Annotated in this window: 55 protein-coding genes, 1 tRNA gene and 3 pseudogenes (1 of these 59 cut by a window edge); 34 read left to right on the top strand and 25 right to left on the bottom strand. The window is 66.3% G+C overall.

Translation table 11 applies throughout. From position 1 onward, the window contains the following. On the top strand, positions 1-81 hold the 3' end of the coding sequence (locus tag B2J86_RS14055) for an isoprenylcysteine carboxylmethyltransferase family protein (protein ID WP_169170143.1). Its footprint begins 384 nt before the window's first position; the window shows 81 of its 465 coding nt (coding positions 385-465); its start codon lies beyond the left edge, outside the window; its stop codon occupies positions 79-81. Positions 82-121: 40 nt separating this feature from the next. Here the strand turns inward: B2J86_RS14055 and B2J86_RS14050 are convergent, their stop codons facing one another. The 5 genes from B2J86_RS14050 to B2J86_RS14030 all read right to left on the bottom strand — a co-directional run bounded on the left by B2J86_RS14050 (position 122) and on the right by B2J86_RS14030 (position 3,051). Further along, positions 122-370 carry a hypothetical protein gene (locus B2J86_RS14050; protein ID WP_169170144.1) on the bottom strand — a complete coding sequence of 83 codons (249 nt, stop codon included), beginning with the start codon at positions 368-370 and terminating at the stop codon, positions 122-124. A gap of 114 nt (positions 371-484) precedes the next feature. Next, entirely contained in the window at positions 485-1,339 is an 855-nt protein-coding gene (locus tag B2J86_RS14045) for an aldo/keto reductase (protein WP_206041776.1), read from the bottom strand. A gap of 50 nt (positions 1,340-1,389) precedes the next feature. Then, positions 1,390-1,842, bottom strand: coding sequence for an SRPBCC family protein (locus B2J86_RS14040; RefSeq protein WP_169170145.1), 453 nt, complete (start codon positions 1,840-1,842; stop codon positions 1,390-1,392). Positions 1,843-1,953: 111 nt separating this feature from the next. Continuing rightward, a complete protein-coding gene (locus tag B2J86_RS14035; RefSeq protein WP_169170146.1) occupies positions 1,954-2,271 on the bottom strand; it encodes a DUF2322 family protein in 318 nt (105 codons plus the stop codon). Positions 2,272-2,427: 156 nt separating this feature from the next. Beyond that, entirely contained in the window at positions 2,428-3,051 is a 624-nt protein-coding gene (locus tag B2J86_RS14030) for a DUF937 domain-containing protein (protein WP_173025932.1), read from the bottom strand. Between the two features lie 222 nt (positions 3,052-3,273). On the opposite strand from B2J86_RS14030, the gene B2J86_RS14025 reads away from it, so the two are divergent. Then, positions 3,274-4,056, top strand: coding sequence for a transporter substrate-binding domain-containing protein (locus tag B2J86_RS14025; protein WP_173025931.1), 783 nt, complete (start codon positions 3,274-3,276; stop codon positions 4,054-4,056). Positions 4,057-4,204: 148 nt separating this feature from the next. Here B2J86_RS14025 and B2J86_RS14020 read toward each other — a convergent pair whose 3' ends face one another. From B2J86_RS14020 to B2J86_RS13995, 6 genes and pseudogenes are all read right to left on the bottom strand, one after another. Further along, the gene (locus B2J86_RS14020) at positions 4,205-4,933 is read right to left on the bottom strand and encodes a phospholipase D family protein (protein WP_173025930.1); all 729 of its coding nucleotides are present in this window, start codon (positions 4,931-4,933) and stop codon (positions 4,205-4,207) included. A 90-nt stretch (positions 4,934-5,023) separates the two neighbouring features. Next, positions 5,024-5,719 carry a DUF1524 domain-containing protein gene (locus B2J86_RS14015; protein ID WP_173025929.1) on the bottom strand — a complete coding sequence of 232 codons (696 nt, stop codon included), beginning with the start codon at positions 5,717-5,719 and terminating at the stop codon, positions 5,024-5,026. A gap of 92 nt (positions 5,720-5,811) precedes the next feature. Further along, on the bottom strand, positions 5,812-6,018 hold the full coding sequence (locus B2J86_RS18255; RefSeq protein WP_254068124.1) for a hypothetical protein: 207 nt from the start codon (positions 6,016-6,018) through the stop codon (positions 5,812-5,814). 120 nt (positions 6,019-6,138) lie between these two features. Beyond that, positions 6,139-6,183 (bottom strand): annotated as a pseudogene (locus B2J86_RS18450) (hypothetical protein); the annotation flags it as partial. A gap of 5 nt (positions 6,184-6,188) precedes the next feature. Then, a pseudogene (locus B2J86_RS14005) lies at positions 6,189-6,771 on the bottom strand (DUF262 domain-containing protein). A 45-nt stretch (positions 6,772-6,816) separates the two neighbouring features. Continuing rightward, positions 6,817-8,637: a glutamine--tRNA ligase/YqeY domain fusion protein gene (locus B2J86_RS13995; RefSeq protein ID WP_173025926.1), complete on the bottom strand. Its 1,821-nt coding sequence runs from the start codon at positions 8,635-8,637 to the stop codon at positions 6,817-6,819. 181 nt (positions 8,638-8,818) lie between these two features. On the opposite strand from B2J86_RS13995, the gene B2J86_RS13990 reads away from it, so the two are divergent. The 6 genes from B2J86_RS13990 to B2J86_RS13965 all read left to right on the top strand — a co-directional run bounded on the left by B2J86_RS13990 (position 8,819) and on the right by B2J86_RS13965 (position 12,726). Further along, complete coding sequence (locus B2J86_RS13990) at positions 8,819-9,172, top strand: hypothetical protein (protein ID WP_173025925.1); 354 nt, start codon at positions 8,819-8,821, stop codon at positions 9,170-9,172. 146 nt (positions 9,173-9,318) lie between these two features. Continuing rightward, complete coding sequence (gene aroQ / locus B2J86_RS13985) at positions 9,319-9,762, top strand: type II 3-dehydroquinate dehydratase (RefSeq protein WP_173025924.1); 444 nt, start codon at positions 9,319-9,321, stop codon at positions 9,760-9,762. Between the two features lie 8 nt (positions 9,763-9,770). After that, entirely contained in the window at positions 9,771-10,637 is an 867-nt protein-coding gene (locus B2J86_RS13980) for an alpha/beta fold hydrolase (protein WP_173025923.1), read from the top strand. 28 nt (positions 10,638-10,665) lie between these two features. Further along, the gene (arfB, locus tag B2J86_RS13975; RefSeq protein WP_173025922.1) at positions 10,666-11,073 is read left to right on the top strand and encodes an alternative ribosome rescue aminoacyl-tRNA hydrolase ArfB; all 408 of its coding nucleotides are present in this window, start codon (positions 10,666-10,668) and stop codon (positions 11,071-11,073) included. Positions 11,074-11,178: 105 nt separating this feature from the next. Then, positions 11,179-12,003 carry a class III extradiol ring-cleavage dioxygenase gene (locus B2J86_RS13970; protein ID WP_173025921.1) on the top strand — a complete coding sequence of 275 codons (825 nt, stop codon included), beginning with the start codon at positions 11,179-11,181 and terminating at the stop codon, positions 12,001-12,003. Between the two features lie 51 nt (positions 12,004-12,054). Further along, positions 12,055-12,726, top strand: a complete 672-nt coding sequence (locus B2J86_RS13965) for an alpha/beta hydrolase (RefSeq protein WP_173025920.1) — start codon at positions 12,055-12,057, stop codon at positions 12,724-12,726. A gap of 8 nt (positions 12,727-12,734) precedes the next feature. Here the strand turns inward: B2J86_RS13965 and B2J86_RS13960 are convergent, their stop codons facing one another. Further along, complete coding sequence (locus tag B2J86_RS13960) at positions 12,735-13,202, bottom strand: Lrp/AsnC family transcriptional regulator (RefSeq protein WP_169170157.1); 468 nt, start codon at positions 13,200-13,202, stop codon at positions 12,735-12,737. Positions 13,203-13,305: 103 nt separating this feature from the next. Here B2J86_RS13960 and mdeB point away from each other — a divergent pair, with 103 nt between their 5' ends. From mdeB to B2J86_RS13925, 7 genes are all read left to right on the top strand, one after another. Further along, positions 13,306-15,996, top strand: a complete 2,691-nt coding sequence (gene mdeB / locus B2J86_RS13955) for an alpha-ketoglutarate dehydrogenase (RefSeq protein WP_173025919.1) — start codon at positions 13,306-13,308, stop codon at positions 15,994-15,996. Between the two features lie 75 nt (positions 15,997-16,071). Next, positions 16,072-17,088 carry a methionine ABC transporter ATP-binding protein gene (locus tag B2J86_RS13950; protein WP_173025918.1) on the top strand — a complete coding sequence of 339 codons (1,017 nt, stop codon included), beginning with the start codon at positions 16,072-16,074 and terminating at the stop codon, positions 17,086-17,088. Continuing rightward, a complete protein-coding gene (locus tag B2J86_RS13945) occupies positions 17,088-17,765 on the top strand; it encodes a methionine ABC transporter permease (RefSeq protein WP_173025917.1) in 678 nt (225 codons plus the stop codon). The genes B2J86_RS13950 and B2J86_RS13945 overlap by 1 nt, the downstream gene beginning before the upstream one ends. A 37-nt stretch (positions 17,766-17,802) precedes the next feature. Continuing rightward, positions 17,803-18,576 (top strand): MetQ/NlpA family ABC transporter substrate-binding protein, encoded by a 774-nt coding sequence (locus B2J86_RS13940; RefSeq protein ID WP_169634357.1) that lies wholly within the window; start codon positions 17,803-17,805, stop codon positions 18,574-18,576. A gap of 33 nt (positions 18,577-18,609) precedes the next feature. Beyond that, complete coding sequence (locus tag B2J86_RS13935) at positions 18,610-19,755, top strand: PLP-dependent aspartate aminotransferase family protein (protein WP_173025916.1); 1,146 nt, start codon at positions 18,610-18,612, stop codon at positions 19,753-19,755. Further along, a complete protein-coding gene (locus B2J86_RS13930; protein ID WP_173025915.1) occupies positions 19,752-20,954 on the top strand; it encodes a nitrate/nitrite transporter in 1,203 nt (400 codons plus the stop codon). Before B2J86_RS13935 ends, B2J86_RS13930 begins: the two co-directional genes overlap by 4 nt. Next, positions 20,951-22,129: a M20 family metallopeptidase gene (locus tag B2J86_RS13925; protein WP_216842400.1), complete on the top strand. Its 1,179-nt coding sequence runs from the start codon at positions 20,951-20,953 to the stop codon at positions 22,127-22,129. Before B2J86_RS13930 ends, B2J86_RS13925 begins: the two co-directional genes overlap by 4 nt. Positions 22,130-22,324: 195 nt before the next feature. Here B2J86_RS13925 and B2J86_RS13920 read toward each other — a convergent pair whose 3' ends face one another. Then, positions 22,325-23,608, bottom strand: coding sequence for an amidase (locus tag B2J86_RS13920; protein ID WP_173025914.1), 1,284 nt, complete (start codon positions 23,606-23,608; stop codon positions 22,325-22,327). A 22-nt stretch (positions 23,609-23,630) separates the two neighbouring features. Further along, a complete protein-coding gene (locus B2J86_RS13915) occupies positions 23,631-24,617 on the bottom strand; it encodes a tripartite tricarboxylate transporter substrate binding protein (protein ID WP_173025913.1) in 987 nt (328 codons plus the stop codon). A 118-nt stretch (positions 24,618-24,735) separates the two neighbouring features. Between B2J86_RS13915 and B2J86_RS13910 the strand changes: the two genes are divergently transcribed. Beyond that, a complete protein-coding gene (locus B2J86_RS13910; RefSeq protein WP_173025912.1) occupies positions 24,736-25,674 on the top strand; it encodes a LysR family transcriptional regulator in 939 nt (312 codons plus the stop codon). Between the two features lie 31 nt (positions 25,675-25,705). Here B2J86_RS13910 and B2J86_RS13905 read toward each other — a convergent pair whose 3' ends face one another. From B2J86_RS13905 to B2J86_RS13885, 5 genes are all read right to left on the bottom strand, one after another. Further along, complete coding sequence (locus B2J86_RS13905) at positions 25,706-26,536, bottom strand: zinc-dependent peptidase (protein ID WP_173025911.1); 831 nt, start codon at positions 26,534-26,536, stop codon at positions 25,706-25,708. Positions 26,537-26,544: 8 nt separating this feature from the next. Beyond that, on the bottom strand, positions 26,545-27,330 hold the full coding sequence (locus tag B2J86_RS13900) for a UDP-2,3-diacylglucosamine diphosphatase (RefSeq protein WP_173025910.1): 786 nt from the start codon (positions 27,328-27,330) through the stop codon (positions 26,545-26,547). Positions 27,331-27,349: 19 nt separating this feature from the next. Next, positions 27,350-27,856, bottom strand: a complete 507-nt coding sequence (locus tag B2J86_RS13895) for a peptidylprolyl isomerase (protein WP_169170059.1) — start codon at positions 27,854-27,856, stop codon at positions 27,350-27,352. Between the two features lie 28 nt (positions 27,857-27,884). Then, positions 27,885-28,469, bottom strand: a complete 585-nt coding sequence (locus B2J86_RS13890; RefSeq protein WP_169634349.1) for a peptidylprolyl isomerase — start codon at positions 28,467-28,469, stop codon at positions 27,885-27,887. A 204-nt stretch (positions 28,470-28,673) separates the two neighbouring features. Beyond that, entirely contained in the window at positions 28,674-29,441 is a 768-nt protein-coding gene (locus B2J86_RS13885) for a tetratricopeptide repeat protein (RefSeq protein WP_173025909.1), read from the bottom strand. A 182-nt stretch (positions 29,442-29,623) separates the two neighbouring features. Here B2J86_RS13885 and cysS point away from each other — a divergent pair, with 182 nt between their 5' ends. The 6 genes from cysS (at position 29,624) to B2J86_RS13855 (ending at position 35,188) form a co-directional block, all read left to right on the top strand. Further along, on the top strand, positions 29,624-31,000 hold the full coding sequence (cysS, locus tag B2J86_RS13880; RefSeq protein WP_169634347.1) for a cysteine--tRNA ligase: 1,377 nt from the start codon (positions 29,624-29,626) through the stop codon (positions 30,998-31,000). A gap of 33 nt (positions 31,001-31,033) precedes the next feature. Beyond that, positions 31,034-31,705 carry a DNA-3-methyladenine glycosylase gene (locus tag B2J86_RS13875; protein ID WP_169170062.1) on the top strand — a complete coding sequence of 224 codons (672 nt, stop codon included), beginning with the start codon at positions 31,034-31,036 and terminating at the stop codon, positions 31,703-31,705. Positions 31,706-31,752: 47 nt separating this feature from the next. Continuing rightward, on the top strand, positions 31,753-32,730 hold the full coding sequence (locus B2J86_RS13870) for an acetyl-CoA carboxylase carboxyltransferase subunit alpha (RefSeq protein ID WP_173025908.1): 978 nt from the start codon (positions 31,753-31,755) through the stop codon (positions 32,728-32,730). Positions 32,731-32,758: 28 nt separating this feature from the next. After that, positions 32,759-33,733, top strand: coding sequence for a tRNA lysidine(34) synthetase TilS (gene tilS / locus B2J86_RS13865; RefSeq protein WP_173025907.1), 975 nt, complete (start codon positions 32,759-32,761; stop codon positions 33,731-33,733). 60 nt (positions 33,734-33,793) lie between these two features. Continuing rightward, on the top strand, positions 33,794-35,062 hold the full coding sequence (locus B2J86_RS13860; protein WP_169170065.1) for an aspartate kinase: 1,269 nt from the start codon (positions 33,794-33,796) through the stop codon (positions 35,060-35,062). Between the two features lie 33 nt (positions 35,063-35,095). Continuing rightward, positions 35,096-35,188, top strand: a tRNA-Ser gene (locus B2J86_RS13855). A gap of 302 nt (positions 35,189-35,490) precedes the next feature. Here the strand turns inward: B2J86_RS13855 and B2J86_RS13850 are convergent. The 4 genes from B2J86_RS13850 to B2J86_RS13835 all read right to left on the bottom strand — a co-directional run bounded on the left by B2J86_RS13850 (position 35,491) and on the right by B2J86_RS13835 (position 39,024). Beyond that, positions 35,491-35,751, bottom strand: coding sequence for a hypothetical protein (locus tag B2J86_RS13850; RefSeq protein ID WP_169170066.1), 261 nt, complete (start codon positions 35,749-35,751; stop codon positions 35,491-35,493). A gap of 683 nt (positions 35,752-36,434) precedes the next feature. Next, positions 36,435-36,860 carry an RNA-binding S4 domain-containing protein gene (locus B2J86_RS13845; RefSeq protein WP_173025906.1) on the bottom strand — a complete coding sequence of 142 codons (426 nt, stop codon included), beginning with the start codon at positions 36,858-36,860 and terminating at the stop codon, positions 36,435-36,437. Positions 36,861-36,865: 5 nt separating this feature from the next. Beyond that, positions 36,866-38,341 (bottom strand): sensor histidine kinase, encoded by a 1,476-nt coding sequence (locus B2J86_RS13840; protein ID WP_173025905.1) that lies wholly within the window; start codon positions 38,339-38,341, stop codon positions 36,866-36,868. Further along, positions 38,338-39,024, bottom strand: a complete 687-nt coding sequence (locus B2J86_RS13835; RefSeq protein WP_254068121.1) for a response regulator transcription factor — start codon at positions 39,022-39,024, stop codon at positions 38,338-38,340. The genes B2J86_RS13840 and B2J86_RS13835 overlap by 4 nt, the downstream gene beginning before the upstream one ends. Positions 39,025-39,154: 130 nt before the next feature. Here B2J86_RS13835 and B2J86_RS13830 point away from each other — a divergent pair, with 130 nt between their 5' ends. After that, on the top strand, positions 39,155-40,114 hold the full coding sequence (locus B2J86_RS13830) for a tripartite tricarboxylate transporter substrate binding protein (protein ID WP_173025903.1): 960 nt from the start codon (positions 39,155-39,157) through the stop codon (positions 40,112-40,114). A 4-nt stretch (positions 40,115-40,118) separates the two neighbouring features. On the opposite strand, the gene B2J86_RS13825 is transcribed toward B2J86_RS13830, so the two are convergent. Further along, on the bottom strand, positions 40,119-40,301 hold the full coding sequence (locus tag B2J86_RS13825; protein ID WP_169634341.1) for a hypothetical protein: 183 nt from the start codon (positions 40,299-40,301) through the stop codon (positions 40,119-40,121). On the opposite strand from B2J86_RS13825, the gene B2J86_RS13820 reads away from it, so the two are divergent. From B2J86_RS13820 to B2J86_RS13770, 11 genes are all read left to right on the top strand, one after another. After that, positions 40,300-40,848 carry a tripartite tricarboxylate transporter TctB family protein gene (locus B2J86_RS13820; protein WP_169170071.1) on the top strand — a complete coding sequence of 183 codons (549 nt, stop codon included), beginning with the start codon at positions 40,300-40,302 and terminating at the stop codon, positions 40,846-40,848. The two genes, B2J86_RS13825 and B2J86_RS13820, sit on opposite strands and share 2 nt — an antisense overlap. Continuing rightward, positions 40,848-42,359 (top strand): tripartite tricarboxylate transporter permease, encoded by a 1,512-nt coding sequence (locus B2J86_RS13815; protein ID WP_169170072.1) that lies wholly within the window; start codon positions 40,848-40,850, stop codon positions 42,357-42,359. Before B2J86_RS13820 ends, B2J86_RS13815 begins: the two co-directional genes overlap by 1 nt. A gap of 102 nt (positions 42,360-42,461) precedes the next feature. After that, positions 42,462-43,970, top strand: a complete 1,509-nt coding sequence (locus B2J86_RS13810) for a sigma-54-dependent Fis family transcriptional regulator (protein ID WP_169634340.1) — start codon at positions 42,462-42,464, stop codon at positions 43,968-43,970. Positions 43,971-44,122: 152 nt separating this feature from the next. Beyond that, on the top strand, positions 44,123-45,307 hold the full coding sequence (locus B2J86_RS13805) for a substrate-binding domain-containing protein (RefSeq protein ID WP_169170074.1): 1,185 nt from the start codon (positions 44,123-44,125) through the stop codon (positions 45,305-45,307). A gap of 112 nt (positions 45,308-45,419) precedes the next feature. Beyond that, positions 45,420-46,184, top strand: coding sequence for an ABC transporter ATP-binding protein (locus B2J86_RS13800; protein WP_169170075.1), 765 nt, complete (start codon positions 45,420-45,422; stop codon positions 46,182-46,184). After that, on the top strand, positions 46,181-46,906 hold the full coding sequence (locus tag B2J86_RS13795; RefSeq protein WP_169170076.1) for an ABC transporter ATP-binding protein: 726 nt from the start codon (positions 46,181-46,183) through the stop codon (positions 46,904-46,906). The genes B2J86_RS13800 and B2J86_RS13795 overlap by 4 nt, the downstream gene beginning before the upstream one ends. A 92-nt stretch (positions 46,907-46,998) precedes the next feature. Continuing rightward, positions 46,999-47,982, top strand: coding sequence for a branched-chain amino acid ABC transporter permease (locus B2J86_RS13790; RefSeq protein ID WP_169170077.1), 984 nt, complete (start codon positions 46,999-47,001; stop codon positions 47,980-47,982). A 13-nt stretch (positions 47,983-47,995) separates the two neighbouring features. Next, positions 47,996-49,063 carry a branched-chain amino acid ABC transporter permease gene (locus B2J86_RS13785; protein WP_169634338.1) on the top strand — a complete coding sequence of 356 codons (1,068 nt, stop codon included), beginning with the start codon at positions 47,996-47,998 and terminating at the stop codon, positions 49,061-49,063. Between the two features lie 35 nt (positions 49,064-49,098). Further along, on the top strand, positions 49,099-51,285 hold the full coding sequence (locus B2J86_RS13780; protein ID WP_173025902.1) for a 3-hydroxybutyrate oligomer hydrolase family protein: 2,187 nt from the start codon (positions 49,099-49,101) through the stop codon (positions 51,283-51,285). Positions 51,286-51,314: 29 nt separating this feature from the next. Beyond that, positions 51,315-52,466, top strand: a complete 1,152-nt coding sequence (locus B2J86_RS13775; RefSeq protein ID WP_169170433.1) for an ABC transporter substrate-binding protein — start codon at positions 51,315-51,317, stop codon at positions 52,464-52,466. A gap of 40 nt (positions 52,467-52,506) precedes the next feature. Then, on the top strand, positions 52,507-53,379 hold the full coding sequence (locus tag B2J86_RS13770; protein WP_173025901.1) for an alpha/beta fold hydrolase: 873 nt from the start codon (positions 52,507-52,509) through the stop codon (positions 53,377-53,379). A gap of 123 nt (positions 53,380-53,502) precedes the next feature. Here the strand turns inward: B2J86_RS13770 and B2J86_RS13765 are convergent. Next, a pseudogene (locus B2J86_RS13765) lies at positions 53,503-54,139 on the bottom strand (hypothetical protein); the annotation flags it as partial.

The following is a 54,139-nucleotide window of genomic DNA, read 5'->3' as shown; positions in this document are numbered from 1 at the left end:
CGGCCCGAAGAACGGGCGCTGGCGGCGCGCTTTGGCGCGGCCTACACCGCGTACTGCGCGCAGGTGCGGCGCTGGCTTTGAACGGGCGCGGCGCGCCCATGGCCGGGCGCCCGCGCAGGCGTCAGTGCCGGACGAATTCGTAGGTCACCGCTTCGCTCTCGACCATGTCCAGAATGTCGTTGAGCAGCGTGTCGTCGTCCGTGCTGGACCAGGTCTCTTCGGGGTTGCTGGCGAACAGCGGCTCCATCGCCATGTCCAGAAAAGTGCCATTGGGCAGGCTCAGCACCGGCATGCCCTCCGAGGTTTCGACCAGCTCCCAGTCGTCGGGAACGGACATTTCAAGTTCAAGGGTGACGCGGAGTTTTCTCATGGCGGGGTCCTGGGTGGGTGGCTGGAAGGCGCGAACGGTGGCGTGGGCCGGTGCGGGGGGCCGGAGTGGCTGCGGGCTCGCCGCCCCCACAGTGTGCACCGGCCGCGCGCGTGCTCAGAGCATGGCCAGCGGCGCCTTGCGCGCCGGGGGCGGAAACAGGCGGTCCAGCTCGGCCAGGTCGTCTGCCGACAGGGCAAGGTCGGCGGCGGCCAGATTCTCGCGCTGGTGGGCCTCGTGCACGGCTTTCGGAATGGCGACGACGCCGGGCTGCGCCAGCAGCCAGGCCAGCGCGACCTGCGCCGGCGTGGCGCCCAGGCGCCCGGCCAGGGCCTGCAGGGCGCCGCTTTGCGCCAGTGCGCCCTGGTCGATGGGGCTGTAGGCCATCAGCGGCACGCCGTGTGCGCGCTGCCAGGGCAGCAGGGTGAAGGCCGCGCCGCGCTCGCTCAGCGAGTAATAGACCTGGTTGGCCGCGCAGTGCGGGCCGTCGGGCAGCGCCAACAGCTCCTGCAGGTCGCCGGTGTCGAAGTTGCTCACGCCCCAGCGGCCAATGCGCCCCTGCGCCACCAGCGTCTGCAGGGCCGCGCAGGTTTCCGCCAGCGGCACCTGCCCGCGCCAGTGCAGCAGGTACAGGTCGACGTGGTCGAGCCCCAGCCGGCGCAGGCTGCGCTCGCAGGCGGCCAGCGTGCCGGCGCGGCTGGCGTTGTGCGGGTAGACCTTGCTGACGACGTACATCTGGTCGCGCGCCACCTCCGACGCGCGCAGCGCCTGCGCCAGGGCCTCGCCCACCACCTCTTCGGCCCCGCCTTCGCCGTACATCTCGGCCGTGTCGATCAGCCGGTAGCCCATGCCGATGGCCGCGCGCACCGCCGCCACTTCCGAGCGCCGGCGCGCCGGCGATTCGCCCATGCCCCAGGTGCCTAGGCCCAGGCGCGGCATGGTGGGGGTGATCGGAAAAGAAGGTGTCGGCATGGTGGTGAAGAGAGCGGCGAAAACAGCGGAAGGTTCGGCGTTGCGCCGCCTCAGCCCGGCACCTGGGCCTCGACCAGCTGCGTCAGCAGATGCAGCGACTCCTGCCAGCCCAGGTAGCACGCCTCGGTCGGGATCATGGCGGGGATGCCCTGCTGCAGCACCGTGACTTCGGTGCCCACCAGCACGGCGCGGAGCGTGAGCGTGGTGCGCATCTCGCCGGGCAGGTTCGGGTCGTCGAAGCGGTCGGTGTGCACGATGCGCTCGCCCGGCACCAGTTCCACGTACTCGCCACCGAATGCCTGGGTCTGGCCGCTGCTGAAATTGGTGAACTGCATGCGGTAGCTGCCACCCACGCGCGCATCCAGGTGCAGCACCCGCCCCGTGAAGCCGTGCGGCGGCAGCCACTTGGCCATGGCGTCGGGGTCGAGAAACGCGCGGTAGATGCGCTCGGGCGGCGCGCGCAGCACGCGGTGCAGGGTGACGGTGCCGGTGGTGGCGGTCATGGACTGTCTCCTTTCAGTGGGAAGGCGAAAAACCGTTCGCCTTTGTACGACGAATCGGCCGTGGCGTGTTCGCCCACCGCGGTCGAAAACACAAATCCGCCGCCGCTTCCCTCACGCGGCGATCGGCCGGACGCGGTAGCTCTCGGTGCCCTCGGCCCAGGCCAGCAGACGGTCGATGTTGGGGTGCTTGCCCGGAAAGGCCTTCGCGTCCGCCACCTGCTCGGCATACCACTCCAGCCCCAGGCGCGCGGCCGCGGGCGTGATCGTGCCGGCGTACAAGGTAGCCAGCGCGGCATAGACCACCATCGAACCGGTCTTGCCCGGTTGGTTCTCAATGGTGGCAAGCACTTGGCCGTCGGCGCCGAGCAGTTGCAGGGCCGCGAGGTGGCGGGCGGAGGGAAGCTGTGTCAGCCGGTCGGCAAAGTTCATGGAGAGAAATAAGAGTCAAATGGGCCGCAAACGCTTTCTGGGAAAGCGCTGGCAGCTATCAAATGTGATTAGCGGAGCGGCTGCGCCGGCACCCGTCGGAAGTCTCCGCGCCACGCTCTCTTTAGAAGCCGAGCGCTGGCGCGGCGCTGCGCTTCTTCAGCGCTTTCCGCCCAGCAGCCCACCGCCCATTTTCAGCAGGTCGCTCAGCCCCACGTGGCCGTCGCCGTCCTGGTCGAGCAGGCTGCCCAGCAGACCGCCGCCCAGGCCGCCCTGTTGCTGCGCGCGCGCACGCTCCTGGCCCAGGGTCTCGCTCAGGCTGCCGGCGTCCATGCCGCCCGTGGTCATGCGCTTGGCGAGGAACGCCATCACGACCGGCGCCAGAAGCTGCAGCAATTTTCCGGCGCCCGCGCCCAGCCCGGTGGCCTGGCCCAGGCTTTCCTCGGCACGCTGCCGGTTGCCGCCAAAAATATGGCCCAGGATGCCCGCGCCATCCGTCTGGGGACTTTCCGGCGCGGCGCCGCCACCGCCCAGCAGGGAGCCCAGCAGCCCGCCCAGGTCAGGACTGTTCGCGTGGTCGCGCTGCAAGGCGCCAAACAGATCCATCGCACCCTGGGGCTGGGCCGCATTGCGCCCCAGCGTGCCCAACAGCAGCGGCAGGGCTGTGCCCACCGCGTTCTGCGTCTGCTCGGGGCTGGTGCCCAGTTGCTGCGCCATCTGCTGCAGCGGAGCGCCCTGAAGGTGGGCCATCAGTTCGTCGACAAGGGAGGCGGGGGAGTTCATGGCGGGCTTCCTTTCGGGAAAAACAGGGGCCAGCGGGCCCGCTGCCATGGTACGCCCCAATGGATGGCACCGGGGGGCCCGACCGTGGGCACGCCGGCCGCTGGCGCCTGCGCGGCAGGTGAATGCAGGGGGCTCGGGTATTCTTTTCGTGCGGCCTGGGGGACGGTGCAAACCGCTCCGCCCCCAGGCCGCTTCCCCCACCCCATCCTGGAGCGCTTTGAAATGATCACAAAGAAAACATTCGCCTGGGCCGCAGCAGCCCTGGTCGCCAGCTTGTCCTTCAGCCAGGCCGCGCAGGCCGGCCCCCGGCTCGACAAGATCATGGAGACCAAGGTCATCCGCGTGGGGACGTCGGGCGACTACCGGCCGTTCGCCATCAAGACGGATGGCGGCTTCTCGGGCCACGACATCGACGTGATCGAGGCCATGGCCAAGGAACTGGGCGTGAAGATCGAGTACGTGCAAACCTCGTGGCCCAACCTCATGAAGGACATCCAGGCCGACAAATTCGACGTGGCCGTGGGCGGCATCACCCGCAACGTCGCGCGCATCCGCCAGATCGAAATGCTCCCGGGCTACGCGCCCTTCGGCAAGGTGGCGCTGGTGCGCTCCGCCGACAAGGCCCAATTCAACGCGCCGCAAGACCTCAACAAGGCCAGCGTGCGCGTCATCAAGAACCCCGGTGGCACCAACGAGGCCTATGTGCTGGAAAACCTCAAGGCCGCGCAGGTCAGCACGCACGACAAGAACGCCGAGATCCCCGCGCTGATCGCCGAAGGCAAGGGCGACGTGATGATCACCGAAACCTACGAAGCGCTGGTCTACAGCAAGGCCGACCCGCGCCTGCACTCCGCCTTCATGGACGCACCGCTCACGCCCCAAAGCTACCTGGGCTTCATGCTGCCCAAGGACGACGCCGACTACACCCGTGTGATGGGGTTCGTCTGGGGCCAGGTGGACAGCCGCGGCGCGCTCAAGCAGGCGGCCGACAAGTGGTTGAAGTGAGGCAGGCAGGCACGGCGGAGGGAGGCTGCTTGTGCCGGTCTGCAAAGTTCATGCGCCGATGAATTTGAATAAAATTGGCCGATAGTCTTACGGAGTAAGCGTTAGTTGCTATTGAAATAAGAGCGTCGGATGAGTACGCCGTCGCGTCTTATGCCAACACCAAATCCTGCGGCCATAAGAAATAAGGCCCAAACCGCGACTTGGCCACAAGCTCCACGCCCGCCTGCTCGCCCTTGGGCGTGAGCACATGCTTATCGTCTTGTTGTTCCAAGTAGCCTTGCTCTGTGGCGCGATCCAGTAGTTGCGCTGTTTTTAGGCCGAATTTCTGCGCCAGCTTGGACGAGGCAATTTTGCCGCCTGCTGATGCTTCGGCATCGCTGCTTGTCGTATCCGGTTCCTGCGTAGTGGCGTGTTCCGGTCCGCCAGCGGCCACGCGCTCCAGAGAAATACGCACTTCATCGCTGATGCGGATGATGCGCTGCGCTTCTTCATAAGCGTCTTTGTAGAGTTGGCCGTCTTCGCCGCGTTGAATCAGGATGCCCATCTCGTTATTGTTGACTTGGCTGAACTCGTACAGGTTCAGACTGGTCACGATGCACATCTCTTCGTTCATGTAGCATTTTGCGTGCAGGTTCTTGCAAAAGCTGGTCCGGATATAGGTCAGACCACGCAGCCATTCAATCTCTTGCGGCTGCAACTCGCTTTTGCCGTAGACGATGCGCACGTCGATTTTCAAACGATTCTTGTCGGCCAACAGCTCTTTCATCCGGTCATTAAGTTTGAGGAAGGGACTGATGAGGATGAGGCGGTCAGAAGCGCATTTTATTAATTCTTCGAGAAAGTAATTGGTTGCGCTGGTGTTGAGAAATTTGGCCATCAGTTTTATTTTGTCGCTAGCAAAATTTTTCCAGTCGGTTTTTTCTGTGAAGGTTCCACTAATAGGGCGTGTTTTGTTTTATTGCGAAATTTAGGCGGGAATTAGATCGAATTTTTGATTTCCTGTCGCAGCTGTTTGTATTCCGAATTGTTTTGAGATTTCAAGCCAAAATCGTTCGGCTAGTTCATTGGTTCGCTGCTCTACCTCGTGATTGCCCCATTCGGTGGCGCGACTAAGAGTGGAGTCACATGGGAGTTGGTTTTCTTTGTATTTTGCAAGTTTTAATATTGCAGGTTCATTTCCGAGTTGATTGTTGAACGATGTTCTGAGAAACCAAAGATTTCCAATTGAGGCCATAGTCGTGTCTGGTAATGAAACCCCACTTTGGGGCTCGATGTGCTCGATAGACATGTCTGTTGCATTTATTGAAAATGCTGGAAACATCCATTCAAAAAGTTTCACAACAACATACTGTACTTCTCGCTTCTGAGAGTTAAATTTGTCTGAATATTTTAGCGATTTGAATTTTTCAATAAATTCATCTTTGTTGGGAAGTTTTGAGGCAAGCTTTGTTGTGAATTCGTTTATTGCCTTGCGACGTCGAACAGGTTCGTTGAAGCTTGCAAGTGATTTTGCATGGGAGGCATACATCTTTGCAACCCCACCGGATGAACGAGATCCCATTAAGTGTGTATTGACAAATGTGAAGCTTTCCACAGTATGTAGCAGCTTAACGAGTTCATTTTTCAGTAGTGTTCTGCGTTCATACTTCTGAAGTGCAGTCATTAATAATGGCAATGGGTGCCGAACCCTGAATTTATTAATTGCTTCCAGAGAATTTTTTATTTCTTGCTCGTCGGTACGCCATTTTTTAAAATTTATCTCAAATAAATTTCGATAAGTTTCTGAGTAAGCGACGAGTTCGTCGAGTAACTCTTTGGCTGCTGTTTTGTTTTTGACGGATTCTTTGCTACTTTAAAAAGATCGCGTTTTTGAACAAAATTGTTTTTTGCAAGCCAGTAGTGGTAGATGAACATGTCCAAATCAACATCTTCTGCGCCAATTGCTTTAATGTTGTCAGACATGGTTGACCATTTTACTTTTACAGAGTCGCCGTGCGAATTTTTCTCTCTTAGCAATCTGGCAAGATGATTTTTAAGCAGATCTGCTGTGGCTAGATCTTTTCCTCGAGTGTTTAAAGTCTCGAACACTTGATATGCATCATCTTCACTATCAAGTTCAACATATATTACTTTCAGTGCCAGAAGTGTGTCTCTGAATTGATCGAGTTTTGTTTTGCGCGTGATTTTTTTGTGGATTCATTTACTACTCCCGCCTGTAATTCTGTTAGCGTCGCTGCAATCCGTTCGCTGAAATATTGAAATGCTGACTGAAGTAAAGATTCTTCTTCTCCGAGCTTTAGTTTTAGAGGTTCGGAGTGTGGTCTTTGAATTGCGGTTTGGAAATATGGATGTGATGTCTCTGTCTTTAGAACATATGTTGCCTCATTGTTTTTGTTATTTCTTTCAATGAAATTTTGCACTCCGGATGCTCTGTCTTCAAAACCAAATAGCCGGTATGAATTTCTAATTGAAGCAAGAATTAGAGTGATAGTAGTTAGTCTTTGCTGTCCATCAACAAATTGCTTTTGATTGGGCTTTTGAGAATGTTGCAACGGATCCAATAAAGTAGTCATTTTGCTTGCTATCAAAAACATCTGTCCAGAATTCATCCCAATTGTCGCGGTCCCAGGAATATGGGCGTTGAAATCTTGGAATTTCAAAATAATTGCTTTGTAGAATGAATTCAATATTATGATCTTGGCATTGGATTTTCATTTTTGTCTCGCTCCATAGTTCTCAATGGCAATTAATGGAGGTTTGTTATTTTCCCCAGCTATCCTTCAACCCCACCGCCAAGTTAAACACCGGCTTGCCCACTTTGTGGTCCACCCGGTCCGCCACAAAGTACCCATGCCGCTCAAACTGAAACTTGTCGTCCGGCTTCGCATTGGCCAATGACGGCTCGACGATGGCGGTCACCACCTTCAGGCTGTTCGGGTTCAGGCTCTCGATGAAGTCCTTGCCGCCAGCATCAGGCTGGGCGTCAAGGAACAGGCGGTCGTACATGCGCACTTCGGCCGGTACGCCGTCGGCCACGCCGACCCAGGTGATGGCGGCTTTCACCTTCACGCTGTCGGCGCCGGGCGTGCCGCTCTTGGTGTCGGGCACCACGGTGGCCAGCACTTCGGTGATCTTTCCGGTGGCGTCTTTGTGGCAGCCGGTGCACTCGATGACGTAGCCGCCCTTGAGGCGCACCTTGTTGCCGGGGAACAGGCGCTTGTAGCCCTTGGGCGGCACTTCTTCAAAGTCTTCGCGCTCGATCCACACTTCCTTGCCGATGGTGAAGTGGCGCACGGGGCTCTCTGTGCCTTCGGGCGGGTGGGGCAGGGCGGGCAGGCTGCAGGGCTCCAGGTGGCCGGCGCCCATGGTCTCATCCCAGTTGGTCAGCACGAGCTTGACGGGGTTGAGCACGGCCATGCCGCGATGGGCCTTGAGCTCGAGGTCTTCGCGCAGGCAGCCTTCGAGCGTGCTGTAGTCGATCCAGCTGTCGCTCTTGGTGACGCCGATGCGCTCGGCAAACATCTGCAGCGCAGCGGCGGTGTAGCCGCGGCGGCGCAGGCCGACGATGGTGGGCATGCGCGGGTCGTCCCAGCCGCTGACCTTGTGGTCGTACACCAGCTGGGCGAGCTTGCGCTTGCTGGTGATCACATACGTCAGGTTCAGGCGCGAGAACTCGTACTGGCGCGGGGGCGGGCTGGCCAGCAGGCCGCCTTCGGTGAGGCGCTCGAGCAGCCAGTCGTAGAACGGGCGCTGGTCTTCAAATTCGAGCGTGCAGAAGCTGTGGGTGATCTGCTCGAGCGCATCCTCGATCGGGTGCGCATAGGTGTACATCGGGTAGATGCACCAGGTGTCGCCCGTGTGGTGGTGCGTGGCGCGGCGGATGCGGTAGATGGCCGGATCGCGCATGTTGATGTTGGGGCTGGCCATGTCGATCTTGGCGCGCAGCACCATCGATCCATCCTCGTGCTCGCCAGCCTTCATTTCGCGGAACTTGGCCAGGTTCTCGGCCGGGGTGCGGCTGCGGTACGGGCTGTTGACGCCGGGCTTGCTGAAGTCGCCGCGGTTGGTGCGGATCTGCTCGATGGTCTGTTCGTCCACATAGGCGTGGCCGGCTTCGATCAGGTACTCGGCCGCGCGGTACATGAAGTCGAAGTAGTCGCTGGCCTGGTAGGGCTTGTCGTTGCCGCTCTGGCTCCAGTCAAAGCCCAGCCATTGCACCGCGTCAATGATGCTGTTGACGTATTCGGTGTCTTCTTTTTCGGGGTTGGTGTCGTCAAAGCGCAGGTGGCACACGCCGCCGTAGTCGCGCGCCAGCCCGAAGTTGATGCAGATGCTCTTGGCGTGGCCGATGTGCAGGTAGCCGTTGGGCTCGGGCGGAAAGCGCGTGCGGATCTTGGCCGGGTCGGGCGTGCCGGCGGCGTGGTGCGCGGCGTCGCCAGGGCTGCCAGCCCAGCGGCGCTGTGCGTAAGTGCCCTTGTCCAGGTCGGCTTCGATGATCTGGCGCAGGAAGTTGCTGGGCTTGGCGGCGTCGGCGGTCGCTGCAGCGGCGGCCGGGGTGTTGGCGGGGGTGGGGTGGCTCATGGGCGCATTTTAGGCGGCACACTCTGGCGGCGTTACGCACTGCAACACGGCTTTGCCCAGCGCCTGAACTTCCCGAAACAAGAACTTTACAGTTCTATGCCATCCTTTCTGCCATCTGGTGCGTTATGTACCTACAGGGCCGTGCAGATTGGTTGCCAGGCCCTTCAACCAGGAGATTTCCATGACAAGAATCCGTTCCCTGTATGGCATGGCTGCCGCTGCCGGTGTGGCATTGGCCGCGTTGCTGGGCCCAGGCATTGCCCAGGCGCGCGATGTGAACTGGTCGGTGGGGCTGAGTTCGCCCGGTGTTTCGGTGGGGGTGACCAATGGCTACCCCGTGTATGCGGCGCCCGCGCCGGTCTATTACGCGCCGCCGCGTCCGGTGTATTACGCACCGCCGCCGCCGGTGTACTACGCGCCGCCGCGCCCGGTCTATTACGCGCCTGCGGTGGTGGTGGGGCCTCCCGCCTATGGCTATTACCGTGAGGGCTGGCGCGGCCATGGGCATGGCCACCGCCACGGCCATCGCCACTGAAGCGGTTGTCCATTCCCCTGCCGTGTTGGACGCGGCGTGCACGAAGCGGCCTTTGCGGGCCGCTTTGCATTGTGCGCGCCGCATAATCGGGCGCTCCGGCCCGCCGAAGATGAGTTCGCGGTGGCCGCAACGCCTGGAGCGATCCCTTGAAAACTGTCTTTGTCCTGAACGGCCCCAATCTGAACCTGCTGGGCTCGCGTGAGCCGGCTGTGTACGGTGCGCAAACCCTGGCCGATGTTGAGCAAATTTGTATCGAAGCGTGTGGACACCACGGCTTTGCGCTGCAGTTTCGCCAGAGCAACCACGAAGGCGTGCTGGTGGACTGGATCCACGAGGCCGGCCGCCTGCATGCCGCTGGCGAGCTGGCGGGCGTGGTGCTCAATGCCGGCGCCTACACCCACACCAGCGTGGCGCTGCTCGATGCCACCAAGGGCACGGGCGTCACGCTGATCGAGCTGCACATCAGCAACGTGCATGCGCGCGAGGCGTTCAGACACCACTCTTACATTGCCGCCGCTGCGCGCGCCGTGGTGTGCGGGTTTGGCGTGCAGGGCTACGCGCTGGCCATCGATGGCCTGGCACGGCTGTGAGCGCAGCCATGTCTTCTGTCACGGAATCCGCAGGCCTGCCGGCCGAAGTGCGGCAGTTGGCCGCCCTGGCCGAGCGGCGCACCACGCCCTGCGGCGCGGGCAATATGGTCTGGCATGTCTGGGGCGCGGCGCGGCCCGGCGTGGCCCCGCTGGTGCTGCTGCATGGCGGCAGTGGCAGCTGGACGCACTGGGTGCGCAACATCGATGCCCTGGTCGCCGCGGGCCGCCAGCTGTGGGTGCCCGATTTGCCGGGCTTTGGCGCGTCGGCCTTGCCGCCGACGGGCAGCGACGCGGATGCGCTCGTCGAACCGCTGCACGCGGGCCTGCAGGCCCTCATGGGTGGGCGGCCGGTGGATCTGGTGGGCTTTTCGTTTGGCGGCCTGACGGCCGGCCTGCTGCTGGCTGCGCACCCGGCCCTGGCGCAGCGCCTGGTGCTGGTGGGGGCACCCGCCATGGGCGTAGTGCCGCAGCGCCAGTTCGAACTCAAGGCCTGGCGCCATCTGGCCGACCCGCAGCAGCAGCTGGTGGTGCACCGCCACAACCTGGCTGCGCTGATGCTGCACGATCCGCAGCAGATCGAGGGCCTGGCGCTGGACCTGCACGTGGCCAACATGCAGCACGACCGCATGCCGCGCCGGCGCCTCTCGGGCACCGACATCCTGGCGCGCTCGCTGCCGCGTGTGGCGTGCCCGGTGCATGCCATCTATGGCCGGCACGATGCGCTGTACCGCCACTACATCGAACAGCTTGAAGGCGCCTATGCGGCGTCGGCGCCCGACTTTCGCGGCATGGCGCTGGTCGACGGTGCCGGCCACTGGGTGCAGTTCGAGCGCGCGCAGGCCTTCCACACTGCGCTGCTGGCCGCGCTGGCCTGAGCGCATGGCAGCGGGGTGTGGTGACTTCATGACGGCACCCTTGTTGCAGGTGGATGAGCGCGAGGTGGAGATCACCGCCATGCGCGCGCAAGGCGCCGGCGGGCAGAACGTCAACAAGGTGTCCAGCGCGGTGCACCTGCGCTTTGACATCGGCGCCTCGTCGCTGCCGCTGGACGTGAAGGCGCGGCTGCTGGCGCTGCGCGACAGCCGCATCACGCAGGACGGCGTGCTCGTCATCAAGGCGCAGCAGTACCGCAGCCAGGAGCAAAACCGCGCCGACGCGCTGGAACGCCTGAACGTACTGGTCAACAGCGTGGCCCGGCCGCCGCTGGCGCGCCGGGCCACCAAGCCCACGTACGGCTCCAGGCAGCGCCGGCTGGAAGGCAAGTCGCAGCGCAGCGAGACCAAGGCGCTGCGCGGCAAGGTGCGCGATTGACGCGGACCCGGGCATTGGTTCGCAAATCGGAACAAACTGTCCGTCGGCCTGGGCTTGGTATAGCGGCCGCTAGCTCCTACATTTGATCTATTGAGGATGCCCACCATGTCTGCCACTGCACAACACCCTGTTCACACCCCCGTTCCCGCCCTCTACGTCTCGCACGGCGCGCCGCTGTTTGCCATCGAAGCGGGCGAAACCGGCCCCGCGCTGACCCGCTGGGGCGAAGGTCTGCGCGCGCGCTTCCCCGGCCTGCGCGGCGTGGTCATCATGTCGCCGCACTGGATGGCGCGCACGCCGCAGGTCATGACCGGCGCGCAGCCCGCTACCTGGCACGACTTCGGCGGCTTTCCGCCCGCGCTCTACCAGTTGCAGTACCCGGCACCGGGCTCGCCCGCGCTGGCCGCCGAGGTGCTGCGCCTGCTGCAGGCGGCGGGCGTGCCCGCCGAAGGCGACGCCAAGCGCCCGTTCGACCATGGGGCCTGGGTGCCTTTGATGCACCTGTTCCCGCAGGCCGACGTGCCGGTGGTGCAGGTGGCGCTGCCGGCGGACGCGGGCCCGGCCGAGGTCTATGCCATGGGCGTGGCCCTGCGCAGCCTGCGCGCGCAGGGCGTGCTGGTGCTGGGCTCGGGCAGCATGACGCACAACCTCAGTGAATTCTTTGGCGGCGCGCATGCGCCCGCGCCCTATGTGCTGGAGTTCAGCCGCTGGATCGAAGCGGCCGTGGCGCGCGGCGACCTCCAGGCCTTGTTGAACTACCGCACGCAGGCGCCGCACGCCGTGCGCGCCCACCCGACGGAAGACCATTTCCTGCCGTTCTTTTTCGCGCTGGGGGCTGCCGGCGACGACTGGCAGGCCGACTACCTGAGCCGCGAAGTGATGTACGGCATCCTGGCCATGGATGCCTTTGCGCTGCAGCCTGCGGCCTGATGCGCGGGTGGCCGGACTTTTATCAACCCAAACTGCCTCTGGTGCTTATCCATGATTGATTTGCCGCTCCCTTTTTTGAGGCGTCCCGCTGCCCCTGGCACGCCCCAGCCCTGGCTGTTGGTGCTGATGCACGGCGTGGGCAGCAACGAGCAGGACCTGTTTGGCCTGGCGGGGCACATCCCCGGGCGCTTTCATGTGCTGAGCCTGCGCGCGCCCTACCGCATGGCGCCGGGCGCGTTTGCCTGGTTTGACTTCTCCGTCGCTCCCGACGGCGCGCGCAGCATCAACGAAGCGCAGGAAGCCGCCAGCCGCGCACTGCTGGCACAGGTGCTGGATTCGGCGCAAAAGCAGCTGGGCATTCCGCCCGAGCGCGTCGTGGTCGGCGGCTTCAGCCAGGGCGGCATCATGGCGCTGTCGCTGCTGCTGACGCGGCCAGAGCTGCTGCAGGCCGCGCTGGTGTGGCACAGCCGTTTGCTGCCCCAGGCGGTTGCTCTCGGCGCGCCGGCCGACGCGCTGCGCGGCAAGCAGCTGTGGCTGAGCCATGGCACGCAAGACAACGTGATTCCGCTGGCAAATGCCCATGCGGTGCGGCAGCACATGGAGCTACTGCCCGTGGCGATGACCTACCGCGAGTTCCCTGGCGCGCACGAGATCCGCCCGGCCGAGCTGGCGGCCACGGTGGCCTGGCTGGAGGCGCTGCCGTCCACGCCAACGGCGTCCTGAGCGTTTTTTTACGGGACCGGCAGGGGCAGGGCGGTCTTGTAGCGCACCTGCTTGAGCGCAAAGCTCGAGCGGATCTTTTCAATGCCCGGGATCGAGGTGAGCTGCTCCAGGATGAAGCGCTCCAGCGCCGAGATGTCCGCCACGGCCACGCGAATCAGGTAGTCCGAGTCGCCGGTCATCAGGTAGCACTCCATCACCTCGTCGTGCTCGGCGATGCGGCGTTCAAAATCGGCCAGCGCTTCCTTGCTTTGTGTCTTGAGGCTGATGCTGATGAACACATTGAGCCCCAGCCCCAGGGCCGCCGCGTTGGCCAGCGCCACATAGCGGCTGATCACGCCCGCCGCCTCCAGTGCCTTGACGCGGGCAAGGCACGGCGAGGGCGACAGGTGCACGCGCCGCGCCAACTCCACGTTGGAGAGCGAGCCGTCGGCCTGCAGCTCGGCAAGGATGCGAAAATCCACGTTGTCTAGTTTCATGTGCCGCATTGTGGATCTTTTGTGGCATTAAATGCCGCAAATTCGGAATTTCCAGGCCGCAGAAAAGCATCTCATTTCAGCAGGGCGTGATTACAGTGGGCGCATGAATGCCCTGACGTCTCTTTCCATTGCCGCGCCGGACCTGGACGCTGCCGACACCGACCCCGAAGAAACTGCCGAGTGGCGCGACGCCTTTCTGGCACTGCTGGCAACCGAAGGCCCAGAGCGCGCGCGCCACATGCTGCAAGAGCTGGTGCTGCTGGCGCGCACCCAGCGCATTGGCTGGCAGCCCGACCTGAACACGCCTTATGTGAACAGCGTGGCGGTGCACGAGCAGCCGGTGTTCCCGGGCGACCTGGCGATCGAGGAGCGGGTCGCGTCCATCGTGCGCTGGAACGCGCTGGCCATGGTGGTGCGCGCCAACCAGGCCTACGGCGAACTCGGCGGCCACATCGCCAGCTATGCCAGCGCGGCCGACCTCTTCGAGTCCGGCTTCAACCACTTCTTCCGCGCCCGCGAGGGCCTGGGCGCGGGCCAGCACCGCGGCGACCTGGTGTTCTTCCAGCCGCACAGCGCGCCGGGCGTGTATGCGCGCGCCTACCTGGAGGGGCGCCTGTCCGAAGCGGACCTGATGCATTACCGGCAGGAAATCACCGCGCCCGCGGCCGGTGCGCAGGGCCTGTCGAGCTACCCGCACCCGTGGCTCATGCCCGACTTCTGGCAGTTCCCCACGGGCTCGATGGGCATCGGTCCGATCAGCTCGATCTACCACGCGCGCTTCATGCACTACCTCACGCACCGCGGGCTGCTCGACTGCGCGGGACGCAATGACACAGCAGGACGCACCGCGATGCGGCGCGTGTGGGGCGTGTTTGGCGACGGCGAAATGGACGAGCCCGAGAGCATGAGCGCGCTGACGCTGGCCGCGCGCGAGAAGCTCGACAACCTGGTCTGGGTGGTCAACTGCAACCTGCAGCGCCTTGACGGCCCGGTGCGCGGCAACGGCCGCATCATCGACGAGCTCGAGCGCCTGTTCTCGGGCGCCGGCTGGAACGTGATCAAGCTGGTCTGGGGCAGCGACTGGGACGGCCTGTTCGCGCGCGACCTCACGGGCGCGCTGGCGCGGGCCCTGGCCGGCACCGTGGACGGGCAGATGCAAACCTTTGCCGCCAAGGACGGGCGCTTCAACCGCGACAACTTCTTTGGCCAGAACCCCGAACTGGCGCACCTGGTGCAGGGCATGACCGACGAGCAGATCGACCGCCTGAAGCGCGGCGGGCACGACCTCGTGAAGATCCACGCCGCCTACGCCGCCGCCGCGCGCCACACCGGCCAGCCCACGGTGATCCTGGCCCACACCAAGAAGGGCTACGGCATGGGCACGGCGGGACAGGGCAAGATGACCACGCACAGCCAGAAGAAGCTCGACGAGACCGACCTGATCGAGTTCCGCAACCGCTTCAAACTGCCGCTCTCCGATGCGCAGGCCACGGGCCTGGCGTTCTACAAGCCGGCCGAGGACAGCCCCGAGATGCAGTACCTGCACCGGCAGCGCCAGCAGCTCGGCGGCTATTTGCCGCAACGCGAGTCCATCTGCGACACGCTGCCCGTGCCGGCGCTGGAAAGCTACGCGCGCTTTGCGCTGCAGCCGCAGGCCAAGGAAATGAGCACCACGATGGCCTTTGTGCGCATGCTCGGCGCCCTGCTCAAAGACGCGCAGCTGGGCCCGCGCATCGTGCCCATCGTGGCCGACGAAGCGCGCACCTTCGGCATGGCCAACCTGTTCAAGCAGGTCGGCATCTACAGCAGCGTCGGCCAGCGCTACGCGCCCGAAGACATCGGCTCGGTGCTGAGCTACCGCGAGGCACTCGACGGGCAGATCCTCGAGGAAGGCATCAGCGAAGCCGGTGCGCTGGCCAGCTGGACGGCCGCCGCCACCAGCTACAGCGTGCACGGCCTGGCCATGCTGCCGTTCTACATCTACTACTCGATGTTCGGCTTCCAGCGCGTCGGCGACGCCATCTGGGCCGCCGCTGACCAGCGCGCACGCGGCTTTCTGCTCGGCGCCACCTCGGGCCGCACCACGCTCGCCGGCGAGGGCCTGCAGCATCAGGACGGCAGCAGCCACCTGGTGGCGGCCACCATCCCCAACTGCAAGGCCTACGACCCGGCCTTTGCGGGCGAGCTCGCGGTGATCCTCAACGCCGGCATGCGCGCCATGGTGCAGGAGCAGCGCGACGTTTTCTACTACATCACGCTGATGAACGAGAACTACGCCCAGCCCGACCTGCCCGCTGGAGCGCAAGAGGGCGTGCTGCGCGGCTGCTATGTCTTCCATAGCTATCTGCGCAAGGCAGATGCGGGCCAGGGGCCGATTTCATCCAAATACGTGACCCTGCTGGGCTCCGGCGCCATCCTGACCGAGGTGCTGCAGGCCGCCCAATTACTGGCCGCCGAGGGCGTCTCGGCCACCGTGCTCAGCGTGACCAGCTGGAGCGAGCTGGCCCGCGACGGCCAAGCCTGCGAACAGCGCGCGCTGGTGGGCGACGCGGCGCCCGGCACGCCGTGGATCGCCCAGCAGCTTGCGGGCACCCAAGGCCCGGTGATTGCCGCCACCGACTACGTGCGCGCCGTGCCCGACAGCGTGCGCGCCTGGGTGCCCGAGGGCCGGCGCTACCTCACACTGGGCACGGACGGCTTCGGCCGCAGCGACACACGGGCCGCGCTGCGCGGATTTTTCGGGGTGGATGCCGCAAGCATTGCGCGGGCCGCCATGTATACACTTCGTAACTGAGCGGGTGCAGGGACAGCAGGCCATGGCCGCACGCTGCTTTGGGGCGCAATAAACAAAGAAAAACAGAGACAACGCATGATTCAACTCACGGACATACACAAAAGCTACACCGTTCACCAAACACGCATCCCGGCCCTGCAAGGCATTGACCTGTCCATCATTCGAGGGGAGATTTTCGGGGTCATCGGGCATTCGGGCGCAGGCAAATCGACGCTGATCCGCCTCATTAACCTGCTGGAGCGGCCCACGCAGGGCGGCATCACCGTCGGCGGTGAAAACATCCTGGAATTCGACGATCGGGCGCTGCGGAACTTCCGCAGAAAGGTCGGCATGATCTTTCAGCATTTCAATTTGCTGAGCTCCAAGACGGTGGCCGCCAACGTGGCGTTTCCGATCCGGATTGCGGGGGAGACGGACGAGAAAAAAATCGATGCGCGCGTGGACGAGTTGCTGGCACTGGTGGGGCTGAGCCTCCACAAGCACAAATACCCCAAGCAACTCTCGGGCGGCGAGAAGCAGCGCGTGGGCATTGCGCGCGCCCTGGCCAACGGCCCGCATATCCTGCTGTGCGACGAAGCCACCAGCGCTCTGGACCCGCAGACGACGCGCTCGATTCTGCAGCTGCTGCGCGAAATCAACGAGAAACTGCACCTCACGATTGTCCTGATCACCCATGAGATGGATGTGATCCGGACCATCTGCGACCGCGTCGCCGTGATCGATGGCGGCAAGATCGTCGAAAGCGGTCCGGTCGCCCAGGTGTTTCTGCACCCGCAGCATCCGACCACGCGCAACTTCGTCATGGAGGCCGATCACATGGGCGCCGATGAGCCGCTGGGCGGCCCCGCAGGGATCGAGCCCGCCACCGTGCGGCGCCTGACGTTCATGAACGCAGCGATGACCCAGCCGGTCTTCACCCGGGTCGCGCGCGAATGCGCGGTCGACTTCCTGATCCTGAACGGGCGCTTCGGCCAGATCAAGTCGACGCCTTGCGGGCAGTTGACGGTTTCTGTGCAGGGCACGGCGGACAACACCCGCACTGCGTTGCACCGCCTGGCCGAGGCGGGCGTGGTGGTTGAGGAGAATTTCTGATGAACGATCTTTTGCAACACTTCATGCTCGTCGGCATCGACTGGCGCGACATTGGCTGGGCCTCGGTCGACACGCTGTTGATGCTCGGCGGCGCACTGTCGCTGACGCTGCTCCTGGGCCTGCCGCTGGGCGTCGTGCTGTTCTTGACGGCGCCCAAGCAGGTGCTCGAGGCGCACAAGACCTACGCCGTCGTATCGTTCGGCGTCAACATCCTGCGCTCGCTGCCCTTCGTCATTCTGTTGATTGCGATGATTCCGGTGACGGTTTTTCTCACCGGCACCTCACTCGGCGTCGCGGGGGCGATTCCGCCCCTGGTGGTGGGCGGAACCCCGTTCTTTGCGCGCCTCGTGGAAACCTCGCTGCGCGAGGTGGACCGCGGCATCATCGAAGCATCCCAGGCGATGGGCGCGAGCGTGCGGCAAATCGTGCTGGGCGCTTTGCTGCCCGAGGCCTTGCCGGGCATCATCGCCGCCGCGACCGTGACCGCCATTGCCTTGGTGTCGTACACCGCGCTGTCCGGCGTGGTTGGCGGGGGTGGGTTGGGCGACCTGGCGATCCGCTATGGCTACCAGCGGTTTCAGCTGAACGTGATGTTCGCCACCATCATTTTGTTGTTGATTCTGGTGCAGATCCTGCAGTCCGTGGGTCAGCGCCTGGTGATCCATTTCAGTCGGTAGCCGTGCTTTTCAAACCATTATTTCAACAGGAGACAACATGAAGAAACTGTGCATTGCCCTCGCTTTGGGTGCTTCCTTGCTGGCCCACGCCGCCGACAAGATCGTGGTCGGCGCGAGCCCCACGCCCCATGCGGAAATCCTCGAGCACCTGAAGCCGATGCTGGCGCAGCAGGGTGTGGACCTGGACATCAAGGTCTATACCGACTACGTGCAGCCCAACGTGCAGCTGGCCGAGAAAAGAATCGACGCGAACTTTTTCCAGCACAAGCCATACATGGATGAGTTCAACCGCAGCCGCGGCGCCTCGATCCAGGCGGTGGCCGATGTGCTGATCGCCCCGTTTGGCGCCTACTCCAAGAAGATCACGAAGGTCAGTGAGCTCAAGGACGGTGCCACCGTGGCCATTCCGAACGATGCGGTGAACGGTGGCCGCGCCCTGCAGCTGCTGGACCAAGCCAACCTCATCAAGCTCAAGGACCCCAAGAACAACATGTCGACCGAAAAGGACATCGTTCAAAACACCAAGAACATCAAGATCAAGCAACTCGAGGCGCCCATGCTGCCGCGCGTGCTCGGCGAGGTGGACCTGTCGGTCATCAACACGACTTTCGCGCTGGAAGCCAAGCTCAACCCCATGAAGGACGCGCTGATCCTCGAAGGCGGCCAGTCGAACTATGTGAACCTGCTGGCCGCGCGTGCCGACAACAAGGACAGCCCGGCCATGAAGAAGCTGGCCGATGCGCTGCGCTCGCCCCAGTCCAAGCAATTCATTCTGGAGCGCTTCAAGGGCAGCCTGGTGCCCGCGTTCTGAGCCCCGCTTCGTGATGTCGGCAAAGCAAACACTATGAAAACCCACAAGAAATACCGCATGGAAACCCTGGCCGTCCATGCCGGGCACGGCGTGGATGCGGCCACCGGAGCGGTGACCGAGCCCATCCAGCTGTCCACCACGTTCGAGCGCGATGCCGATGGGGGCTATTCGCGCGGTTACCTGTATTCGCGCAACCACAACCCGAACCGCAATGGTTTGGAGGCCGCGCTGTCGGCGCTGGAGGGCGGGGCCGGCGCTGCGGCGTTCGGTTCGGGCCTGGCGGCCGTGACCGCGGTCTTCCAGGGGCTGTCCCCGGGCGACCACGTCGTCGCTCCGGCCGACATCTACCACGGCACGGCGAATGTGCTGAAGCAGATTTTCGCCAAGTGGGGTGTCTCTGCGTCGTTTGTCGACATGACCCGGCTCGATACCGTCCAGGCCGCCATGGCGCCGAACACGCGCATGGTGTGGATTGAAACGCCCTCCAATCCGCTGCTGCAGTGCGTCGACATCGCCGCCCTGGTCGACATCGCCCACCGGCACGGCGCGCGCGCTGTTGCGGACAACACCTTTGCCAGCCCCATGCTGCAGCAGCCGCTGGCGCTGGGCTGCGACATGGTGATGCATGCGACCACGAAGTACCTGGGCGGGCGCAGCGACGTGCTGGGCGGCATGGTGGTGAGCCGCCAGGACGATGAACATTTCGCCCAGTTGCGCACGGCTCAGCTTTTTGGCGGCGGGGTGCCTTCGCCGTTCGATTGCTGGCTGGTGATGCGCAGCCTGCCGACGCTGCCGGCCCGCATGCAGGCCCACTGCGCGAACGCGCAGAAGGTCGCCGAGTTCCTGCAGGCGCACGCGAAGGTCAGCGTGGTGCATTACCCGGGCCTGGAGGACAACCCTTTCCATGCGCTGGCCAGGAAGCAGATGTCCGGTTTTGGCGGCATGCTGTCCTTCGAGGTCCATGGCGGCAAAGAGTCGGCCATGGCGCTGGCCGCGAATGTCGAGATATTCACACGCGCCACCAGCCTGGGGGGGGTGGAGAGCCTGATCGAGCACCGTGCATCGATCGAAGGCCCGGAAAGCAAGACGCCGCAAGGTCTGCTGCGGGTCTCCGTGGGCCTGGAGCACCCAGACGATTTGATCGACGACCTGGCCGGCGCGCTCGATCGCTGCGGATGAACCGTGCCTGGTGGCCCGTCGCGCTGATCGTCCTGGCGCAGTGGCTGGGCACCTCGCTGTGGTTCAGCCCGAACAGCGCCGCCGACGATTTGATGGCGGCCTGGCACATCGGTGCGGCCGAGTTCGCGTGGCTCATTGCGGCCACCCAGGCGGGCTTCATCGCCGGCACTTTGGGGCTGGCGTATGCAGGCTGGGCGGACCGCTATTCCACGAGCCGCTTGTTCGCCCTGTCGTGTGTCGCCGGTGCGGCCGCCAACGGCATGTTTGCGGCCGGCGAGGCCAGTTTCGAGGCCGGGCTCGTGCTGCGGCTGGCGGTCGGCATGTGCCTTGCCGGCATCTACCCACTGGGCATGAAGATGATTGTCGGGTGGGTGGGGGCGAAGTCGGGGGCAGCGCTGGGCGTGCTGGTCGGCATGCTGACCTTGGGGACGGCGTTGCCGCACGGCGTTCGGGCCTATGGCGCGTCCTGGCCGTGGCAAACGGTGGTGGGCGCGTCGTCCATGCTGGCATTGGCGGGGGCTGCGCTGGTGTACTGGCTGGGCGATGGGCCGCACCTGCTGCGTGGGCAAGTGCGCCCAGGCGCTTCGGTGCGCAGAGCGCTGGCGGTGTTCCGCATCCCCGACTTTCGCGCGGCTGCGCTGGGCTATTTCGGGCACATGTGGGAGCTGTATGCCTTCTGGGCCGTGCTGCCCTGGCTGGCTGTGCAGTGGGTGCAGGACGCGCACCGCTTCGGTGGCGGGGCAACGCTCTCGGTCGCACTGATCAGCTTCATGGGCATTGCCGCCGGGTTCTTTGGCTGTGTCATCGGCGGCCGCCTGAGCCTGCGTGTGGGCAGCGCCGTGGTGGCGGGCACCGCGCTGGCATCCTCGGGCCTGCTGTGCCTGCTGTATCCCGTGCTGCCGGCGGACTGGCTCGGGCCGCGCCTTGCGGTACTGCTGGCGTGGGGCTTCTTCGTGGTGGCGGATTCGCCCCAGTTTTCGGCCATTTCGGCGCGCAGTTGCCCGCCCCAATCGGTGGGCAGTGCGCTCGCAATTCAAAACGGCATCGGCTTTCTGATCACTATCGTGAGCATCATGGTGTTGCTGCACTTCATTGACGCTCTGGGCAGCGCGGCCGTATGGATCTTGCTGCCTGGCCCGGCGTTCGGCCTGATAGGCATGTGGCCTTTATTCAGACAAAAAGGGAAGACAAACGCATGATGACAAGCTCCATTGCCGACTTGGCGCTCGGCTTGCAAGACTATATGGTGGCCCAGCGCCGGCACCTGCACCAAAGCCCCGAACTGTCGTTCGAAGAGCGCATGACCTCGGATCATGTGCGGGCCGAACTCGAACGCCTGGGCATTGCCTACGAAGTCGCAGGCGACTACGGCCTGGTGGCCACCGTCGATGGCCAGCATGCCGAGCGCATGGTGGCGCTGCGCGCGGACATGGACGCGCTGCCGATCCAGGAGCAGAACCCACACCTTGACTACTGTTCGCGCCACGCGGGGGTCATGCACGCCTGCGGACACGACGGGCATGTGGCGATGCTGCTGGGGGCCGCGCAGATGCTGGTGCAGATGCGCGAGCGCATCCCCGGAACGGTGAAGCTGTGTTTTCAGCAGGCCGAAGAGCGTGGCGGTGGCACCGCCGACATCCTGAAGCTGCTGGCGCCGCACCCGGTGCGAGGCGCGTTCGCCATCCACCTGTGGTCGGAAATCGAGACCGGAAAGTTTTCCGTGCAAGCGGGCCCGCGCATGGCAGCGGGAGATAATTTCGACATCCTGATCGAGGGCCTGGGCTGCCATGGCGCGACGCCGCAGCGCGGCATCGACCCCATCGTCGTCGCCGCAGAGATCGTGACCAGCGCATCGCACCTGATCGCGCGCGAGATCGATCCGACGCACGCCGCAGCCTTGACCTTTGGCAAGCTGCACAGCGGCCACGCGGGCAACGTGATTCCCCAGAGCGCTGCGCTGGCCGGCACCCTGCGCACCACCGACAAGGCCGACCAGGCGCACCTGCAGGCGGCCTTGCGGCGCGTGGTGGAGCACACCGCGCAGGCGCACCGCGCGCGCGCCACGCTCGACATCCGGCGCGGCGGCACCATGCTGGTCAACGACGCGCGCGAAAGCGCGCGCGCGCACGCGGTCGTTCAGGCCTTGTACGGCGCGCAGGCGCTGATCGACTTCCCGCCGCTGATGGTGTCCGAGAATTTCGGCGACTTCCTCGAGGTCTACCCGGGCCTGATGGCCTTCATCGGCGTGCGCAATGCGGCCTGCGGCGCGACGTTTGCGCACCACCACCCCCAGTTCAATATCGACGAGGCGGTCCTGCACCAGGGGGCCGCGCTGCACGTGGGCTATGCACTGAGCTGCCTCGCCGCCGCGTGATGCACAGGCCCGGGCGCGGGCCGGCCCCGGTTGCGTAATGCACACACGCCTGGCGCTGCAGGCGCTCTCGAAAACAGAGCTTTCTGCGCATATCTGGCATGGTTTTTAGCCGATTTTCTTACCAGATCGGCGCCTGCGGCGGTGCCCACCGAAACGGTGCGGAATGTTCCAACTGCGCCCGCAGGCCGTACCCGCCTAAAGCTCCCAGCGCGGCCGCGCGGCCTGGCTGACAAACGCGGCCACCGCCATCAACCGCTCGTCGTCGCCATAGGCGCCAATCACCTGCGTTCCCATCGGCAGGCCTTGCGGGCCGCGTGCAATCGGCAGCGAGATGCAGGGCAGGTGCAGCAGGCTCCACAGTGCGCCAAAGCGTGGCGAGCCCGAGTCCTTCAGCCCCTTGTCGGCTTCGCCCTCGGCCGGCGGGTAGAGCAGGCCATCGACATCGGCGAACAGCGCCTGCACCGCCTGGCGCGCGAGCGCTGCGCGCTGGCGCATGTCCAGGTACTCCTGCGGCGTGATGCCTTCGCCACCCGCCAGGCGCTGCTGCAGGCGCGTGCTGAAGTGGGCGCTGTGGTGCGCGCGTTCGTGCGCCAGCGACTGGCGCGCTTCGAAGGCGAACAAACGCGCTTGCATCTCGACGAGCGCTTCAATGTCTTCGGGCAGCTGGATGCGCACCACATGGGCACCATCCCGCCGCGCCTGCGCCGCGAGCTGCTCGATCGCCTCCACCATTTCGGGGCGCGCGTGCTCCCATTGCTTCGACATGCACACCGCCAGGCGCGGGCGCAGGGCGGCGCTCTGGGTCAAGCGCACGCCATGCAGGCCGAAGCTGAACAGCGCGGCGTCTTCGACCGTGCGGGTGAGCACGCTGATGGTGTCCTGCCCGGGGCTCAGGGGCTTGAGGCCGGCGGCGTTGAAAAATCCGAAGGTGGGCTTGTAGCCCACCACACCGCAGTACGACGCCGGGCGCACGGTCGAGGCGGTGGTCTGCGTGCCGAAGGCCACGGGCACCATGAAGTCGGCGACCGCCGCCGCCGAGCCGCTGGAGGATCCGCCGGGCGTGTGTTCCAGCCGGTGCGGGTTGCGGGTGGTGCTCGGGGTTTGCGTGGCGAATTCGCTGGTGGCGACTTTGCCCAGGACGAAGGCGCCGCGCTCGCGCGCACTGGCGACACAGGCCGCGTCCGCGACGGGGCGGTGGCCCACATAGATCGGCGAGCCGTAGGCAGTGGTGTGCTGAGCGGTGTCGATCACGTCCTTGACGGCGAACGGCAGGCCGCGCAGCGGCGCCGCAGCGGCGCGGTCGGCCGCGCGGGCGTGCTGCAGCGCCAGTGCAGGGTCGATGGTGGTGAAGGCGAGCACATCCGGGTTGCGCTCTTCAATGCGATCCAGGCAGGCACGCGTGAGCGCTTCGCTGGTGAGGGTGCCGTTGTCGATGGCGCTCAGCGCCTGCAGCGCGGTGAGTTGGTTGGCTGGTTTCATGCTGGAAATTGGACGGACGGAGTTACTGCGGGGTGATGCCGGCGGCGCGGATGGCCTTGGCCCAGCGGTCATGTTCTTTCTTGACGAATGCGCCGAACGCCTCGGGGCTGTCGCCGATCGGCTCTGCGCCTTGCGCCAGCAACAGCTCGCGCACTTTGGGTTCCTGCAGGATGCGGACCACTTCCTGGTTCAGGCGCGTGAGGATGGGCTTGGGCACACCGGCCGGTGCAAACAGGCCGAACCAGCCTTCTACGTCGTAGCCCGGCACGCCGGCCTGCGCGATGGTTGGCACGTCGGGCAGCAGCGGCGAGCGCTTCGTGGAGGTCACGCCCAGCGCCGTGAGTTTGCCGCTGCGAATGTGCGGCAGGCACAGCGGCAGGTTGCAGAACATGGCGCTCACGCGCCCGCCCATCACATCGGTGACGGGCGCACTGCCGCCCTTGTACGGGACATGCAGAAAGTCCGGAATCTGGGCCATGCTCTTGAAGAGCTCGCCCGACAGGTGCATGCTGCCGCCCGCGCCACTGGAGGCGAAGCTGTATTGGTCGGACTTGGCGGCCTCGATGAAGTCCTTGATGCTGCGCGCGGACACCTGCGGGCCGACCACGAGCACGTTGGGCATCGCCGCCACGTTGGTGATGGGCGCGAAGTCGCGCATCGCATCGAAGCGCAGGTTCTTGTGCAGGCTGGGGTTGATCGCGTTGGTGCTGGCCGCGCCCATCATCAGGGTGTAGCCGTCCGGTGCGGCGGCTGCCGCGTATGCCGCGCCGATGTTGCCGTCTGCGCCGGCCTTGTTGTCGATGACCACGGGCTGCCCGAGGGCTTCGGCCAGCCGCTGCGCCACGATGCGCGCGAGCAGGTCGGTGACGCTGCCTGCGGCAAACGGCACCACGATCTGCACCGGCTTGGAGGGGTAGGCGGCTTGCGCCTGGGCCATGCCAGTGTGCGCCACAGTGCCCAGCAGGGCAGCGGCAAGAAGGGCTCGGCGGGACGTGAGAAAACGGGTCATCGGAAGGCTCCAAAGAGAGGGTGAAAGCGCCACATCGGGTGGAGGGCTGCAGAATAGAAGCGGCGTACTGATATGTCTAATATAAAATTCGACCGCATTTGGGTTGATAAATGTCTTAATGCTGCTCTCTCGCGCTTTGCTTGCCTTTGTGGCCGTGGCCGAAGAGCTGCACTTTGGTCGCGCCGCGCAGCGGCTGCACATCAGCCAGCCGCCCTTGAGCCAGCAGATCCGCCAGTTCGAGGAAGAGCTCGGGGCGGCGCTGCTGGTGCGCACGACGCGCTCGGTGCAGCTCACGCCCGCCGGTCGCTTGTTGCTGGAGCGCGCGCGCCAGCTGATCGCCGAAGCCGAGGCGGCGCAGCATGCCGTGCAGCGCACGGCGCGCGGCGAGGCGGGGCACCTCACCTTGGGGTTCACGCACAGCACGGTGTACCGCGTGCTGCCGGACGCGCTGCAGGCCTACCGCACGCACTACCCCGCGGTGGCGCTGGATTTGCGGCAGATGACCTCGGATGTGCTGATCGATGGCGTGCGCAGCGGCCGCATCGATGCCGCTCTGGTGCGCCTGTCTCCCACAATGGAGGGGCCGGACCTGGCGTCCCGCGTCGTGGCCCGCGACCCCTTGGTGCTGGCCCTGCCGGTCGGCCACGCCTTGGCAGACATGGAGCGCGTTCCGGTCGAGGCGCTGCACGGCCTGCCCTGGGTCGGCTACCAGGCGGACGGTGCGCGCTATTTTCATGAACTGGTGGAAAGCGTTTTCGCCTTGGCGCGGGTGCGCCCGGAGGTGCAGCACCTGAGCATCTTGCCGACCCTGCTGGCGCTCGTGGAAGCCGGCATGGGCGCGGCCCTGGTGCCAGCGTCGGCGGTGCAGGGCCACGCGGGGCGGCTCGTGTACCGTTGGCTGGACGGCGCGACCCCGCCGGCGCATGCGGTGCTGTCCTGTGTGTGGCGGGCCGACAACCTGAACCCGGCCACGGCGCGTTTTATCGCGCTCCTGCCGTCGCCGGACGCGGACACAGACACCGGTGAGCGGCCTTTCCCACAGGGCGGCGGCGCCTAGCCGGTGCGGACTGCCGCGCGCCCCGCGGCCTTCAAGCCGCTGCCGCGGGCCGCTGGAAGAACGCATCCAGCAGGGGCAGGAGTGCAGGAAATTCTGACGCGAAGCGCGCACGGTTGACGAAATAGGCTTCGCAGGCCACGGCAAAAAACTCTGCCGGCGCCGTGGCGCCATAGGCGTCCAGCCACGGCGCCGCACCGCCGAAGCGCTGCGCAATCAGCACCTGCTCGCGGAAAGCCGCATAGGCGGGATCCCAGGCCGCCCACCACAGCGCGTGGGCCGCGCGCGCACCCGAGGTGCCCATGAAGCCGGCGGGCAGCGGCGGGCAGCCGTCGGCCGCGCCGCTGCGCATGTCGAGTTTGTGGGCGAATTCATGGAGCACGACGTTGGTGCCGTGCTCGGCGCTGCGGCCCGCCGCGTGGACGTCGTGCCAGCTCAGCATCACGGGGCCGCGCTCCATGGCCTCGCCCACCAGGTGCTCGTCGTAGTGGTGCACCACGCCGGCCTCGTCGGTGACATGGCGGCGCGCGACCACGGCGCCCGGGTGGACCACGATGCCGACGAAATCGTCGTACCAGCCCAGCGTCTGCGCCGGATCGCCCCAGTGCAGCAGCGGCAGGCAGGCCTGGGCGGCGATGGCCACGGCCATGGCGTCGGTCACTGTGAGGCCGTGGCCGCCATGGAATTGCTTGCGCTGCAGGAACAGCGCGCTGAGTGCGCGCAGCTTGGCTTGGTCGTGCAGGGGAAGGTTGGCGAGAAAGGGGTAGTGCTGCACGGTGCGCAGCCACAGCGTGGCGGGAATGTCCGGCACGGGCGCAATGCGCCCGCGCAGCTGCCGCCAAAGGCGCCGGTACCAACCGCCCATGGCGGCCTTCAGTCCGGCACCACGCGGTGCAGGCCTGCGGCATCCAGGCGCAGCACCTCGGCGCGCGGGGGCTGGGCTGCGCCATCCCAGTCGCTCAGCACCAAGCGCCGCAGGCCCGGTGCGAGCGCGTGCTCTGCGAGGCGGTGCGTGTGGCCGTGGACCAGAGTGTCGGCCCGGGCGGCGCGCAGCCAGGCGGCGGCGGCGGGGCCGTCCACGTCGGCATAGGGCTGGCCCGAGTGTTTGCGTGCTTCGCTCTCGTTGCGCATGGCGCGCGCCTGCGCGCGCCGCGTGGCCAGGGGCTGGGCCAGAAAGTCGCGCTGCCACGCCGCGCTGCGCGCCAGCCGGCGAAAGCGCTGGTAGTCCACGTCGTCCAGGCACAGCGCGTCGCCATGGCTCAGCAGCGTGCGCCGGCCCGCAAACTCCAGCACGGTGGGGTCTGTCAGGCCGGTGGTGCCGCAGTGCGCGAGAAAGGCCGGACCCGCCAGAAAGTCGCGGTTGCCGTGCATGTAGAACACCGCCATGCGTTGGGCGGCGGCGCGCAGCAGGGCGCAGCACTGCGCTTCAAAACGGCTGTCGGCGTCGCGGGTGTCGCCGATGGCGTCGTCGCCGACCCAGACCTCGAACAGGTCGCCCAGAATGAACAGGGCATCGGCCGGCGTGGTCTGCAGGTAGCGCTGCCAGGCGGCCACGGTGGCCGGCTCGCTGGCTTGCAGGTGCAGGTCGGAGATGACATCGACCGTGCGCCAGTGCGCAGGAGCGGCAAGCTCCTGGATCGGGGGCACGGCCGGGGTCATGCTGCCCAGTGCGGTGCGGTTACAGCGCGACGGCTTTTTCGATGACGACGTCTTCCTTGGGCACGTCGTCGTGGAAGCCCTTGCGGCCGGTCTTCACGGCCTTGATCTTGTCGACCACCTCGGTGCCGGCAACCACCTTGCCGAACACGGCGTAGCCCCAGCCTTGGGCCGAGGGGGCGGTGTGGTTCAGGAAGCCGTTGTCGGCCACGTTGATGAAGAACTGCGCGGTAGCCGAGTGCGGGTCGCCGGTGCGGGCCATGGCCACGGTGTAGTTGGCGTTCTTGAGGCCGTTGTTGGCCTCGTTCTCGATGGGCGCGTCCGTGCCCTTCTGGTTCATGCCGGGCTCGAAGCCGCCGCCCTGCACCATGAAGCCGGGAATCACGCGGTGGAACACCGTGTTGTTGTAGTGGCCCTTGTTCACGTACGACAGGAAGTTGGCGGTCGACTTGGGCGCCTTGTCGGCGTCGAGTTCGAGGGTGATGACACCGTAGCCGGTGATGTGCAGTTCGACTTGGGGGTTGCTCATGGCAGGTTCCTTTGAGAGAGGGGAGGGGTTACTTCAGCACCGTGGCGGAAATGATGGTGACAGGGGTGGTGGGCACGTTCTGGTGGCCGCCGCGGCTGCCGGTGGCCACGGCCTTGATCTTGTCGACCACGTCGCTGCCCTGGACCACCTTGCCGAACACGGCATAGCCGTATCCGTCCGGCTGGGGCGCGTTGAGCATGGCGTTGTCCTTGACGTTGATGAAGAACTGCGCGGTGGCCGAGTTCGGGTTGCCGGTGCGCGCCATGGCGATGGTATAGGTGTCGTTCTTCAGGCCATTGGCGGCCTCGAGAGGAATCGGCGCGCGCGTGGGCTTTTGCGCCATGTCGGCCGTGAAGCCGCCGCCCTGCACCATGAAGCCGTCGATCACGCGGTGGAAGATGGTGCCGTCGTAGTGCTTGTCCCGCACGTACTGCAGGAAGTTCTCCGCGGTCTTGGGCGCCTTGGCAGGGTCGAGCTGCACCACGATGTCGCCCATCGAGGTGGCGAGCTTGACCTGGGGCGCAGCCTGCGCCTGGACCGATGGCGCTATTGAAAACATAGCTGTCAGCGCAATGACTGAAAGCGCTAGAGTCGATTTTCGTCTGGAAATCATTCGATCACTCCTTCGTAGATTGTTTTCCACAGGCGGTCGTGCAGCATCCAATACTGGCGCGCGCGAGAACTGCTTGGGCGGCGCCCGTGGCCAACGCCACACTGGTAGGGCCGAACACCCAAAGAGGAAACGTCAAGGTGTGCACTTCAACCACCGGCGAGTGCGCGGGTGCGCTCTGCCTCTGCCATGCCGGTGTGGCCGCCCTCAGGCGCCCGTGGATTCACGCACGCGGAGCCAGCGCTCGCCCGACTTGACCCGTTCTGGCGTCATGCGGCTGGATACTTGGAGCGGGTCGGCACTGTAACGCGCCTTGCCGACGGTGCGTGCGCTGCTGTCGGTGGCCGCGGCGCCGGGGTCGGCGTTCGCGGCTGCGGGCTTGAGCGCTGCGGGTTCGGCCTTGGGGGCGGTTTTGGCCGGGGCAGGGCGCGCGCCCGGTGTGCCGGGCGTGAACAGCTGGCGGATCAGCACCAGCTTTGGTGGCACGGACGTGTTGCTGGCATCGAGCTGCAGCGCCTTGCTGTAGGCCTGGCTGGCCAGGCGCGCATAGACGTCGCCCAGGTTTTCCTGCGCCGTGGCGTAGCTGGGGTTGGTGCGGATGGCCATTTCCAGCGCTGCGCGCGCCTTGTCGTACAGCCCCTGGCCGGCGTACAGCACGCCCAGGTTGTTGTAGGGTTCGGGCAGCTCGGGGTAGTCCTCGGTCAGCTTGACGAAGGTGGCCGTGGCGTCGGCGCTCTTGCCGCTATCAGACTGGATCACGCCCTTGAGAAAGCGCATCTGCGGGTCGCGCGGCTTGGCCGCCAGGTACTGATCGGCACGTGCCAGCGCCTGGGCATGCTTGCCTTGGCGCATCAACTGGTTGACATCGCTGTAGTCGTCGGCATGGGCGAGCGGACTTGCCAGCAAGGCGCCGAGGGCGAGCAGCCGGGCGCCGTGGTGCAAAATGCGCGCGAGCGCCGACGGTGCGAGGTTCATAGGTGTCTTTGCTAAAGCGGGGCGCAGAGCCCGGCGGTGGGCGATATACTGCCGCAGATTGTAGCTGAGGGCCCGCGCGGCGCGCCCCCGCTTCCTGCCCCGCGCCCCGCTGCGCAACGCTCCCTGATTTGCCCCGAATGCGCTGCCTGCAGCGCTGTTTGCCTTTCCCTTCCAGTGACCCCATGACCCTGCGCATCTACAACACGCTCACGCGTGCGTTGGAGGACTTTGCACCGCTCGACCCCGGCCATGTGCGCATGTATGTCTGCGGCATGACGGTGTACGACCTGTGCCACCTGGGACATGCGCGCTCCATGGTCGCGTTCGATGTGGTGCAGCGCTGGCTGCGCGCCAGCGGCCTGCGCGTCACGTATGTGCGCAACATCACCGATATCGACGACAAGATCATCCAGCGCGCCGTGCAGAACGGCGAAACCGTGCGCGGCCTGACCGACCGCATGATCGGCGCCCTGCACCAGGACGCCGATGCCCTCGGCATCGAGCGCCCCACGCACGAGCCGCGCGCCACCGACTATGTGCCGCAGATGCTGTCCCTGATCGGCCGGCTCGAAAGCAAAGGGCTGGCCTACCAGGCCGGCGAGGGCGACGTGAACTTTGCGGTGCGCAAGTTCGCCGGCTACGGCAAGCTCTCGGGCAAGTCGCTCGATGAACTCCACGCCGGCGAGCGCGTGGCCGTGCAGGACGGCAAGCACGACCCGCTCGACTTCGTGCTCTGGAAAAGCGCCAAGCCCAGCGAGCCCGAGGAGGTGAAGTGGAGCAGCGCCTGGGGCCCGGGGCGCCCCGGCTGGCACATCGAGTGCTCGGCCATGGGCTGCGCACTGCTGGGCGAGAGCTTCGACATCCACGGCGGCGGCGCCGACCTGCAGTTTCCGCACCACGAGAACGAGATCGCCCAGAGCGAAGGCGCCACCGGCAAGCCGCTTGCGCAGACCTGGATGCACAACGGCTTCATCAATGTGGACAACGAGAAGATGTCCAAGTCGCTGGGCAACTTCTTCACCATCCGTGACGTGCTCAAGGAATACGACGCCGAGACCGTGCGCTTCTTCGTCGTGCGCAGCCACTACCGCAGCCCGCTGAACTACAGCGACGTGCACCTCGACGACGCGCGCGCCGCGCTCAAGCGCCTGTACACCGCGCTCTCGCTGGTGGCGCCCGCCGCGGTGGAAATCGACTGGGCCGAGCCCCATGCGGCCCGCTTCAAGGCCGCCATGGACGAAGACTTCGGCACGCCCGAGGCCGTGGCGGTGCTGTTCGATCTGGCCGGCGAGGTCAACCGCAGCCGGTCGGCGCAGGCCGCCGGTCTGCTCCAAAGCCTGGGCGGCTGCCTGGGCCTGCTGCAAGGCGACCCGCAGGCTTTCCTGCAGTCGGGCGCGACGCTGGACGAGGCGGCCATCCAGGCGCAGATCGCGGCGCGCGCTGCGGCCAAGGCCACGAAAAATTTTGCCGAGGCCGACCGCATCCGCAACGAGCTGCTGGCCGCCGGCATCGTCCTCAAGGACGCCGCCGCGGGCACGACCTGGGAAGTGGCCCCGTGAGCCTTTTAATCATGAAAATGGCCGATAAGGCATATGGGACTTGCCGTGCCAGCTTCTAAAAACATAGCAATAGAGGCCGCCGACCTGGCCGCGCCCGGGTATTGGGCGGAAGCCCGCAAGCACCTCATGAAGAAGGACCGGGTGATGAAGCGCCTGATCCCCCAGCTGGGCGAGGCCACGCTGCAGTCGCGCGGCGACGCCTTCACCACGCTGGCGCGCTCCATCGTGGGGCAGCAGATTTCGGTCAAGGCTGCGCAGACCGTGTGGGACCGCTTTGCCGCGCTGCCGCCGGCCATGGCGCCGGCGCACGTGCTCCGGCTCAAGGTCGACGACATGCGCGGCGTGGGGCTGTCGGCGCGCAAGGTGGACTACCTGGTGGATTTGGCGCTGCACTTTGACGCCGGCAAGCTGCATGTCGATGGCTGGCAGGGCATGGACGACGAGGCCATCATTGCCGAGCTGGTCGCGATCCGCGGCGTGGGCCGCTGGACCGCCGAAATGTTCCTGATCTTTCACCTCATGCGGCCCAATGTGCTGCCGCTCGATGACGTGGGGCTGATCAATGGCATCAGCCTCAATTATTTTTCGGGTGACCCGGTCAGCCGCAGTGACGCGCGCGAGGTGGCCGAGGCCTGGAAGCCTTGGTGCAGCGTGGCGACTTGGTATATTTGGCGATCGCTGGCGCCGCTGCCGGTCGCATATTGAACGCTTGTCGCCACTGCCCTTGTGCATGGCGATCAAGGAGAAACAACTTGGCAAAAAAAACATTTCTGGATTTCGAACACCCTATTGCGGAACTCGAAGCCAAGATCGAAGAGCTGCGATACGTGCAGTCCGAAAGCGCGGTCGATATCTCTGACGAAATCGACCAGTTGAGCAAAAAGAGCCAGCAGCTCACCAAAGACATCTATGCCGAGCTGACCCCCTGGCAGATCACGAAGATCGCGCGCCACCCCGAGCGGCCCTACACGCTCGACTACGTGCGCGACCTGTTCACCGACTTTGTCGAGCTGCACGGAGACCGCCACTTTTCCGACGACAAATCCATCGTTGGCGGCTTGGCGCGCTTCAGCGGCCATGCCTGCATGGTGCTGGGCCACCAGAAGGGACGCGACACCAAGGAGCGCGCGCTGCGCAACTTCGGCATGACGCGCCCCGAGGGCTACCGCAAGGCGCTGCGCCTCATGAAGACGGCCGAGAAGTTCCACCTGCCGGTGTTCACCTTCGTCGACACGCCCGGTGCCTTTCCGGGCATCGACGCCGAGGAGCGCGGCCAGTCGGAAGCCATCGGCCGCAACATCTACGAGATGGCGCAGCTCGAAGTGCCGATCATCACCACGATCATCGGCGAAGGCGGTTCGGGCGGCGCCCTGGCCATCAGCGTGGGCGACCAGCTGCTGATGCTGCAGTATTCGATCTACTCGGTGATCAGCCCTGAAGGGTGCGCCTCCATCCTCTGGAAGACCAGCGAGCGGGCCCAGGACGCGGCCGAGGCCCTGGGCATCACGGCCCACCGCCTCAAGGCGCTGGGCCTGGTCGACAAGATCGTCAGCGAACCTGTGGGCGGCGCCCACCGCGATCCCAAGCAGATGTCCGCCTTCCTCAAGCGCGCCCTGGGCGATGCCTTCCGCCAGGTGGCCGACCTCAAGGTCAAGGAACTGCTGGACCGCCGCTACGAGCGCCTGCAAGGCTACGGCCGCTTCACCGACACCAAGGCCGACAGCCGCTGAAGGCCGGCCAGGCCGGCGGGGCTGAGCCATGACCCAGTCCTTCGACGCCGCGCTGCGCGCCTTTGCGCCGACGCTGCCCCTGGCCGTGGGCCTGAGCGGCGGCGCCGATTCCACCGCCCTGCTGCTGGCCTGTGCCGCGCGCTGGCCGGGCCAAGTGCAGGCGATCCATGTGCACCACGGCCTGCAGGCCGCGGCCGACCGCTTCGAGCAGCACTGCGCTGCGCTGTGCACGCGGCTGCAGGTGCCGTTGGTGGTGCAGCGCGTCGATGCGCGCCACGCGCCCGGGCAAAGCCCTGAAGATGCTGCGCGCATCGCCCGTTACAAGGCTTTTGAGGCTGCAGCCCAAGCCAGTCAAGCGCATTCAGCTATCAAGTCGATAGCGCTGGCGCAGCATGCCGACGACCAGGCCGAGACCCTGCTGCTGGCGCTCTCGCGCGGCGCCGGCGTGGCCGGGCTGGCCGCCATGCCGGCGCAGTGGCAGCGCGGCGGCATGGCCTGGCACCGGCCGCTGCTGAAGGTGGCAGCCGCCGACGTGCGCGCCTGGCTGCAGGCGCGCGGCGAGACCTGGGTCGAAGACCCGAGCAACAGCGACGAGCGCTACACGCGCAACCGCATCCGCGCGCGCCTGCTGCCCGCGCTCGGTGCCGTCTTTCCCGCGTTCCGCGACACCTTCGCGCGCAGTGCGGCGCACGCGGCCCAGGCCAGCGAACTGCTGTACGAACTCGCCCAGCAGGACCTGGCCGCCGTCGGCGTGCCGCCGCAGATCGCCGCGCTGCAGGCGCTCAGTGGCGCGCGCCAGGCCAACGTGCTGCGCCACTGGCTGCGCAGCACGCACCAGACCACGCCGGCCACAGCGCAACTGGCGGCACTGCAGCGCCAGATCCTCGCCTGCACTACGCGTGGCCACCGCATTCACCTCAAGGTGGGGGGCGGCTTCGTCGAGCGCAGGGGGACGGGGCTGCATTGGTACAATCCCGAGGGTTTTGGCCCCCCCCCTGCATGAGAAACGGCTGCGTTCCAAAACACCGTCCAACCTGCGCCGTTTCGTCACGACACAACACCAATGGCATTGATCGTTCAAAAATACGGCGGCACGTCGATGGGTTCGCCCGAGCGCATCCGCAACGTGGCCAAGCGCGTGGCCAAATGGGCGCGCGCTGGCCACCAGATCGTGGTGGTGCCCAGCGCCATGAGCGGCGAGACCAACCGCCTGCTGGGCCTGGCGGGCGAACTCGCGCCCGAGCGCGCCACCGCCGAATACCACCGCGAACTCGACATGCTGGCCGCCACGGGCGAGCAGGCCTCCTCGGCGCTGCTGGCGATTGCGCTGCAGGCCGAAGGCATGTCCGCCGTCAGCTACACCGGCTGGCAGGTGCCCGTGCGCACCGACAGCAGCCACACCAAAGCCCGCATCGAGTCGATTGACGACCAGCGTGTGCGCGCCGACCTCGACGCCGGCAGGGTAGTGATCGTCACGGGCTTCCAGGGAATCGACGACAACGGCAACATCACCACGCTCGGCCGAGGTGGATCGGACACCTCCGCCGTGGCCATTGCCGCTGCCATGAAGGCCAAGGAGTGCCTGATCTACACCGATGTCGATGGCGTCTACACCACCGACCCGCGTGTCGTGCCCGCGGCACGCCGCCTGGGCACGGTGAGCTTCGAGGAAATGCTCGAAATGGCCAGCCTGGGCAGCAAGGTGCTGCAGATCCGCTCGGTCGAATTCGCCGGCAAGTACAAGGTGCCCATGCGCGTGCTCTCCAGCTTCACGCCCTGGGACATCGACCTGGCAGAAGAAGCCCAATCGGGCACGCTCATCACTTTTGAGGAAGACGAAAAAATGGAAAAAGCCGTTGTATCCGGCATCGCATTCAACCGCGGCGAGGCCAAGATCACTGTGCTCGGCGTGCCCGACACGCCCGGCATTGCCTACCGCATCCTCGGCCCCGTGGCGGACGCCAACATCGAAGTCGATGTGATCATCCAGAACATCAGCAAGGACGGCAAGGCCGACTTCAGCTTCACGGTGAACCACAGCGACTTCCATCGCGCGATCGAACTGCTGCGCACCAAGGTGGTGCCTGAGCTGGGCGCGCAGGAAGTCGTGGGCGACCCGAACATCTGCAAGGTGAGCATCGTGGGCATCGGCATGCGCAGCCACGTGGGCGTGGCCAGCACCATGTTCCGCGTGCTGAGCGAAGAAGGCATCAACATCCAGATGATCTCCACGTCAGAGATCAAGACCTCGGTGGTCATCGATGAAAAGTACCTCGAACTGGCGGTGCGCGCGCTGCACACGGCCTTCGGTCTGGACCAGGTCACCGCTTAAACCGGCCCAAATCTGAGGCATAATAGCCGGATTGGAAACGTGACCGAGTGGCCGAAGGTGCTCCCCTGCTAAGGGAGTATGGGGTGTAGAGCCTCATCGAGGGTTCGAATCCCTCCGTTTCCGCCAGGATAAAGAGCCCTAAGCGATTGAGTCGTTTGGGGCTTTTTCATTTTAGGCCTCTAGCACTCCGTGCTAATTCTGGTGTTTATCCTGAATTGCGGCTTTCTCAGGCGTTGAGTTCCCAAAGAGCGCTTCACGGGCGGCCAAATCGAATCTCTTGTCCACGTTTGGGACGCGCAGCTCCCGCATCTTCACCTGCACAGAAGGCCCCTGCGGGCCTGGCCACCCAGAACGGGTTGGGATCAGCGAGCAGCGCCAGGGGCACGTTGGTACTGCCGAAGAGCAGGGCGGTCTGTGTGGCCAATCCCCTACACGCGGATTCGCAAGGCCGACTCCACGTCAGCGCTGCGCCGGGCAATGACCTGGTTCGCAATCTCCGCCAACATGGCTGCGCGGCCTTTGCCTGTGATGGCATGAACGCATGCATGGCTGCGGTCGCCATCTGGAAGCTGCACCTCGACCATGCCGGCCGCTTTCAAGATGCGCAGGGTGTCGATCTTGGCCTCGTCGGTCACGTCAACGGGGAACGTCCCGTCCGAGGCCAGCTGCTGCAGGTACTCGATTGACATGCATGCCTCCTGTTTGGCCACAATTGATTTTGGCGTGGCCCCGGGGGCCATGCAATAAAAGCCCCGATCAAAGCGGGGGCACGGCGGCAGCCACCCCTGCGCCGGGCCAGAGCGATGCGTGCCTGGCTGGACAGCAGCCCTCAGCGGCCCGATCTTTGAAGAGCCGCAGCGTTTAGCAACCGCCCACTGGCGGTGATGGTGTATGTTGTTCCACCTCTGAGACCGGCGCAGCAGATTACGCCAGAGCTTCTTGTGGCGGCCGCACGTCGGGCTGCGGAGTGCGATGGCGCTGCAGAGACCGCGTGCGGAGCACAGCTGGAGGTGGCGCCTGCGTTGGCTCTGCCGACAAGTCGCTCAGGTTGTTTTGCTGCCTGCAGACACTCCTTCCGTTGGCTGGCTTGGTCGAAGGAGTTGCCTGCTTCGAGCGGCCGGCAAAGCGACGATGGTGATGGTGGTTTGCATGCCGCCTCCGTTGTTGTGACGGCATGTTATGTGGCAAGGCTTACAACGGCCTTCCGATGTCGCCCGCTCGCGGATTCACCACACCGGGCTTCCGGCGTCATGGGTTCGATTCACATCGTCTCGCCCAACAACATCCCAATGATCCGATCACTAGGGGTCGTTTTGTTCTGACATCCGTGGAGTGTTGGCGTAGCCTGGCGGGGGTGGGCCGACGCCGCGCGTCAGTCTGCGTCGTCCACCGATGCGCTCCAGCGGCTGCCCCAGTCGCGGGCGCGGTCGATGTCGCGGCGGTCGCGTTTGGTCGGGCGGCCTTCCTGCAATGCCGCGGCGGGCTCGGGGGACAGGCGGCGCTGCTCGGCGGCCTTTTCGCGTGCGCTGATGCTCTCGGCGGTTTCTTCGTAGAGCTGCTGCGCCACGGGCGCGGGGCCGCGCGTGCGGGCCAGGCCGCGCACGACCACGGTGCGCGGCACCTTGCCATGGCGCAGGGCCACGGTGTCGCCTGCGCGCACCTCGCGCGAGGCCTTGGCGGTCTGGCCGTTGACACTGATGCGCCCCCTGGCGATTTCTTCCGTCGCCAGGCTGCGGGTCTTGAAAAAGCGCGCGCACCACAGCCACTTGTCAATGCGCAGGGTGTCGGGGCTGTCCATGGCACCTATTGTGCCGCGCCGCCTGGCGCGGCGTGCGCTGCCGGTTCGGGCGCAGCCTGCGGCAACACGACCACGGCGTCGAGCCCGACGGTGCGCCGCGCATGCTGGCGGTTGGTGAGGGCGATGCTGCCGCCCAGCGCCTGCACGATCTCCTGGCAGATGGCCAGTCCCAGGCCCGAGCCGGTGCGCACGTCGCCGGCCGAAAACGGCTGGTAGAGGCGCGCGGCCAGTTCGCTGTCGATGCCGAGGCCCTGGTCGGCCACGGTGAGCACCACATGGCGGCCGTCGCTGCGCAGCTCCACGCCCAGCACGCTGGCCTGCGGCGCGTGGCGCACGGCGTTGTGCAGCAGGTTGCGCGCCAGCTCGCGCAGCATCCACTCGTGCGCACGCACGGGGGCTGCGTCGGTGTGGATGCCGAAGTCGAGGTCTTTGTGTGCGATCAGCGGCGACAGCTCCAGCGCCACGGCGCGCAGCACCTCTTCAAAGCGCGCGACAGGCGGCGGTGCCTGCTGGCGCAATTGCTCGACCTTGGCCAGTGCCAGCATCTGGTTGGCCAACTGGGTGGCGCGGTCCACCGTGCCCTCGATCTCCTGCAGGGCCTGCAGCGGCGGCGCATCGCCGCGCAGCGCCGACTGGACCTGTGTCTTGAGCACCGCCAGGGGCGTGCGCAGCTGGTGCGCGGTGTCGCGCACGAAGCGCTTCTGGTGCTGCAGGAGGTGCTGCAGGCGGCGCATGACCTGGTTGGTGGCATCGACCAGCGATTGCAGTTCGCGCGGCGCCGAGGCCGTGGCGATGGGGCTCAGGTCACCTTCCGGGCGCGCCTGCAGGGCGGCGCTGAGCTGGCGCACCGGGCGCGTGGCGCGCTGCACCACGGCCACCACGGTGAGGGCGACCACGGCCACCAGCAGCGCCTGGCGCACCAGGGTGTTCCACAGGATCTGCAGGGCCAGGGTTTCGCGCACCTCCAGCGTTTCCGCCACCTGGACCACGGCCATGCCGCGCCCCGAGGCGGTGGCCACGGGCTGCAGCAGCACGGCCACGCGCACCTTGCGGCCCTGGAAGTGGTCGTCGTAGAAGTCCACCAACGCCGCATACGGAGGCCGCTGGGGAATGCGGCCGTGCCACACGGGCAGGTCGGCGTAGCCCGAGACCAGCGCGCCTTGCAATGTGGAGACGCGGTAGAACATGTGGCTCTGGTTGTCGGCCTCGAAGGCTTCGAGCGCCGAATACGGCACGGTGGCGTACAGCGTGGCGGCTTCGTCGTAGCCGCTCACGTCCAGCTGCTCGCTGATGCTCTTAGCCGAGGCCAGCAGAGTGCGGTCGTAGGCGGTGTGCAGCGAGGCCAGCGTCTGCCGGTACAGGCTGAAGGTGTTGAACGCAATGAACAGCAGCACCGGCAGCAGGATGCCCAACAGCAGCTGCCCGCGCAGCGACAGGGCGCGCACCCGGTGCTGGCGCGGCGTGGCAGCAGAGGCGCTCATGCGGTGTCGGTCTTGAGCAGGTAGCCCAGGCCGCGCAGCGTCATCAGCGTCAGGCCCGTGCCGGCAAGCTTTTTGCGCAGGCGGTACACCACCACTTCGATGGCTTCGTATTGCACGTCGAGCTGGCCCGGGAAGACCAGCCCATACAGCCGCTCCTTGGCCACGGCGTGGCCGGGCTGCGCCAGCAGCGCATGCATGAGGGCCAGCTCGCGCGGCGTCAGTTCCATGATGGCGCCGTTCAGGTAGATCGCGCCACTCTCTTTTTCATAGCGTATAGCGCCCATCTGTATTGCGCTGGAGCCCGATTTGGCTTGAACCGGGTCGTGGCTGCGGCGCTGCAGCGCGCGCAGCCGCGCCTCGAGCTCGTCGAGGTCGAAAGGCTTGGGCAGGTAGTCGTCGGCGCCGGCGTTGAGGCCCAGCACCCGGTCGCCGACGGTGCCGCGCGCGGTCAGGATCAGCACCGGCGTGCGCAGGCCGCGCGCGCGGGCCTGCTCCAGCACCTGCAGGCCGTCCAGGCCGGGCAGCGTCAGGTCGAGCACGACGGCGTCGGGGGCCAGGTCGCTCCAGCGGGCGAGCGCGCTGCGGCCGTCGCCCACGGCGGTCACTTCCATGCCGCGGCGTGCCAGGGCGCGCTGCAGCGTGGCCTGCATGGTGGGGTCGTCTTCAACGAGGAGCAATTGCATGGTGGGCGGCACCTTAGCACCGCCGCGCCGGGGCCATCGCATGGGTGTTTTCCCTGAGCGTGCGGACAGCCGATTGACAGGATGCGCCCCCATCATCGGAAAGTTCGCCAACCCCTACAAGGAGACAGCCATGCGTCGCGATACCTTTCTCAAATCCCTTGCCGCCCTCGCCGCCGCGGGCGCGCTGCCGGTTTCGGCGCAAACCGCCAGCGCCATCAAGATGATGCTGCCGGCCAACCCCGGCGGCGGCTGGGATTCCACCGGTCGCGCGCTCGGCAAAGCCCTGCTCGATTCGGGTGCGGCCTCGTCGGTCACCTACGACAACAAGGGCGGCGCGGCCGGCGCGATCGGCCTGGCGCAGTTCGTCAACGGCAGCAAGGGCGACCCGAACGCGCTGATGGTGATGGGCGCGGTGATGCTGGGCGGCATCATTACGGGCAAGCCGCCGGTCAACCTCTCGCAGGTCACGCCGATCGCGCGCCTGACGAGCGAATACAACGTGTTCGTGCTGCCCGCAGATTCCCCTTACAAGAGCATGGCCGAGGTGATCGCCCAGCTCAAGAAGGACCCCGGCAGCGTGAAGTGGGGGGGCGGCTCGCGCGGCTCGACCGAACACATTGCCGCCGCCATGCTGGCGCGCGAGGTCGGGGTGGACCCGGCCAAGATCAACTACGTGGCGTTCCGCGGAGGCGGCGAGGCGATTGCCGCCATCCTGGGCAACAACGTGACCATTGGCGGCAGTGGCTACAGCGAGTTCGCCGAATACATTGCCAGCGGCAAGATGAAGCCGATCGGCGTGACATCGAACCAGCGCCTCAAGGGCATCAACGTGCCGACCCTGAAAGAGCAGGGCGTCAACGTGGAAATCGGCAACTGGCGCGGCGTCTACGGCGCGCCCGGCATCTCGGCAGAGCAGCGCAAGTCGCTGATTGACCGCGTCGCAAAAGCCGTCAAGAGCCCATCCTGGGCCGAGGCGCTGCAGAAGAACGGCTGGACCCCGGCCTGGATGGCCGGCGACGAATTCGGCAACTTTGTCGACAACGAGTTCGCCAGCCTGCGCGCCACCATGGTCAAGGCCGGCATGGTCTGAGGGCTCAAGCCACGGCGCGCAGCGTGTTGCGCGCCGTGGCGGCGCCGTCCGGTGGCTGCACCGGCATCGCGTTCTTCTGGGGCTCCCCTTTTTCTTTTTTTTCGCGCGCGCCGCCGGTGCCATGGCGGCGCCGCGGTGTGGTCGCTCTCCGGGCCCCGACGCCCGGGCTTTGCACAGGATTCAGCATGTCTGATCACCTCATTTCTCCGTCCCTTTCCGCTGCGCCGTCGGTCGTGCCGGCCACGCGCACGCAGGCCGTGGTGGGCGCCGCGGTGCTGCTGACCGCCGCCGCTCTGGCCCTGGGCGCGCTCGACATTCCGTCGAACGCCGGCTATGGCGGCGTGGGGCCCAATTTCCTGCCGTGGCTGGTGGCGGGCGTGCTGGCAGTGTGCGGCGCGCTGCTGCTGTGGGAGGCGCTGTCCGGGGGCTTTCGCGCCATGGACGAGCCCAGCGGCGCGGCGCGCGCCAACGTGCCAGCGCTCGTCTGGGTGTCCGCGGGCCTGCTGCTCAACGCCGCCCTGATCACCACGCTGGGCTTCATCGTCAGCTGCACGCTGTGCTACCTGCTGGCGGTGCAGGGCCTGCGCCGCGCGGCGGGGCAGGGCGGAGGCAGCGCCCGCACCTGGGGGGTCGATGTGGTGACCGGTGTGCTGATCTCGGCGCCGGTCTTTTGGGTTTTCACGCAGTTCCTGGCCATCAACCTGCCAGGGCTCACACAGACAGGGTGGCTGTGATGGAAATATTTGACGCACTGATGGCGGGCTTTGCCACCGCCGCCACGCCGGCCAACCTGCTCTGGGCGCTGTTCGGCTGCGCGCTGGGCACGGCCGTGGGCGTGCTGCCGGGCATCGGACCGGCCGTGGCCGTGGCCATGCTGCTGCCGATCACGGCCAAGGTCGAGATCACGGCCTCGATGATCTTTTTTGCCGGCATCTATTACGGCGCGATGTACGGCGGCTCGACCACCTCGATCCTGCTCAACACCCCGGGCGAGACCGCCAGCATGGTCACGGCCATGGAGGGCAACAAGATGGCCAAGAGCGGACGCGCGGGTGCCGCGCTAGCCACCTCGGCCATCGGCTCGTTCGTGGCCGGCACCATCGCGACGGTGATCGTGACCCTGTTTGCGCCTTTCGTCGCCGACTTCGCCGTGCGCCTCGGGCCACCCGAGTACTTCATGCTGATGGTGCTGGCCTTCACCACCGTGAGCGCAGTGCTGGGCAAGAGCACGGTGCGCGGCATGACGGCGCTGTTCATCGGCCTGGCTGCCGGCTGCATCGGCATGGACCAGATCTCGGGCGCCGCACGCTACACCGGCGGCAAGTCCGAGCTGCTCGACGGCATCGACATCGTGCTGGTGGCAGTGGGGCTGTTTGCCGTGGCCGAGGTGCTGTACGCCGCGATGTACGAGGGCCGGGTGGTCGAGTCGCGCAACCGCATGGGCCGCGTGCACATGACGCGGCGCGACTGGAAGCGCTCCGTCCCGGCCTGGCTGCGCGGCACGGCGATCGGCGCGCCTTTCGGCTGCATCCCGGCCGGCGGCACCGAGATTCCGACCTTCCTGAGCTACGCCGTCGAAAAGAAGCTCGCCAAGGGCGAGGACCAGGCCGAGTTCGGCGCACAGGGCGCCATTGAAGGCGTCGCCGGCCCCGAGGCCGCCAACAACGCCACCGTCACCGCGGCCCTGATTCCGCTGCTCACGCTGGGCATTCCGACCTCGAACACCACGGCCGTGCTGCTGGGCGCATTCCAGAACTACGGCATCAACCCCGGGCCGCAGCTGTTCACCACATCGGCCACGCTGGTGTGGGCGCTGATCGCTTCGCTCTACATCGGCAACCTGATGCTGCTGGTGCTCAACCTGCCCCTGGTCGGCCTGTGGGTCAAGCTGCTCAAGATCCCCAAGCCGCAGCTGTATGCGGGCATCCTGATCTTCGCCACGGTGGGCGCCTATGGCATGCGCCAAAGCACGTTCGACCTGTTCCTGCTCTACGGCATCGGCCTGCTGGGCGTGCTGATGCGGCGCTTTGACTTTCCCACCGCCCCGGTGGTGGTCGGCATGATCCTGGGGCCGCTGGCCGAAGCACAGATGCGCAACGCCGTCTCGATTGGCGAAGGCAGCTGGTCGATCTTCGTCACGCGTCCGATGTCGCTCACGGTGCTGGTGCTGGTGCTGGCCGTGCTGGTGCTGCCGCGTGCCATGCGCTGGATGCAAAAGCGCCGCCCCGGGCCCGTGGCCGCCTGAGCCGAATTTCAAGCCAAATGGGCTGCCAGCGCTTATCGCATAAGCGCTGGCAGCTCTTTTTTTGGTAGCGTAAGGCAGCGCTGGCGCATGGCCTGCGCTACCATGCCCGCCATGCCAAACACCGCCGCCTTTGACAGCCCGCTGCCCCTGGACGCGCAGGGCATTCTGGAGCTGGCCGCGCGCTCCATGTTCCAGCTGTTCTCCAGCGTCAGCCAGGGCATGTTCCTGGTCGACAAGAGCGGCCGCATCGTCTGGGTCAACGAGGGCTACCAGCGCTTCCTGCCCGACCTGGGCTTCTCCTCGCTCGACCAGTTCGTCGGCCGCATGGTCGAGGAGGTCATCCCCAACACGCAGATGCGCCGCGTGCTCGACACCGGCCAGCCGGTGCTGATCGACCTGCTGACCAACCGGGCCGGCACCTTCGTGGTCAGCCGCATTCCGCTGCGCGACGACGCCGAACGCGTCATCGGCGCCATCGGCATCGTGCTGTTCGACCACCCCGAGACCACGCTGCAGCCGCTGATCAGCAAGTTCGCGCTGCTGCAGCGCGACCTCGACGACGCGCGCCGCGAGCTGGCCGTGCAGCGCAAGCGCCAGCTGGGCAGCGCCGGCGCGGGCGAGCGCCGGGCCAAGTACACCTTTGCGAGCTTCGTTGGCTCCAGCCCTGCCGCGGCCGAGGTCAAGCGCCAGGCGCGGCGCGCGGCGCAGTCGGCCAGTCCGGTGCTGCTGCTGGGCGAGACCGGCACGGGCAAGGAGCTGCTCGCGCACGCCATCCACGCCGCCTCCAGCCGCGCCAGCGGCCCGTTTGTCAGCGTGAACATCGCCGCCGTGCCCGACACGCTGCTCGAGGCCGAGTTCTTTGGCGTGGCGCCCGGCGCCTACACCGGCGCCGACCGCAAGGCGCGCGACGGCAAGTTCAAGCTGGCCGACGGCGGGACGCTGTTCCTCGACGAGATCGGCGACATGCCGCAAAACCTGCAGGCCAAGCTGCTGCGCGCGCTGCAGGAGGGCGAGATCGAGCCCTTGGGCTCGAACCAGCTCGTGCCCTTCAACGTGCGCGTGGTCGCCGCGACCTCGCGCGAACTCGCGGCGCTGGTGCGCGAGGGGCGCTTTCGCGAAGACCTGTTCTACCGCCTGCATGTGCTGCCGCTGCGCGTGCCGCCGCTGCGCGAGCGGCGCAGCGACATCCCGGCGCTGGTCGAGGTGCTGGGCGAAGACCTGGCGCTGCGCAGCGGCACCGCCCCGCCCGAGCTGCTGCCCGACGCCATGGCGCTGCTGGCCGCGCAGCCCTGGCGCGGCAACATCCGCGAACTGCGCAACGTGCTGGAGCAGGCCGCCATGCGCAGCGACTCGCACACCATCGACGCCACGCAGCTCACGCGCATCCTGCGCGAGGCCGGCGTGGAGCCCGCTGCGCCTGAGCCCGAGACGCTGTCCGGCGCGCCCGGCGACGACCGATTGCTGCGGCCGCTGGCCGAGCAGGTGGCGGAGATCGAGCGCCGCGCCATCGCCGCCGCGCTGGCCGCGCACGGCGGCAACAAGCAGGCCACGGCGCGCCGGCTCGGCATATCGCGCGCGACGCTGTATGCACGCATGGAAAACCCTGTGTAAGAACTGCACGGCTGTCTGAAAAGTAGCCATTTGGGGTGTCTGAAATTCAGGCAAATTCCACGCCGTGGAAATGAATTCCCCATCCCATCAAGCACTTGCGCCGCTGGCACGAACTGTGCGATGTTCAGGCATCACAACAGGAGGCATTTCCCATGCAACGTCGCACTCTGGTCGCACTGGCCGCTTTGGCCGCCACGCTTTCGGCACCGGCCCTGGCCCAGTCCAACGAAATCCGCATTGCCCACATCTACAGCAAGACCGGACCGCTCGAGGCCTATGGCAAGCAGACCCAGACCGGCCTGATGATGGGCCTGGACTACGCCACGGGCGGCTCCATGGCGGTCAATGGCAAGAAGATCGTTGTGATCGAGAAGGACGACCAAGGCAAGCCCGACCTGGGCAAGAGCCTGCTGGCGGCCGCCTATTCGGACGACAAGGCCGACATCGCCGTGGGGCCCACCTCGTCCGGCGTGGCGCTGGCGATGCTGCCCGTGGCCGAGGAGTACAAGAAGATCCTGCTGGTCGAGCCCGCCGTGGCCGACGCGATCACCGGTGATAAGTGGAACAAGTACATCTTCCGCACCGGCCGCAACAGCAGCCAGGACGCGATCTCCAACGCCGTCGCCATCGACAAGCCGGGCGTGACCATCGCCACGCTGGCGCAGGACTATGCCTTTGGCCGCGATGGCGTGAAGGCCTTCAAGGACGCCATCAAGAACGCCAAGCTGGTGCACGAGGAATACCTACCCACCAACACCACCGACTTCACCGCCGGGGCGCAGCGCCTGATCGACAAGCTCAAGGACCAGCCGGGCCGCAAGATCATCTGGATTGTCTGGGCCGGCGCCGGCAACCCGTTCAAGATCGCCGACATGGACTTGAAGCGCTATGGCATCGAGATTGCCACCGGCGGCAACATCCTGCCCGCCATGGCCAGCTTCAAGAACTTCCCAGGCATGGAAGGCGCCACCTACTACTACTTCGGCATTCCCAAGAACCCGGTGAACGAGGCCCTGGTGGCCGCGCACTACAAGCAGTTCAAGGCACCGCCGGACTTCTTCACGGCCGGCGGCTTCAGCTCGGCCATGGCGCTGGTCACCGCGCTCAAGGCCACGGGCGGCGACACCAACACCAACAAGCTCATCAAGACGATGGAAGGCATGAGCTTCGACACGCCCAAGGGCAAGATGACCTTCCGCAAGGAAGACCACCAGGCCCTGCAAAGCATGTACCACTTCAAGATCAAGGTGGACCCGGCCTTTGCCTGGGGCGTGCCCGAGCTGGTGCGCGAGATCAAGCCCGAAGAGATGCAGATCCCGGTCCGCAATACGCGTTGATGCGGCGCGGGGGCAGGGCGCAAGCGCGGCCTGCCCATGGCGGATTGCTTCTGTTTTTATAGCTTTTAGCGCTTGTCCATCAAGCGTTTGGGGCGGTTTTACCTGAATTTCGATGCTGGCTACAAAAGACCTGACCATTCGCTTCGGCGGCCATGTGGCGGTGAATGCCGTGAGCTGCGCGTTCGCGCCGGGCACGCTCACCGCCATCGTCGGCCCCAACGGCGCGGGCAAGACCACGTACTTCAACCTGATCTCGGGGCAGCTCAAGGCCAGCGCCGGTTCGGTGCGGCTGGGCGGGCGCGAGCTCACCGGCCTGGCCCCGTCGGCACGCACGCGCGCCGGGCTCGGGCGCGCCTTCCAGCTGACCAACCTGTTTCCGGGCCTCAGCGTGCTGGAGAACGTGCGCCTGGCCGTGCAGGCCACGCGCGAAGGGCCGCACCGCCGCGGCCTGAACCTGTGGAGCATCTGGAGCGACCACCGCGTGCTGACCGAGCGCGCCGAGGCCATCCTGGAGGCCGTCGCGCTGCAGGAGCGCCGCGGCACTGCCGTCGCCAGCCTGCCGCACGGCGACCAGCGCAAGCTCGAAGTGGCGCTGCTGATGGCGCTCGAACCGCAGGTCTACATGTTCGACGAGCCCACGGCCGGCATGGGCCACGACGAGGCCCCCGTGATCCTGAACCTGATCCGCGAACTCAAGAAGGACCCCACCAAGACGATCCTGCTGGTCGAGCACAAGATGGACGTGGTGCGCGAGCTGGCCGACCGCATCATCGTGCTGACCAACGGCACGCTGGTGGCCGACGGCGCGCCCGCCGAAGTGATCGCCTCGCCCGTGGTGCAAGAGGCCTACCTGGGTGTCACGAAGGAGGCAGCATGAGCGACAACCTGCTGGAGCTCAAGGGCGTGCACACGCACATCGGCGCCTACCACATCCTGCACGGCGTCGACCTGGCCGTGCCCCGGGGCGAACTGACCCTGCTGCTGGGCCGCAACGGCGCGGGCAAGACGACCACGCTGCGCACCATCATGGGCCTGTGGCACGCCTCCAAGGGCTCGATCCACTTCGCGGGCGAGGACATCACGGCGCTGCACACGCCGCAGATCGCGGGCAGGAACATCGCCTATGTGCCCGAGAACATGGGCATCTTTGCCGACCTCACGGTCAAGGAGAACATGCTGCTGGCCGCTCGTGCGGCCCGCACCGCCGCGCAGATGGACCCGGCGCGGCTGGAGTGGATCTTTGGCCTGTTCCCGGCCGTGGAGAAGTTCTGGAACCATCCGGCCGGCAAGCTCTCGGGCGGGCAGAAGCAGATGGTGGCGGTGGCGCGCGCCATCGTCGAGCCGCGCGACCTGCTGATCGTCGACGAACCCAGCAAGGGCCTGGCACCTGCCATCGTCAACAACATGATCGAGGCGTTCGACCAGCTCAAGAAGAGCGGCGTGACCATCCTGCTGGTCGAGCAGAACATCCATTTCGCCAAGCGCCTGGGCGACTCGGTGGCCGTGATGGACAACGGCACCGTCGTGCATGCAGGCTCCATGGCGCAGCTGGCCGAAGACGAGGCGCTGCAGCGTTCGCTGTTGGGGTTGGCACTGTGACGGAATTCTTCAATCGGCCTCAAACGCTTGTGTGGCAAGCGCGGACAGCTATCAAAAACATATTTTCCGCAGCGCGGAAAGGGGGCCACGGCATGCGTGCGCGCGATCTCGACTGGAAACCGCTGGTGCTGGTGCCGGCGCTGGCCCTGCTGGTGCTGCCCTTCATCGGCTCGCCCTCGACCTGGCTCACGCTCACCGTGGCGGGCCTGGCCATGGGCATGATCATCTTCATCATCGCCTCGGGCCTGACCCTGGTGTTCGGCCTGATGGACGTGCTGAACTTTGGCCACGGCGTGTTCATCGCGCTCGGCGCCTTCGTCGCCACCAGCGTGCTGGGCGCCATGGGCGACTGGACGGGCAGCGCCGAGCTGTGGCGCAATCTGGTCGCCGTGCTGCCGGCCATGCTGGTGGCCATGGCGGTGGCGGGCGCCGTGGGCCTGGCGTTCGAGCGCTTCATCGTGCGGCCGGTGTATGGCCAGCACTTGAAGCAGATCCTCATCACCATGGGCGGCATGATCATCGGCGAGGAGCTGATCAAGGTGGTCTGGGGGCCGGCGCAGATTCCGCTGCCGCTGCCCGAAGGCATGCGCGGCGCGCTGCTGGTGGGCGACGCCGCGATCGAGAAATACCGCCTCGTGGCCGTGGCCGTCGGCCTGCTCGTGTTCGGCGTGCTGGCCTGGACGCTCGCGCGCACCAAGGTGGGGCTGTTGATCCGCGCCGGCGTGCAGGACCGCGAGATGGTCGAGTCGCTCGGCTACCGCATCCGCCGCCTGTTCGTCGGCGTGTTCGTCGTGGGCTCGGCGCTGGCGGGCCTGGGCGGCGTGATGTGGGGGCTGTACCAGCAGAACGTCATCCCGCAGATGGGCGCGCAGGTCAATGTGCTGATCTTCATCGTCATCATCATCGGTGGCCTGGGCAGCACGGGCGGGGCGCTGATCGGCGCGCTGCTGGTGGGGCTGATGGCCAACTACACGGGCTTTCTGGTGCCCAAGGCGGCGCTGTTCTCGAACATCGCGTTGATGGTCGCCATCCTGCTGTGGCGCCCGCAGGGCGTGTACCCCGTGGCGAACCGTTGAGGAAGCACAGACCATGTTGAACCGTCTTCTGTCCAACGACTTTCCGCGCAGCAGGGTGCTGGCGGTGGTCCTCGCGGCCATCCTGATCGGGCTGGCGTTCGCACCGTTCCTGTTTCCCGGCGTCAAGGCGCTGTCGGTGGCGGCCAAGGTGCTGGTGTTCGTGGTGCTGGTCGCCAGCTTCGACCTGCTGCTGGGCTACACCGGCATCGTGAGCTTTGCGCACACCATGTTCTTCGGCATCGGTGCCTACGGCGTGGCCGTGGCCACCACGCGCCTGGGCCCGACGTGGATGGCGCTGGCCGTGGGCATCGGCGGCGCGCTGCTGCTGTCGCTGCTGCTGTCGCTGGCCGTGGGGCTGTTCTCGCTGCGCGTGCGCGCCATCTTCTTCGCCATGATCACGCTGGCCGTGGCGGCTGCGTTCCAGACGCTGGCCTCGCAGCTGTCGGACATCACGGGCGGCGAGGACGGCCTGACCTTCAAGGTGCCCGCGGTCCTGTCGCCCAGCTTCGAGTTCGCCGACGAGCCGTTCCTCGGCGTATCGCTCGATGGGCGCCTGCTGTGCTACTACCTGCTGTTCGTGGTGGCCGTGGCGCTGGTGCTGGCGCTGCTGCGCATCGTCAACTCGCCGTTCGGCCGCGTGCTGCAGGCCATCCGCGAAAACGAGTTCCGCGCCGAGGCCATCGGCTACCGCGTGGTGGTCTACCGCACCACGTCGAGCGTGCTGTCGGCGCTGTTTGCCACGCTGGCCGGCGGCATGCTGGCGATCTGGCTGCGCTACAACGGGCCCGACACGTCGCTTTCCTTCGAAATCATGATGGACTGCCTGCTCATCGTGGTGATCGGTGGCATGGGCACGATCTACGGCTCGGTCATCGGCGCCGTGCTGTTTCTGGTGGCGCAAAGCTACCTGCAGGATCTGCTGCGCCTGGGTAGCGAAGGGGCTTCGGGCCTGCCCTGGCTGTCCGCGCTGCTCTCGCCTGACCGCTGGCTGCTGTGGCTGGGCGTGCTGTTTGTGTTGTCGGTCTATTACTTTCCCACCGGCGTCGTCGGACGCCTCAGATCCCTGCGTGCGGCACGCTGAGCACGCTTTTTGTGTCAGTGAAAAAAGGAGACATCATGAAAGTGAATCTGCAGGACAAGCGGGCCCTGAAAGTGGCCACGACCGCGCTGGCGGGGGCCGTGCTGGCCGCATGCGGTGGTGGATCATCCCTTCCCACCAACGAGCTTCCCAAAGGCGTGTCGCAGGTGAGCGCCACGGTGTACCCCGCGACCACGGTGGGCAAGGGCGACACTGCCGCCACGCAGGACCTGCTGACCGGGGGCATCGGCAAGACGGGCCTGGGCGGCGCTACGCCTGCCTATGTCGATCCCGCCAACCCCACGGCGGCCGAACTGCGCCGCAACGCGCTGTATTCCAATTACCGCGGCATCCTGGATTACTCGGCCAATGGCGGCTATGGCACGCTGTACGGCCCCAACGTCACCACGGCCGGTGTTGTCACGGCCAGCGAGGGTTTGATTCCCGGCCGTGAACACGTGGCGGTGCTCGACGATGGCTCGGGCCGCAAGCGCACCGTGATCGCGGTGCAGGTGCCCGACAGCTTCAACCAGGCCAGTCCCTGCGTGGTGCTGGGCGCGTCCTCGGGCTCGCGTGGCGTCTACGGCGCCATCGGCACGGCCGGCGAGTGGGGCCTCAAGCACGGCTGCGCCGTCGCGCTGACCGATGCCGGCAAGGGCGTGGGCATCTACAACATGATGGACGACACCGTCAACAAGATCGACGGCACGCGCGCCACGCGCAGCGCAGCCGGGGCGCTCAACTTCTTTGCCGCCAACATCAGCGATGCTGCCCGCGCGGCCTACAACGCCGTGTTCCCGAACCGGCTGGCGCTCAAGCAGGTGCACTCGCAGCTGAACCCGGAAAAGGACTGGGGCAACGACACGCTGGCCGCAGGCCGCTATGCACTGTTTGTGCTCAACGACCGCTATGGCACGGCCGCCAATCCGGTGCCGTTCACGGCGGACAACACCCTTGTGATCGCCGGCTCTGCGTCCAATGGCGGCGCCGCTTCGCTGCGCGCTGCCGAACAGGACGGCGCAGGCCTGATCGACGGCGTGGTCGCATCCGAACCGGTGGCCGAAATGCCCACGGCCAGCGGCTATGGCATCCAGGTCGGCGGCGCCGCGGTCACCGGCTACGGCAAGACGCTGGCCGACTACACCACCTACGGCAACCTCTACCAGCCCTGCGCTGCGCTGGCGGCAGGCGCGGCCATGGCCGAAGTGTCCATCTTCAACTACATCGCGCTGACCGGACTGACGGCGCGGGCCACGGCACGCTGCGACAGCCTGGCGGCCAAGGGGCTGGTCACTGGCGCCGACACGGCCGCCCGGTCGCTGGACGCGCTCAACAAGCTGCGCGCCTATGGCTGGACGCCCGAGCACGACCAGATGCACAACGCCCACTACGCCCTGGGCAACGGCCCCATCCTCTCGGCCATGTACCCGGTCAGCTATGGCCGCTTCCCGGTCGAGGCCAATGTCTGCAACACCAGCTTTGCGGCGGTCAGTGCCACCGGCGACCCGGTGGCCGTGGCGCCCGCGGCTCTTGCGCAGAGCTTCGCCACGGCCAACGGCACCGCCAACGGCACACCGGCCACGGTGGTCTACAACGACTCGGTGGGCGGTGCCAAAGCGTGGCAGTTTGCCGTGTCGCCGTCGACAGGCGTCGCCGACTTCGGCCTCGACAACGCCTTGTGCCAGCGCGCACTGGTCACCGGCACCGATCCGGCCACCGGCGCGGCGCTCACGGCATCCACGGTGCCCACCAAGGCACAGAGCGACGCCGTGCGTGCCGGCATCGCCGAGGTGGTGCTCAACGGCAACCTGCGCGGCAAGCCCACCCTCATCGTGAGCGGGCGCAGCGATGCCCTGGTGCCGGTGAACAACAACGCCCGCGCCTATGCCGCCTACAACAAGGTGGTGGAGGGCGCCGCGAGCAAGCTGCGCTACATCGAGGTGACGAACGGCCAGCACTTCGACACCTTCCTGCCGCTCAGCGGGTTCGACACGCGCTTCGTGCCGCTGCACCCGTACTTCAACCAGGCCATGGACGCGATGTACGCGCACCTCAAGAGCGGTGCCGCGCTGCCCGCGAGCCAGGTGGTGCGCACCACACCGCGTGGCGGCGTGCCCGGTGCGGCCCCGGCCATCACCGCCAGCAATGTGCCGCCGTTTGTGGCGGCACCCACCGTCGGCAACCAGATTGGCTTTGCGGGCACGTCGCTGAGCGTTCCCAACTGAGCCCGGGCTGGCTGCGCAGGAACCCCACCATGCAAACATTCTGGAAGTCGTGCGCGGCCGGCCTGCTGGCCGCGCTCGCCCTCTGCGCTGGAGGGGGACTGGCGCAGCCTGCCCGTGCCGGTGAGATCGTCATTGGCCAGGTGGCGCCCCTGTCGGGGGTGCTCGCCACCACCGGCCAACAAATGGTGCTGGGCGGAAAAATCTACTTTGACTGGATCAACGCCCAGGGCGGCGTGCACGGCGCCAAGATCCGCCAGTCCGTGGTGGACGACGGATACAAGGTGCCCGACACGGTGCGCCTCACGCGCGAACTGCTGGAGCGTCCCGAGGTGGTGGCGCTCTATGGTTTCGCCGGCACGGCCAACATCACGCAGCTGCTCGCCGATGGCGTGCTGGAGCAGGGCGGGGCGGCCCTGGTGGCGCCCTACACCGGGGGCGAGCCGCTGCGCAACCCGTTCAACCCCTGGATCTTCCATGTGCGCGCGGGCTATGCCGACGAGGCCGAGCACATGGTGCAGCAGCTCACCACCCTGGGCATGGACCGCGTGGCCGTGATGTACCAGGACGACGGGTTTGGCAAGGCCGGCCTGGCGGGCGTGGAGGCGGCGCTGGCCAAGCGCAAGCTCCGGCTCGTGGCCTCGGCCGGCTACGAGCGCAACACCGACCAGGTCGACGGTGCGGTCCGCGCCATCCAGGCCGCCGATGCGCAGGCCGTGATCATGATCGCCATCAACAAGCCGGCGGCGGCGTTCATCCAGCGCTACCGCGCGCAGGGCGGAGGCGCGCAGCTCTACAGCATTTCGGTGGTGGACCCGGCCGAGTTGGTCAAGCTGGCAGGGCTGCAGAACGCCCACGGCCTGGGCATCAGCCAGGTGGTGCCATTCCCCTACCAGCCGATGCTGCCGGTGGTGCGCGAGTACCAGCAGTTGCTGAAACAGTACGCGCCCGGGGCCGAGGTCAACTACACCAGCTTCGAGCAGTTTCTCGGTGCGAAGGTGCTGGTCGAGGCCCTGCGCCGCGCCGGGCCCGCACCCACGCGCGCCAAGGTGCTCAAGGCGCTCGAATCCCTGCAGCGCCTGGACCTGGGCGGGATCACCGTGGGCTACTCACCCACCAACCGCATTGGGTCGCGCTACGTCGAAGTGACCGTGATTGGTCGCTCGGGCCGGCTCATGAAATGAGGCGGCGGCGCCGTCTCCCTGTTTCACAAGGTGCTTCACCATGTCTCCCAATTCCCGCTACGCCACCTGCGCCGGCTACGAAATCCACTACACGGAGTGGGGTGCGCAGGACGCCCCCGTGGTGATTGCATGGCACGGCCTGGCGCGCACCGGGCGCGACATGGACGAACTGGCGGCGCACCTGGCGCCGCGCTGGCGCGTGGTCTGCCCGGACACGCTCGGGCGCGGCCTGAGCCAGTGGAGCCGGAGGCCGCAGGACGAATACTGCCTGTCGTTCTACGCCCGCATCGCCGCCGACCTGTTTGACCAGCTGGGCATCGCGCAGGCGCACTGGGTGGGCACCTCGATGGGCGGCGCCATTGGCACGGTGTGCGCGGCGGGGCTGTTCGAGCCGCAGCTCAAGGGGCGCATCCGCAGCCTGCTGCTCAACGACAACGCGCCGCAGCTGGCCGACGCGGCGCTCGCGCGCATCAAGGCCTATGCGGGCCAGCCGCCCGCCTTCGACACCGTGCGCGAGCTGGAGGCATTCTTCCGGCAGGTCTACCAACCCTATGGCTGGCTCAGCGACGCACAGTGGCGGCGCCTGACCGAAACCTCCACGCGCCGCCTGGGCGACGGCCGCGTCACGCCGCACTACGACCCGGCCATGGTGCAGCAGTTCACGCACCACGACAACGACTACCGCATCTGGGAGCATTACGACGCGCTCGACATCCCCGTGCTGTGCCTGCGCGGCGCCGAGTCCGACCTGGTGCTGCCGCAGACCACAGCAGCCATGCAGCTGCGCGGCCCTGGTGCGCGGGGACAGCTGCAGGTGCTTGAAGTGCAGGACTGCGGCCACGCGCCGGCGCTCAATGTGACCGGGCAGCTGCAGACCGTGGAGGCCTTCTTGCTGGCAGCAGAGCGCTCGTGATGCTATTCAAAATATAGCTGTCAGCGCTTTTTCAGCAAGCGTTTGAACGGGTTTTGTGTTGGATTAGACCAGCGAAACCGCGCAGGCGTGGCGTGCACGCGCTGCGCGGGCCTGGGGAGGCGCTTACTTGCCGACGGCCAGGTTGGCCTGCACGTTCACGCTCTGCTGGACCAGCGACGAGATGCCGCTGTTCTGGCTCGCGACCATGATGCCGGCGGCCGACTGGCCGACGCTGGTCATGGTGTTGGCCATGCTGAACGTGCCCGCGCTCACGGTGTTGGTGCCGCCAGCGCCGCCGCTGCCGCCCGCGCCCGTGCCACCGGCGCCGCCATTGGCGGTGTTGGTGCCGCCACTGCCGGCGCCACCCGTGCCGCCCGCGCCGCTGCCACCCGCGCCGCCGTTGCCGCTGGTGTTGGCGCCGTTGCTGGCGCCGCCGTTGGTGGCGCTGCCATTGGTGCTGCTGCCGCCGGCGCCGCCCGTGCCCATGCCGGCGGTGCGGGTGCTGCCGCCGCCATTGCTGTTGGAGGTGCCGCCTGAGCCGGTGGCGGTGGCGGCTCCGCCGCTGCCCGAGGTGCCGCCGTTGCCGCCCGTGCCGCCGTCGGTGTTGCTGCCGCCATTGGCGGAGCCACTGCCACCACCGCTGCCGCTGCCGCTGCCGTTGGCAGCGGACGCACCACCGCTGTCTCCGCCATTGGCGCGCCCGCCATTGCCATTGCCGCCGCTGCCTGCGGTGGCGCTGCCATTGGTGGCGCTGCCGTTG

This window comes from Acidovorax sp. SRB_14, from assembly GCF_012932145.1.
Lineage (GTDB): Bacteria > Pseudomonadota > Gammaproteobacteria > Burkholderiales > Burkholderiaceae_C > Simplicispira.
This window is presented reverse-complemented; position numbering and strand designations above follow the sequence as displayed.

Bases quoted from the DNA above. Each gene is read 5' to 3' on its own strand.
- B2J86_RS13860 (WP_169170065.1), top strand. From the start codon at position 33,794: ATGGCATTGATCGTTCAAAAATACGGCGGCACGTCGATGGGTTCGCCC.
- B2J86_RS14030 (WP_173025932.1), bottom strand. From the start codon at position 3,051: ATGAACTCCCCCGCCTCCCTTGTCGACGAACTGATGGCCCACCTTCAG.
- B2J86_RS14035 (WP_169170146.1), bottom strand. From the start codon at position 2,271: ATGAACTTTGCCGACCGGCTGACACAGCTTCCCTCCGCCCGCCACCTC.
- cysS (WP_169634347.1), top strand. From the start codon at position 29,624: ATGACCCTGCGCATCTACAACACGCTCACGCGTGCGTTGGAGGACTTT.
- B2J86_RS13800 (WP_169170075.1), top strand. From the start codon at position 45,420: ATGCTGGCTACAAAAGACCTGACCATTCGCTTCGGCGGCCATGTGGCG.
- B2J86_RS14040 (WP_169170145.1), bottom strand. From the start codon at position 1,842: ATGACCGCCACCACCGGCACCGTCACCCTGCACCGCGTGCTGCGCGCG.
- B2J86_RS13885 (WP_173025909.1), bottom strand. From the start codon at position 29,441: ATGAACCTCGCACCGTCGGCGCTCGCGCGCATTTTGCACCACGGCGCC.
- B2J86_RS13775 (WP_169170433.1), top strand. From the start codon at position 51,315: ATGCAAACATTCTGGAAGTCGTGCGCGGCCGGCCTGCTGGCCGCGCTC.
- B2J86_RS13810 (WP_169634340.1), top strand. From the start codon at position 42,462: ATGCCCGCCATGCCAAACACCGCCGCCTTTGACAGCCCGCTGCCCCTG.
- B2J86_RS13930 (WP_173025915.1), top strand. From the start codon at position 19,752: ATGAACCGTGCCTGGTGGCCCGTCGCGCTGATCGTCCTGGCGCAGTGG.
- B2J86_RS13900 (WP_173025910.1), bottom strand. From the start codon at position 27,330: ATGACCCCGGCCGTGCCCCCGATCCAGGAGCTTGCCGCTCCTGCGCAC.
- B2J86_RS13965 (WP_173025920.1), top strand. From the start codon at position 12,055: ATGATTGATTTGCCGCTCCCTTTTTTGAGGCGTCCCGCTGCCCCTGGC.
- mdeB (WP_173025919.1), top strand. From the start codon at position 13,306: ATGAATGCCCTGACGTCTCTTTCCATTGCCGCGCCGGACCTGGACGCT.
- B2J86_RS13835 (WP_254068121.1), bottom strand. From the start codon at position 39,024: ATGCAATTGCTCCTCGTTGAAGACGACCCCACCATGCAGGCCACGCTG.
- B2J86_RS13780 (WP_173025902.1), top strand. From the start codon at position 49,099: ATGAAAGTGAATCTGCAGGACAAGCGGGCCCTGAAAGTGGCCACGACC.
- B2J86_RS13895 (WP_169170059.1), bottom strand. From the start codon at position 27,856: ATGAGCAACCCCCAAGTCGAACTGCACATCACCGGCTACGGTGTCATC.
- B2J86_RS13925 (WP_216842400.1), top strand. From the start codon at position 20,951: ATGATGACAAGCTCCATTGCCGACTTGGCGCTCGGCTTGCAAGACTAT.
- B2J86_RS18255 (WP_254068124.1), bottom strand. From the start codon at position 6,018: ATGTCTGACAACATTAAAGCAATTGGCGCAGAAGATGTTGATTTGGAC.
- B2J86_RS13845 (WP_173025906.1), bottom strand. From the start codon at position 36,860: ATGGACAGCCCCGACACCCTGCGCATTGACAAGTGGCTGTGGTGCGCG.
- B2J86_RS13910 (WP_173025912.1), top strand. From the start codon at position 24,736: ATGCTGCTCTCTCGCGCTTTGCTTGCCTTTGTGGCCGTGGCCGAAGAG.
- arfB (WP_173025922.1), top strand. From the start codon at position 10,666: ATGACGGCACCCTTGTTGCAGGTGGATGAGCGCGAGGTGGAGATCACC.
- B2J86_RS13840 (WP_173025905.1), bottom strand. From the start codon at position 38,341: ATGAGCGCCTCTGCTGCCACGCCGCGCCAGCACCGGGTGCGCGCCCTG.
- B2J86_RS13875 (WP_169170062.1), top strand. From the start codon at position 31,034: ATGGGACTTGCCGTGCCAGCTTCTAAAAACATAGCAATAGAGGCCGCC.
- B2J86_RS13825 (WP_169634341.1), bottom strand. From the start codon at position 40,301: ATGCTGAATCCTGTGCAAAGCCCGGGCGTCGGGGCCCGGAGAGCGACC.
- B2J86_RS13995 (WP_173025926.1), bottom strand. From the start codon at position 8,637: ATGAGCCACCCCACCCCCGCCAACACCCCGGCCGCCGCTGCAGCGACC.
- B2J86_RS13805 (WP_169170074.1), top strand. From the start codon at position 44,123: ATGCAACGTCGCACTCTGGTCGCACTGGCCGCTTTGGCCGCCACGCTT.
- B2J86_RS13790 (WP_169170077.1), top strand. From the start codon at position 46,999: ATGCGTGCGCGCGATCTCGACTGGAAACCGCTGGTGCTGGTGCCGGCG.
- B2J86_RS14015 (WP_173025929.1), bottom strand. From the start codon at position 5,719: ATGACTGCACTTCAGAAGTATGAACGCAGAACACTACTGAAAAATGAA.
- B2J86_RS13890 (WP_169634349.1), bottom strand. From the start codon at position 28,469: ATGATTTCCAGACGAAAATCGACTCTAGCGCTTTCAGTCATTGCGCTG.
- B2J86_RS13770 (WP_173025901.1), top strand. From the start codon at position 52,507: ATGTCTCCCAATTCCCGCTACGCCACCTGCGCCGGCTACGAAATCCAC.
- B2J86_RS14025 (WP_173025931.1), top strand. From the start codon at position 3,274: ATGATCACAAAGAAAACATTCGCCTGGGCCGCAGCAGCCCTGGTCGCC.
- B2J86_RS13960 (WP_169170157.1), bottom strand. From the start codon at position 13,202: ATGAAACTAGACAACGTGGATTTTCGCATCCTTGCCGAGCTGCAGGCC.
- B2J86_RS14045 (WP_206041776.1), bottom strand. From the start codon at position 1,339: ATGCCGACACCTTCTTTTCCGATCACCCCCACCATGCCGCGCCTGGGC.
- B2J86_RS13940 (WP_169634357.1), top strand. From the start codon at position 17,803: ATGAAGAAACTGTGCATTGCCCTCGCTTTGGGTGCTTCCTTGCTGGCC.
- B2J86_RS13950 (WP_173025918.1), top strand. From the start codon at position 16,072: ATGATTCAACTCACGGACATACACAAAAGCTACACCGTTCACCAAACA.
- B2J86_RS14050 (WP_169170144.1), bottom strand. From the start codon at position 370: ATGAGAAAACTCCGCGTCACCCTTGAACTTGAAATGTCCGTTCCCGAC.
- B2J86_RS13920 (WP_173025914.1), bottom strand. From the start codon at position 23,608: ATGAAACCAGCCAACCAACTCACCGCGCTGCAGGCGCTGAGCGCCATC.
- B2J86_RS13980 (WP_173025923.1), top strand. From the start codon at position 9,771: ATGTCTTCTGTCACGGAATCCGCAGGCCTGCCGGCCGAAGTGCGGCAG.
- B2J86_RS13935 (WP_173025916.1), top strand. From the start codon at position 18,610: ATGAAAACCCACAAGAAATACCGCATGGAAACCCTGGCCGTCCATGCC.
- B2J86_RS13820 (WP_169170071.1), top strand. From the start codon at position 40,300: ATGTCTGATCACCTCATTTCTCCGTCCCTTTCCGCTGCGCCGTCGGTC.
- B2J86_RS13795 (WP_169170076.1), top strand. From the start codon at position 46,181: ATGAGCGACAACCTGCTGGAGCTCAAGGGCGTGCACACGCACATCGGC.
- B2J86_RS13785 (WP_169634338.1), top strand. From the start codon at position 47,996: ATGTTGAACCGTCTTCTGTCCAACGACTTTCCGCGCAGCAGGGTGCTG.
- B2J86_RS14020 (WP_173025930.1), bottom strand. From the start codon at position 4,933: ATGGCCAAATTTCTCAACACCAGCGCAACCAATTACTTTCTCGAAGAA.
- B2J86_RS13830 (WP_173025903.1), top strand. From the start codon at position 39,155: ATGCGTCGCGATACCTTTCTCAAATCCCTTGCCGCCCTCGCCGCCGCG.
- B2J86_RS13905 (WP_173025911.1), bottom strand. From the start codon at position 26,536: ATGGGCGGTTGGTACCGGCGCCTTTGGCGGCAGCTGCGCGGGCGCATT.
- tilS (WP_173025907.1), top strand. From the start codon at position 32,759: ATGACCCAGTCCTTCGACGCCGCGCTGCGCGCCTTTGCGCCGACGCTG.
- B2J86_RS13990 (WP_173025925.1), top strand. From the start codon at position 8,819: ATGACAAGAATCCGTTCCCTGTATGGCATGGCTGCCGCTGCCGGTGTG.
- B2J86_RS13915 (WP_173025913.1), bottom strand. From the start codon at position 24,617: ATGACCCGTTTTCTCACGTCCCGCCGAGCCCTTCTTGCCGCTGCCCTG.
- B2J86_RS13850 (WP_169170066.1), bottom strand. From the start codon at position 35,751: ATGTCAATCGAGTACCTGCAGCAGCTGGCCTCGGACGGGACGTTCCCC.
- B2J86_RS13945 (WP_173025917.1), top strand. From the start codon at position 17,088: ATGAACGATCTTTTGCAACACTTCATGCTCGTCGGCATCGACTGGCGC.
- B2J86_RS13970 (WP_173025921.1), top strand. From the start codon at position 11,179: ATGTCTGCCACTGCACAACACCCTGTTCACACCCCCGTTCCCGCCCTC.
- B2J86_RS13815 (WP_169170072.1), top strand. From the start codon at position 40,848: ATGGAAATATTTGACGCACTGATGGCGGGCTTTGCCACCGCCGCCACG.